At 51.8% G+C, this 46,277-nt stretch carries 43 protein-coding genes, 3 tRNA genes and 1 pseudogene; 21 read left to right on the top strand and 26 right to left on the bottom strand.

Annotated elements, in window-relative coordinates; all coding sequences use genetic code 11:
- Window positions 1-196: 196 nt before the first annotated feature.
- The 8 genes from WCX19_RS11195 to WCX19_RS11160 all read right to left on the bottom strand — a co-directional run bounded on the left by WCX19_RS11195 (window position 197) and on the right by WCX19_RS11160 (window position 9,381).
- Window positions 197-577: a DUF3467 domain-containing protein gene (locus tag WCX19_RS11195; protein ID WP_373008126.1), complete on the bottom strand. Its 381-nt coding sequence runs from the start codon at window positions 575-577 to the stop codon at window positions 197-199.
- Between the two features lie 11 nt (window positions 578-588).
- Complete coding sequence (locus WCX19_RS11190; protein WP_373008124.1) at window positions 589-1,098, bottom strand: hypothetical protein; 510 nt, start codon at window positions 1,096-1,098, stop codon at window positions 589-591.
- 62 nt (window positions 1,099-1,160) lie between these two features.
- Window positions 1,161-1,454, bottom strand: coding sequence for a hypothetical protein (locus tag WCX19_RS11185; RefSeq protein ID WP_373008123.1), 294 nt, complete (start codon window positions 1,452-1,454; stop codon window positions 1,161-1,163).
- A 96-nt stretch (window positions 1,455-1,550) separates the two neighbouring features.
- Complete coding sequence (locus WCX19_RS11180) at window positions 1,551-2,900, bottom strand: ATP-binding protein (RefSeq protein ID WP_373008121.1); 1,350 nt, start codon at window positions 2,898-2,900, stop codon at window positions 1,551-1,553.
- Between the two features lie 61 nt (window positions 2,901-2,961).
- A complete protein-coding gene (locus tag WCX19_RS11175) occupies window positions 2,962-4,212 on the bottom strand; it encodes a restriction endonuclease subunit S (RefSeq protein ID WP_373008119.1) in 1,251 nt (416 codons plus the stop codon).
- Window positions 4,209-5,537 carry a restriction endonuclease subunit S gene (locus WCX19_RS11170; RefSeq protein WP_373008117.1) on the bottom strand — a complete coding sequence of 443 codons (1,329 nt, stop codon included), beginning with the start codon at window positions 5,535-5,537 and terminating at the stop codon, window positions 4,209-4,211. Before WCX19_RS11170 ends, WCX19_RS11175 begins: the two co-directional genes overlap by 4 nt.
- Before the next feature lie 14 nt (window positions 5,538-5,551).
- Window positions 5,552-7,351 (bottom strand): DUF262 domain-containing protein, encoded by a 1,800-nt coding sequence (locus WCX19_RS11165; RefSeq protein WP_373008115.1) that lies wholly within the window; start codon window positions 7,349-7,351, stop codon window positions 5,552-5,554.
- Window positions 7,348-9,381 carry an N-6 DNA methylase gene (locus tag WCX19_RS11160; RefSeq protein WP_373008113.1) on the bottom strand — a complete coding sequence of 678 codons (2,034 nt, stop codon included), beginning with the start codon at window positions 9,379-9,381 and terminating at the stop codon, window positions 7,348-7,350. Before WCX19_RS11160 ends, WCX19_RS11165 begins: the two co-directional genes overlap by 4 nt.
- Before the next feature lie 594 nt (window positions 9,382-9,975).
- Between WCX19_RS11160 and WCX19_RS11155 the strand changes: the two genes are divergently transcribed.
- On the top strand, window positions 9,976-11,388 hold the full coding sequence (locus WCX19_RS11155) for an MFS transporter (RefSeq protein ID WP_373008111.1): 1,413 nt from the start codon (window positions 9,976-9,978) through the stop codon (window positions 11,386-11,388).
- A 252-nt stretch (window positions 11,389-11,640) separates the two neighbouring features.
- Here the strand turns inward: WCX19_RS11155 and WCX19_RS11150 are convergent, their stop codons facing one another.
- The 3 genes from WCX19_RS11150 to WCX19_RS11140 form a co-directional block, all read right to left on the bottom strand.
- Complete coding sequence (locus WCX19_RS11150) at window positions 11,641-12,051, bottom strand: GtrA family protein (RefSeq protein ID WP_373008109.1); 411 nt, start codon at window positions 12,049-12,051, stop codon at window positions 11,641-11,643.
- A 93-nt stretch (window positions 12,052-12,144) separates the two neighbouring features.
- A complete protein-coding gene (locus WCX19_RS11145; RefSeq protein WP_373008107.1) occupies window positions 12,145-12,357 on the bottom strand; it encodes a hypothetical protein in 213 nt (70 codons plus the stop codon).
- 2 nt (window positions 12,358-12,359) lie between these two features.
- Window positions 12,360-12,503, bottom strand: coding sequence for a hypothetical protein (locus WCX19_RS11140; protein ID WP_373008105.1), 144 nt, complete (start codon window positions 12,501-12,503; stop codon window positions 12,360-12,362).
- A 296-nt stretch (window positions 12,504-12,799) separates the two neighbouring features.
- Between WCX19_RS11140 and WCX19_RS11135 the strand changes: the two genes are divergently transcribed.
- The 3 genes from WCX19_RS11135 (at window position 12,800) to WCX19_RS11125 (ending at window position 15,951) form a co-directional block, all read left to right on the top strand.
- Window positions 12,800-13,567 carry an FHA domain-containing protein gene (locus WCX19_RS11135; RefSeq protein WP_373008103.1) on the top strand — a complete coding sequence of 256 codons (768 nt, stop codon included), beginning with the start codon at window positions 12,800-12,802 and terminating at the stop codon, window positions 13,565-13,567.
- Between the two features lie 57 nt (window positions 13,568-13,624).
- Complete coding sequence (locus WCX19_RS11130; protein WP_373008101.1) at window positions 13,625-15,589, top strand: protein kinase; 1,965 nt, start codon at window positions 13,625-13,627, stop codon at window positions 15,587-15,589.
- An 86-nt stretch (window positions 15,590-15,675) separates the two neighbouring features.
- The gene (locus tag WCX19_RS11125) at window positions 15,676-15,951 is read left to right on the top strand and encodes a hypothetical protein (protein ID WP_373008099.1); all 276 of its coding nucleotides are present in this window, start codon (window positions 15,676-15,678) and stop codon (window positions 15,949-15,951) included.
- 493 nt (window positions 15,952-16,444) lie between these two features.
- Here WCX19_RS11125 and WCX19_RS11120 read toward each other — a convergent pair whose 3' ends face one another.
- The 7 genes from WCX19_RS11120 to WCX19_RS11090 all read right to left on the bottom strand — a co-directional run bounded on the left by WCX19_RS11120 (window position 16,445) and on the right by WCX19_RS11090 (window position 24,315).
- Window positions 16,445-18,016, bottom strand: coding sequence for a PKD domain-containing protein (locus WCX19_RS11120; protein ID WP_373008097.1), 1,572 nt, complete (start codon window positions 18,014-18,016; stop codon window positions 16,445-16,447).
- 953 nt (window positions 18,017-18,969) lie between these two features.
- Entirely contained in the window at window positions 18,970-20,190 is a 1,221-nt protein-coding gene (locus WCX19_RS11115) for an ABC transporter permease (RefSeq protein WP_373008095.1), read from the bottom strand.
- Window positions 20,187-20,867: an ABC transporter ATP-binding protein gene (locus WCX19_RS11110; protein ID WP_373008093.1), complete on the bottom strand. Its 681-nt coding sequence runs from the start codon at window positions 20,865-20,867 to the stop codon at window positions 20,187-20,189. The genes WCX19_RS11115 and WCX19_RS11110 overlap by 4 nt, the downstream gene beginning before the upstream one ends.
- Window positions 20,868-20,877: 10 nt before the next feature.
- The gene (locus tag WCX19_RS11105) at window positions 20,878-22,233 is read right to left on the bottom strand and encodes a hypothetical protein (protein WP_373008091.1); all 1,356 of its coding nucleotides are present in this window, start codon (window positions 22,231-22,233) and stop codon (window positions 20,878-20,880) included.
- 385 nt (window positions 22,234-22,618) lie between these two features.
- Entirely contained in the window at window positions 22,619-23,113 is a 495-nt protein-coding gene (locus WCX19_RS11100; RefSeq protein ID WP_373008089.1) for a Mut7-C RNAse domain-containing protein, read from the bottom strand.
- A complete protein-coding gene (gene amrS / locus WCX19_RS11095; protein ID WP_373008087.1) occupies window positions 23,103-24,116 on the bottom strand; it encodes an AmmeMemoRadiSam system radical SAM enzyme in 1,014 nt (337 codons plus the stop codon). Before amrS ends, WCX19_RS11100 begins: the two co-directional genes overlap by 11 nt.
- Window positions 24,117-24,150: 34 nt before the next feature.
- Window positions 24,151-24,315, bottom strand: coding sequence for a hypothetical protein (locus tag WCX19_RS11090; protein ID WP_373008085.1), 165 nt, complete (start codon window positions 24,313-24,315; stop codon window positions 24,151-24,153).
- A 56-nt stretch (window positions 24,316-24,371) separates the two neighbouring features.
- Here WCX19_RS11090 and pyrH point away from each other — a divergent pair, with 56 nt between their 5' ends.
- The 3 genes from pyrH (at window position 24,372) to nth (ending at window position 25,890) form a co-directional block, all read left to right on the top strand.
- Window positions 24,372-25,076: a UMP kinase gene (gene pyrH / locus WCX19_RS11085; RefSeq protein WP_373008083.1), complete on the top strand. Its 705-nt coding sequence runs from the start codon at window positions 24,372-24,374 to the stop codon at window positions 25,074-25,076.
- A 66-nt stretch (window positions 25,077-25,142) separates the two neighbouring features.
- A tRNA-Pro gene (locus tag WCX19_RS11080) sits at window positions 25,143-25,217 on the top strand.
- A 7-nt stretch (window positions 25,218-25,224) separates the two neighbouring features.
- Window positions 25,225-25,890: an endonuclease III gene (gene nth / locus WCX19_RS11075; protein WP_373008081.1), complete on the top strand. Its 666-nt coding sequence runs from the start codon at window positions 25,225-25,227 to the stop codon at window positions 25,888-25,890.
- A 20-nt stretch (window positions 25,891-25,910) separates the two neighbouring features.
- On the opposite strand, the gene WCX19_RS11070 is transcribed toward nth, so the two are convergent.
- The 6 genes from WCX19_RS11070 to WCX19_RS11045 all read right to left on the bottom strand — a co-directional run bounded on the left by WCX19_RS11070 (window position 25,911) and on the right by WCX19_RS11045 (window position 30,935).
- Entirely contained in the window at window positions 25,911-26,939 is a 1,029-nt protein-coding gene (locus tag WCX19_RS11070; RefSeq protein WP_373008079.1) for an anion permease, read from the bottom strand.
- Between the two features lie 21 nt (window positions 26,940-26,960).
- Complete coding sequence (locus tag WCX19_RS11065) at window positions 26,961-27,590, bottom strand: DUF47 domain-containing protein (protein WP_373008077.1); 630 nt, start codon at window positions 27,588-27,590, stop codon at window positions 26,961-26,963.
- Window positions 27,591-27,648: 58 nt separating this feature from the next.
- A complete protein-coding gene (locus WCX19_RS11060; RefSeq protein WP_373008075.1) occupies window positions 27,649-28,842 on the bottom strand; it encodes an anion permease in 1,194 nt (397 codons plus the stop codon).
- The gene (locus WCX19_RS11055) at window positions 28,839-29,468 is read right to left on the bottom strand and encodes a DUF47 domain-containing protein (RefSeq protein ID WP_373008073.1); all 630 of its coding nucleotides are present in this window, start codon (window positions 29,466-29,468) and stop codon (window positions 28,839-28,841) included. Before WCX19_RS11055 ends, WCX19_RS11060 begins: the two co-directional genes overlap by 4 nt.
- Before the next feature lie 76 nt (window positions 29,469-29,544).
- Window positions 29,545-29,616: transfer RNA gene (locus tag WCX19_RS11050), tRNA-Ala, on the bottom strand.
- 134 nt (window positions 29,617-29,750) lie between these two features.
- Window positions 29,751-30,935 (bottom strand): nicotinate phosphoribosyltransferase, encoded by a 1,185-nt coding sequence (locus WCX19_RS11045; RefSeq protein WP_373008071.1) that lies wholly within the window; start codon window positions 30,933-30,935, stop codon window positions 29,751-29,753.
- Window positions 30,936-31,181: 246 nt separating this feature from the next.
- Between WCX19_RS11045 and WCX19_RS11040 the strand changes: the two genes are divergently transcribed.
- From WCX19_RS11040 to WCX19_RS11020, 5 genes are all read left to right on the top strand, one after another.
- Window positions 31,182-31,853 (top strand): MTAP family purine nucleoside phosphorylase, encoded by a 672-nt coding sequence (locus WCX19_RS11040; protein ID WP_373008069.1) that lies wholly within the window; start codon window positions 31,182-31,184, stop codon window positions 31,851-31,853.
- 14 nt (window positions 31,854-31,867) lie between these two features.
- Entirely contained in the window at window positions 31,868-33,202 is a 1,335-nt protein-coding gene (locus WCX19_RS11035; protein WP_373008067.1) for an amidohydrolase family protein, read from the top strand.
- Between the two features lie 15 nt (window positions 33,203-33,217).
- Entirely contained in the window at window positions 33,218-33,430 is a 213-nt protein-coding gene (locus WCX19_RS11030) for a DUF3006 domain-containing protein (protein ID WP_373008065.1), read from the top strand.
- 69 nt (window positions 33,431-33,499) lie between these two features.
- Window positions 33,500-33,688, top strand: a complete 189-nt coding sequence (locus WCX19_RS11025) for a hypothetical protein (RefSeq protein WP_373008063.1) — start codon at window positions 33,500-33,502, stop codon at window positions 33,686-33,688.
- A gap of 172 nt (window positions 33,689-33,860) precedes the next feature.
- Entirely contained in the window at window positions 33,861-35,324 is a 1,464-nt protein-coding gene (locus tag WCX19_RS11020) for an MFS transporter (RefSeq protein WP_373008061.1), read from the top strand.
- 92 nt (window positions 35,325-35,416) lie between these two features.
- Here the strand turns inward: WCX19_RS11020 and WCX19_RS11015 are convergent, their stop codons facing one another.
- Window positions 35,417-37,117, bottom strand: a complete 1,701-nt coding sequence (locus WCX19_RS11015) for an AMP-binding protein (protein WP_373008059.1) — start codon at window positions 37,115-37,117, stop codon at window positions 35,417-35,419.
- Between the two features lie 181 nt (window positions 37,118-37,298).
- Between WCX19_RS11015 and WCX19_RS11010 the strand changes: the two genes are divergently transcribed.
- From WCX19_RS11010 to WCX19_RS11000, 3 genes are all read left to right on the top strand, one after another.
- A tRNA-Trp gene (locus WCX19_RS11010) sits at window positions 37,299-37,469 on the top strand.
- A 199-nt stretch (window positions 37,470-37,668) separates the two neighbouring features.
- Window positions 37,669-38,463 (top strand): PhzF family phenazine biosynthesis protein, encoded by a 795-nt coding sequence (locus tag WCX19_RS11005; RefSeq protein ID WP_373008057.1) that lies wholly within the window; start codon window positions 37,669-37,671, stop codon window positions 38,461-38,463.
- 78 nt (window positions 38,464-38,541) lie between these two features.
- Window positions 38,542-39,723: a bifunctional 5,6,7,8-tetrahydromethanopterin hydro-lyase/3-hexulose-6-phosphate synthase gene (locus WCX19_RS11000; protein WP_373008055.1), complete on the top strand. Its 1,182-nt coding sequence runs from the start codon at window positions 38,542-38,544 to the stop codon at window positions 39,721-39,723.
- Between the two features lie 240 nt (window positions 39,724-39,963).
- Here the strand turns inward: WCX19_RS11000 and WCX19_RS10995 are convergent, their stop codons facing one another.
- Window positions 39,964-40,974 (bottom strand): hypothetical protein, encoded by a 1,011-nt coding sequence (locus tag WCX19_RS10995; RefSeq protein ID WP_373008053.1) that lies wholly within the window; start codon window positions 40,972-40,974, stop codon window positions 39,964-39,966.
- A 167-nt stretch (window positions 40,975-41,141) separates the two neighbouring features.
- On the opposite strand from WCX19_RS10995, the pseudogene WCX19_RS10990 reads away from it, so the two are divergent.
- The 6 genes and pseudogenes from WCX19_RS10990 to WCX19_RS10965 form a co-directional block, all read left to right on the top strand.
- Window positions 41,142-41,312, top strand: a pseudogene (locus WCX19_RS10990) (bifunctional formaldehyde-activating protein/3-hexulose-6-phosphate synthase); the annotation flags it as partial.
- Between the two features lie 821 nt (window positions 41,313-42,133).
- Window positions 42,134-42,277, top strand: a complete 144-nt coding sequence (locus WCX19_RS10985) for a hypothetical protein (protein ID WP_373008051.1) — start codon at window positions 42,134-42,136, stop codon at window positions 42,275-42,277.
- Window positions 42,219-42,461, top strand: coding sequence for a hypothetical protein (locus WCX19_RS10980; protein ID WP_373008049.1), 243 nt, complete (start codon window positions 42,219-42,221; stop codon window positions 42,459-42,461). Before WCX19_RS10985 ends, WCX19_RS10980 begins: the two co-directional genes overlap by 59 nt.
- A 117-nt stretch (window positions 42,462-42,578) precedes the next feature.
- Entirely contained in the window at window positions 42,579-43,934 is a 1,356-nt protein-coding gene (locus WCX19_RS10975; RefSeq protein WP_373008047.1) for a M20/M25/M40 family metallo-hydrolase, read from the top strand.
- 943 nt (window positions 43,935-44,877) lie between these two features.
- On the top strand, window positions 44,878-45,213 hold the full coding sequence (locus WCX19_RS10970) for a cupin domain-containing protein (protein WP_373008045.1): 336 nt from the start codon (window positions 44,878-44,880) through the stop codon (window positions 45,211-45,213).
- Window positions 45,214-45,512: 299 nt separating this feature from the next.
- Window positions 45,513-46,277: PAS domain-containing protein (locus WCX19_RS10965; RefSeq protein WP_373008043.1), on the top strand; the 765-nt coding region annotated here is incomplete at its 3' end.

Here is a 46,277-nt window from a genome sequence, read left to right as displayed (position 1 = left end):
TATGTGGAACCCGACGGAGTACTAAAATTGCTAATATGAATGACGAATTACGAAAAATTCTCCAGTTGCTTGGGCAGGAGTACGAAAAATATTACTCTTGATGAAAGTACTGCGGAATGTGGGCTATATGGTCAATAGGTTGAAAAAGACGATAAAGGTTTCAGAATATTTTACCGGATATTTTTTTTAGAAAAAGTTATAATTTTTTTGCCGGGACTTTTGTCACAGCCGGGGATTTTCCGGAGGGGGGTGTAAAGAATTCCATCTCGCCCCGCTGGTATGAGCCTTCGAGTATCTCGGTGAGCTTTGCGGCGAGCTGCTGGGCAGCAGAGTGCGACATGTATACTCGTGTGGCAGGGACCATCATCTTCCCGTCTTTTTTGATCCCGGGCATCTCAAGAAAATCGATGAAAACATCCCGGTTTGTGCAGGTTAAGTAGGAGACATTGGAATACGAGGATGTTTTAATGTCGGGGATCATCTCTTCCGGCTTAAACTGGTACATCCTCGCGACATCGATGAGGAACTGCTGTCCGGGATCCTGTTCTTTTGGCTTTGTCTGTTTTTGAGAGACCATACAAATCAATCCTACGTCGCTACTCCGTTCAGATCGTGATACGCATTCCCTATTCCACCAGTGATAACTGGTGAATGATTGCCGCTTCCGCTGGAAATCCGGTAGGGGGCGGTTGAGGCGACAGCCTGCACCCCGAGGCTGGAGGGAAGAACCGTTTCACAGTAATGCTGAATGGCGGTGTTCATGCAGTCAGATCCTTTTCGGTCATCGAGTGTTGCATAGGCTAACAGCGTCAGCGCGACGAATGACTTGCAGGATTTATCGACCGTGTATGTCGGGTGTTTTCCCCCGGCAGATTTCAGCAGGCCGAACTTTGTCAGGGTCGCGAGTGCGTCCCGGATGCTCGGAGACGATGCATCGGTCAGCTCTTCGAGATCGCGGGGCCGGTAGGTCGAGTGCGGATCGGCGATGATCTCTTCTACTACCCGCGCAATCACGGTATCGCCAAAGAGGCCGGCATACGGGATATCGGAGAAGTCCGCATCAGCCGCAGGGGCCGGCACAGGGGTACCTCCAGTCATAGGTTTCACATGTATACGTATACGACAAACCATAAATAAAGTTTCTATATCAGCAAATTTGTTTACAGTTCGGTCCAGTGGCTGTGATGAGGGACTTCTTCGCCGAATTCGATCATGAGGTTATCCGCCCACACCAGATCGTCGAGCACGACCCACTTCTCCCCGGTTGAGGGATCGCTCTGGACATGCATCATTCCCCGGGCCGGGCCACGGCAGATCTCTTTTATCCGGATCCCTTTCCGCTCCCATTTTTTATTGCAATAGATCAGCCGCTGTTGTGCTCCCCGCTTTTTGAGCCAGGCAAGGAAGCGCACGACTTCAAGCGTGGGTTCATCGGGAAACGGGGAGGCTGCCATCAGATCTCTTTTATTTATCCGGATGATTAATAAAGCGAGGATTGCGGGGTGAAAGTAATAGATCTCCTTAAAAAATGAAACCTTTCTTGAAATTCATTAGTCTTTAGCGATTTTATCTCGAAACATCGTATAATCAATGTAGCAAATAGCCATGCGAAGATCAACGGCCACACTGTTTTTTCCCTTGAGTGTATAGTATGATTGATACCATTTTTTTAATAGGGGTAAGAGATATCCCAGATTTATGTTTTTCTTGGGTACCAATCGAATCGCCTGAAGAGCGAATCGTATGTCAACAGGCTGGAGATTGTCATCAATCTGCTTTCGTAAAATCTGTTCTTTGAAGCGGAGTTTGTTCAAGGATTTTTCAGTTTCTTTTTGGGGAGTGTTAAGTTTGAAATCCTCTTCATTTTCTATTCGTTTCAATAATTTTTGTTTACTCGGTGAACGAGATTGAAGTTCACTTATCGTTTTGACAGTGTTCATTTTAGATAGCCTAGCCAAACTCATATAATAATAAACTGGGAGTAAACTTGAAGATTCAAAACAGATTTGGTTTATGTATTCTTTAGGCTCTTTTACGTCTTTGCGATCCAGAAACTCTTCTATAATGTCTGGAGTTCGAATCCCCCGAATCCGTTCGGTTTCTTTTGTTGGCTGAATCATCGTAGATCCGGCGGTTATCAGATCTCCCATCAGTTTAAGGGTTGGAGATCCTTTTGTTTCATGAAATTGTCCTTCTTTAATAAATTTTAACTTTGGCAATAAGGATTCGTCAATTATAAAAGAGTTTTTCGAACCCGTAACTATTCCGCTGTTCAAATCAAATATTCCGACGTTTGCAACCCCATATTTTTTGATCTGTGTCAGGTGTTTCAAAAGAAGTTCCTGATCCATTTTTCGCTGCTCATCCAACAGGTTGCGAAGTTCAGCATATCGAATTTTTTCAGTTCTGCCACGATAGCGATAGTAAATCAGGCCCTCTGAAATATTAGTGCCGTTTTTTGTTGCTATGATTGGCTTCTCACGGGATTCATAAATGTATATAATGCCAAAAGACATTCCCTGAAATTCAAAAATACGATTTTCCCAAGCAAGTTCCGGTGAAAAATAATTGTTTAATTCTCCTGTAATCACAGCCGGATCTATTTTTTCAAATTCATCGGGATTAATACCCAACAAGGTATGTGGCTTATCCCCAATTCCAAATACCACATATCCGCCTTTTGTATTTGCAAAAGCAGCAAAGGTTCTTGCATATTCATCTCGGGATTTCCAATTAAAATTTTGTTTAAACTCAAGCCAACTATTCTCTCGGGTCATCACTCTTTGAGGATTGATCGACGAAGTTTTAAAAATTTCATTTAATCGTTCCTGACTAAAAGGGGCATTTGTAAGTACTTGCGGTGAAGGAAGTGGCGGATTTTTTATTGAAGTCTTTCCCATAACAACTCGATTATTCTATTTTAGGATTATAATATAAAATTAGATGTGTTTGGTGCGAAATCTAACTAACTGACTCTCCCCGCACATCTATCTTCCCCATCACCGCAGCGGAAATGAGGGCAGTGCGGTATTCTTTCAGGAGATCGATGGAGTGGCGGATTTTTCCGATTTGTATTTTTTCATTTTCAATGATTGAATCAATATGTTCCACTATCTTTTTCTGTTCATCAACAGGCGGGATCATAGAGACAATACTGAGGAATTCATCCGGATACAATCGGAGTCGGGATGTCCAGACACCTTTTGAGTGGCGTAAAATTTCACCTATGAAAGCGGGCGTCCGGTAAAGGTAATCAAAATATTTTGAAACGCATCTATTCTTCAAGCGATAGATATTATATGACGGGCTTACCATGCCATCGCAAGGAGAAAATCCGAGAGCTCCCATGAAAGCCCACATTGTGTTGATTGCCAAATCATCTTTTTTACACAACTTATAGCCTTCAAAGGATAAGGGAAGAAACATATTGACATCTTTTTCTGATCGGGGCGTAACTCCGGTAATGTGAGAGACCGTGAGAAGTTCCTCTTTACCCGTTGTGGATCGTTCATCGATTTCCTGGTAAATCCATTTATTCTTGAGAATTTCCCAATGCTCCGGTACTTCCCCGATCCATTCGATACCCGATTCCTTCATCTTGACATTCGGGTCAATCCCTTTTGTCACTGCCTGATAGATGAGAGAAGCCCGCTTTTCTTGTAGGAGTTCGATCTGCCGCTCCTTCTTTTCGATGATGGTATCGATGCGGGCGGTCTCGATATTAAGGAAAGAGAAGATGGAGTGCTGCTCTGGAAATGGAGGGATTAATACCGGGAAATTTTGCAACATGGGTAATCGCAATGATTCTACGGTACTTTTTGCGGATAATTTTAGTACTTCATCACCTAAATTTTGTCTAAAATACAAAAATAAAAACTTGGGGAGGATTCCTTTGAATCTGGTCAATACGTAGACTCTTTGATGGGCATCAAATTTCCCATTATAATAGTGAAAAACTTTCGCAACGCCAGCGCCATCGCCGGCAGTCAAAATTGCCTCCTCATTAAAAGAAAATGTATGTAACCTTTCTACCGTATCAGCCCGGACAAAAAAGGGATATTGACCTGTTGGGTCGCTATCTTCGGTATTTTTACTTCCTGTTGTAATCGAGCACAAGAATCGAAGTCTTGATTGTTCCCACTCTTTCGGGACCTCCCCTAGCCATTCCACAACCGATGACTTGTATTTTGAATAACGGCGCCACTGGCTCATGCAGAAATCTCCTGCCGGACATCAATCTTCCCGGTCACCGCAGCGGAGATTAGGGCGGTGCGATATTCTTTCAAATAGTCTATGGATTCACTCACTTTCCGAGAAATTGCATCCACTCGCTTTGTGACAATATCAAGGAAATGACTCATGGAGATTTGTTTTTCAGGGGACCAATAGGGGATTTTTAGTTTTCTAATATCCTCAAGGCTCAATGTCATTTGTGCTGAACCAACTACACTTAGGTCTATTTGATCTTTAACAAAATCCGTCTGGAATGAGTAGTAAAGATATCGTGAATTACAAAATGGAAGAATAGCAGCAATATTTTGTCCCAAACAAAAAATTTGATTATCTTTTACAATGCTCACTTTGCCAAGACTGCTGCCTACACGACTCAGTAAAATATCCCCCAATTTCGGAGAATATTTTTTTGTGAATTCTTTGAAATGGAATTCAGAGATTTTTTTGGTTTCGCTTAAATCAAGATATTCCCCCGTAATATCCGTAATTCGAATTATTGGAAAGCCCTCGTCGAGATATTCTGGGGTTTGGTGGAGACAATCGATGACTCTTGAAAGAGTAGAGATTTTCCTGAATTCGCACTTTGGTGTACAATTTTGAATGTAAACAAGTTCCTCAATGGCGGATATTCCAAATAATAATATATCACTGATGAGAGTCGCACGCATCTCATTCAGGAGTTCGATCTGCTGCTTCCTTTTCTCAATGAGGGTATCAATGAGGGCAATCTCACGATCGAAGAAAACAGACATAGTACTTTGTTCGGGAAGTGGGGGTATTAAAACTTCAATTTCATAAAAGTCTTCTTCCCGCACCGAACGATCATACGTCGTAAGACCTCTAATGTATCGGTTATATTGAGTGAGATATAGTGGAGTTTTTACTAAATTATGTAAAAAAGTTCCATCAAACTCTTTTGATACATCATATACACGATATGCAGGACTGACGATTCCATTAATTTTCGATATCCCTATGCTTGAATTAATAACCCACATCGGATTTACTACTAATTGCCCCGGTTTCACGATTATATAATTTAAGGATTCGTCTTTAGGTCGGATGAGATTATCATTTTCATATTCCTTCAGTACAATTCCGCGATAAGCGGAAAGAGAAAGCATCTCTCGATTGATTGAATCCCCATTTTTATGATTATTACGATGGAGGACTCGATGGAGTTTCTTTATCCCCCATCCTTCCGGTACCTCTCCCAGCCACTCAACCCCCGAATCCTTGTACTTCGGGTACCGTTTCCACTTGTGCATCATTGATGAATTTTGGTGAGCGGTTGCTTCGACCATGTTCACTCTTGAAATTACTCTTCCACAATATCCCGCGCTATCGGTTTTCCCATCGCTTTTTCTATTCTCTGAATAATCGCATCCTTACGGGCGTTGAAGAACCCTTCAAAATTATCTGACCGCAGGAGTTGCGGATCAATGTTGTGGCTCGCGACAATCTCATTGAGCCGCTCTGGTGTGATTTTCAGTTCGTGCTGGATGCGTTCCAGGTAAACGCTGGGAGCGTTGCCGCCAATTTTCCGGTTCGTCCGGTACGAGAGCGGGGCCTTGTTCACGATACAATCGTAATTGATGCCGGTATTGTCGAATTTATTCTTGCCATTCGCAGTACACCATTTCTCCGGGAAAATGTGGTGGATATCGACACCCTCCTCAAAATAGGTCGTGACATCGATCGGCTGCCCGCTCATGAAATCCAGCCCGCCATCGTTCATCAGCAGGGCGTAAATCCCTTTGTAGGCTGCGCTGTTCCGGGTGTGGAGCGTGAAGAGCCGTGAAGGGGAGAAATGTGCATCGCTCACCGTTGAGGGTTCCGGGCCGCCATTTACCCATGCGAGGATCTCCGGAACATCCTTTGCAAAACGGGTCTCAATCGCTCCCCCATATAATTCACCGAGTACACCGCACCAGTACCACTGGAACAGTTTTTGTCTGACCGGTTCGTTCTCCACGGCATCACCAAGGAGTGCAACTGTTGAAGCAAAGGGTGTGATCTGTGTTCGGTAAGGGATATCAAGTGCCGAGTAAATTTTCAGAATGGATAATAATTTAGCAGTTTTTTCAAATCCTGCTAGTACCTGAGGAGAATATTTCTGATAATCCTCAAGGGAAAGTTTTAGGATTTCTTTTCGTTTGCAGCTGATGCCGGGTACATCCTCCGGTGAGATGCCATCATTGATAGCTTTCAAGTGTCGGTCTCGTGTAGCGAGAAGGGAGACCGCCTGGAGGAAATCAGTATTCTCGATCTTTTGTAAAACGGCAAACGATTTCATCCGGGTAACAATTTTATCCCAATCTTCCCGGAGGTTGAAATCATCAGCAGCGAATGTCGCCGTCAATAATTCAAAAACGTTAAGTGAGACTCCACCGGTATTGACTTTCTCAAAAACCTGACAGACCGCTTCCTTTGGGGTCTCCTTTTGCATCATGATAAGCGGGATCTGGTACTGTTCGAACCGCTTGATGATCTCGACATTGAATTTGTTGAAGAGTATTTGTTTGTCCCGGTCGTAATTCCAGAATTCCTGATATCCCATCATCCAGTTATCATAACTGAAAATTTTGTTGAACGGGAACATCCCGGTTTCATATTCTTTTTCAGGGGTTGAATAATCTTCAACAATTTCCCCTCTGAAATTCTTAATCAGTTTATTCTCGGCAACACTCCGGATACAGTCCTCACGATCGAAATGGGGATTTGTTGCTTTCTGGATGTTGATGTAGTAAAACCGGTTCAGATCTTTCCCCCGGATATCCCGCGTTTTAACAGGAACTTTTCCAAGGAGTGACTGATACAATGCCGTCAGGCGTTGCTGACCATCAAGGATCAGATGATCTGGTTGGGGTTGTGGATCAATTTTTACCCCTTCAATAAAATGTGGTTTGAACCTGACATCAGCATTGCCGGTCTCCAGCATCATTATTGCGCCGATAGGGAATGATTCTGAAACACTCGCAAGCAGACTCTGAATCCGTTCATCATCCCAAATCCAGCCTCTCTGGAAATCAGGGAGCTGGGTTTTGCCGGTCCGGATTTCTTCAAGAATTTTCTGAAGCGGTTCTTTTGTACTATCAAATGTGGTTGTCGAACTCATCGAACCACATCCTTCATCAATTCCGCAATCTCCTCTTCCACCTTCTTCAAATCCGCCTCAATCTCCTCCAGCGGTCGTGGCGGCACATACTTGTAAAAATACCGGTTGAAGTTGATCTCGTACCCGACTTTGCCGGTCTTCCCGTCTCTCTGATCGACAACATCCGTGTTAATCCAGGCATCCGGTACATGCGGCCTGACTTCCCGGTCAAAATAGGTCTCGATGGCTTCGCTGAGCGGCACGTTCTCGGTGTCCCGGAGTTCCGGATCAGGTTCCGGTTTCCCATCCGCATCTTTGCAGACCTCTGCGGTCTCATCCCGTTCGGAGAGCGCGGACCAGATGGACTTCTTCAGGGCTGCGGTGATTTTGAGACCGGACTCCTTGATAGCTTTCGCCAGAACACGATCGAACTCTTTTGGATCTTTTAAGAGCGTCGGGGGAAGTGTGTGAAGCATTGTAAGGATGAGGTCCTGCTGCTCCCGTCCCTTGCTCTCCTCAGACGCTTTCTCTTTGGGATCTTTCTTCTTGCTAACCGAAAGATTCTGGAAGGCTTTCTCTGATTTGATCCGCTCGATCCTCTCGTTGCTGGCCATAAAATTCAGACGGATGGGGCGTTCAACGGTGATTTTCCGGTAGCCGAAGTCCGTTGATTTGAAAATTTTTGTGTATTCCGTCCCGGTAAAATCCGTAAAGAGTTTCGTAATCTGCTGGATATGATCTTTGGAAATCTCCCGGCGCTTATCGCCAAGACTCTTCCGCATCGGTACCCAGAATGTTGTTGCATTGATCAGCTGGACTTTTCCTTTCCGGTCTGCTTTCTTATGGTTCGTCAGCACCCAGACATAGGTCGCAATACCGGTATTATAGAAGAGTTGTTCCGGCAGCGCGACGATTGCTTCGAGCCAGTCATTCTCCAGGATCCAGCGGCGGATCTCGCTCTCGCCGCTGCCGGCATCACCGGTAAATAACGGGGATCCGTTCATGACGATAGCGACGCGGGAGCCTCCTTTCTCCGGCTCCTTCATCCTTGAAAGCATCTGCTGGAGGAATAATAACTGCCCGTCACTGATGCGGGGAAGTCCCGCACTGAACCGGCCGGCGTCTCCCCGCTCAAATTCTGCTTCAACTTTTTCCTTGTCCCGATTCCAGTCCTTGCCATACGGGGGATTGGCGAGGAGATAATCAAAGCGTTTGTCCGCGTGCTTGTCATCAGCGAGCGTGCTGCCGAAAAGAATGTTCTCTGCATCCCGGCCATCGGCACTCTTCATGTAGAGATCGGATTTGCAGATCGCAAATGTTTCGGGATTGACTTCCTGACCAAAGAGGTGGACATCCGCATTGGGATTGATCTCGACAATCCGCTCTTTTGCCGTGGTCAGCATACCTCCGGATCCACAGCAGGGATCGTACACCGTCCTAATGATGTGGTTCTTTTTTATCGCATCGAGATCCTGCGCCAGCTGGAGGTTCACCATCAGCCGAATAACTTCGCGGGGGGTGAAGTGCTCCCCGGGGTTCTCGTTGAGGGCTTCGTTGAATTTCCGGATCAGTTCCTCAAAGATGTACCCCATCTCATGATTGGAAACCTTATCCGGGTGGAGATCGACATTCTTGAATTTTTCAACCACAAGGAAGAGGAGTCCGGCTTCATCAAGTTTGTCGATGGTATTGTTGAAATCAAATTTTTCGATGACTTCCCGCATATTATCGGAAAAGCCATTGATGTAATTTTTCAGGTTCGCGGCGAGGTTGGGGGCATCGCCCAGAAGTTTCTCGAAATCATAGAGGGAAGTATTGTAAAAAGCATATCCCGAAGCGTTCTGGAGCTGAGGGGTGAGGTTCTCCAGTTTTCCTTTCAGCCGGGCATTTGTTTCAAGCACATGATCTTTTGTAGGTTCCAGCACGCAATCGAGTCTTCGTAATACAGTCAACGGCAATATGACATCCTGGTATTTGCCCCGCTTGAACGTATCGCGGATAAGATCCGCGACCGACCAGATGAAACTGACACTCTCACTATGATTGCTCATGAAAACCTCACACTTATGAATGACGTAGGGTTTTGTTGGCGATAAAGAAGATGATTCATTCCTGCAACGAGAATAAAATCTTAAAAAAAGTTCAATGAGGGCACCTGACTTTTTCAAAAAAGTCCGGCAAGGTCATCGAACTTTCCTGAAAAAGCTCACCAAAGTTACCGGGCTTTTCAAAAATTGTCCGGCAACGTTATCGAACTTTTCTAAAAAAGCTCACCAACGTTATCGAACTTTCCGGAAAAAAAGAGGGCCAAAAACACACCTTCCCACGCCTGATCTCCCAAGTGACTTTACCGGACTTTCCAAAAAAAGCCCGGCAATGTTATCGCACTTTCTTAAAAAAGTTCAGCAAAGTTACCGAACTTTTCAAAAATTGTCCGGCAAAGTCATCGAACTTTTTGAAAAAAATTTACCAAGGTTATCGAACTTTTCAAAAATTGTCCGGCAAAGTTCCCGGTCTTTTTAAAAAAAATCCGGCAACGTTATCGATTGTTCCGGAAAAAGACCGGTTCAGTACCTTGAGAATTTCCAGAAAAATTCAGTCCACCCAACACGTTAATGACCCATCCCGGTTCATCCTGTAGAGACATGCCCGCCATCATCACCGATTCCCGGCACCAGAAACTGCTTCTCGGAGCCGTGGCACTCGGGATTCTCATGGACGGGATTGACGGCTCGATCGTGAATGTCGCGCTCCCCACGATCGCCGCCGCGTTTGACACCGACGCCGGGACCATCTCCTGGGTCATCATCACCTACCTCCTCATGATGGCAGGGCTCATCCTCGTCTTTGGCAACCTCGCCGACCGGGGCATCATGAAACGGGTCTTTGTCGGCGGGCTGGTGCTCTTTACTATTGGTTCTGCCGCCTGCGGGTTTGCCCCCGACCTTGGTGTCCTGCTTGCCGCCCGCATCGTCCAGGGGATCGGTGCCGCGGCAATCGCTGCCGCCGCCTCGCTGCTCTGTGTCCGGTATCTCCCGCCGCAGATGCTCGGCGCTGCTCTCGGGGTCCTTGCCGCTTCAAGTTCTATCGGGTTTGCCGCAGGACCGGCCCTTGGCGGGATCATCACGCACTTCCTCTCCTGGCACTGGATCTTCCTTATCAATATCCCGATCGGGATCATCGGCATCATCCTTGCCGTACGGGTCATCCCCAAAGACGTCCCGGACCTTGAGAAGAAACCCTACGACCTCCCCGGGGCCGCGATGCTGTTTGGCGCGATGGTCTTTGGGGTCTTTGCGCTCGAAGAGGTCTCGGCCTTAAGCGTCACGGACCCGCGGATTATTACGTGCTCCATCCTCTGCGCCCTCTTTACCCTGCTCTTTATTGTCCGGGAACATCGGGCGCCTGCCCCGTTCATCGACCTTTCCATGTTCAGAAAATGGCAGTTTTCTTCCGTCCTTACCGCGTTTTTGCTCATTAACGTAGTATACGCCGGCGTCATCTATCTCCTGCCGTTCTACCTTACCGCCGCAATGAAGTTCAGCCTCATCATAAGCGGCATCTTCCTCCTCATCCCGCCGGTGGTCACCGGCCTCATCAGCATCCAGTTCGGCCGGTGGTCGGACACCTACGGCCCCCGGTGGTTTACGGTTGCCGCCTGCGTGGCACTCATCCTGTTCGGTGCCATCTTTGCCGTCATGGTCCCGGAGAGCGGTTTTCTCCCCCTTATCGTCGGTCTCGTGCTGATGGGCCTTGTCTTTGGTATTGCAGGCGGGGCGGGAGCGAGCAGGATTATTGAAAATGCTCCTTCGGGCGAAGAGGGGACCGGTTCTTCGCTCATGATCACCACGATCTATTTCGGCGGGGTTCTCGGCACCGCCCTCTATGCAACCGTGCTCACGTCTGCCACCGCTGTGGGCGGCGTCGTGGCATTTGCCGATCTCGACCCCGCGGTCTTCCTTGACGGGTTCCATTTCACGATCCTTGTGGGGCTCGTCCTCTCGGTGATTCCGCTGGTGCTCTCCGCGATGGTGAATGATAAGAAGAAGCTGGCGTGAGTTGGATACCGTTTCCTGTTTTTCGCGCATTACCGTGAGTACGAGTCGTATAATAATCCAAATCCTGCTAATAGATCTCCTGTAATCTCAAAACAAGGATACACTGCACGATTATCTCATGTTCCCACTCTTGCCTGAGGCTCTGTATAAGATCCCGGATTGAGGGCAGGTTCCTGTCAGGTGCCGGTTTTCTCTTTCCTGGCCCGGGAGCCTGTGCAGCATCCCCGTCTCCTTTTTGGGGTGTGTCGCCCTTCATGTTCCCTCTCCGGACCGGAACGTGAACCTGCTCTGCCCGTGGTAACTCCAGAAGAACGCACAGCAGGTAGCGACGGTCTTTGCCGCGAGCGGGGAAACCGAGAGGAAGTTTACCGCCAGCCAGACAACCCCGAGGTTAACCACAAGGCAGGAGACCGAGATTGCGGCAAACGTTGCAAACTGGGCGGCCGTCCTCGGGCTCGGATCATGGAACGTGAAATATTTGTTGACGAGATAATTGACGACGATCCCGCAGCAGTATGAGAGTGCGGCCGAATACAGGTACCAGATTCCGAGGTACGTGGTAAAATAATACATGAGCCCGATATCGACAAGCGATGACAGTGCCCCGACGAAAAAGAACGGGATGATCCGTGAACGGCGGTGTCCCGCGATCTCTGTATTCATACCTGGTGCTCCGTTTTAGTCCGACACAGTCGTTCCCTGTCCATCAGGCAGAGCCGGCACTCGGCCCGGTGCCGGTTAAAAAATCAGGAAGTGTCATGCCAGGCGCCGCTCGACAGTCTTTAATATGCGGGATATCTCACGGGCGCACTCCTTTTCGTGCTCCGGTGCATTCTGTTCAATCCCGGACAGGTGCCGGTTAATGATCCCGATCTCTTCTGAAGTAATGATAAACCACGTGGTTTTGGGTGATCTGGTTTGTGAGGCTTCCTGATGCTGATCCCTGATTTGATATCCTGCATTTATCATGGTTAAATCTCTCCTGTCGCAGGTACCCGGAAGTTCTCCCCATGTACCTCTGTAGCGTTGGGGAAGGGAGTTGCTGCAGTATCCCCGCTCTCCTGCTGTAGCGATAGCATGGCAGGTATGGCGTGGATAAAATCGTGCAGGCACATCCCTCTTATCTCCGTTTTGTTATCGATCTCTTTTTCTGCGAGAGATATATTGGTGATATGGTACCGGTAGAACCATCATTCCCGGGCCGGATATATTGAACCTCAAGGGATCATCTATCATACAAGGGAACGGATCAGGAATACCCCTGTTCATCAGGTATACCCCGTTTTTCACGTACGGCTCCTGTACCCGTACGGGAGAAAAAAATACCAACCTATTTTATTACAACAAATGATAGTATGGTAAAGCATACCTTGCAATCCGGTGTGTAGGATCATCCGGAGGTTCTTTAAGAATGGCTGATAAAAAAACGGTGTGTGTCTCAACAGATCCGGATTTCCTCCAGGAACTGTCAGAATATCTTGAAGTACTTTCCAACCCTGTGAGGCTCAAGATTCTCAAAGTCATCGAACGGGAGCCAAAGGAGATTAGCGAGATCTCTTCACGGATCGACACGAGTTACGCAAACACGAAGAAACATATCGACCAGCTCGTCCACATCGGGCTTGTCAAAAAGGAGGCGGGTTTTGGGAGGGAGACCATCAAGGGTATCCACCCGGTCTGGAAGTTCTCCCTTGCTGAAGGCAGCCTCGAGATGCTCATTAAAAATCTCGGGGTCTTCTCCCGGGTCAACATCCCGATGGGCTTTGGCGAGATGCAGGAAAAACTCGCATCGGTTCGCGCCGCTGTTGTAAAAGAGTCGGGTGCGACCTTCCCGGCCCTTCATCTCATGGGCGGGTCGTGGGCAGGCCATACATTCCTCTTAAAAAAAGACCATATTGCCGTTGGCAGGAGCGATCCCGACGCCCCTTCGCGGAGCAGCGAGGCCGATATCCTACTGCCCGAGACTTATGCGATGGTGACCCGGATTACAAAACCCCACGCGGTCATTTCCCGGTCTCCCGCCGGCTGGCAGATCGAGGATCGTGGCAGTTCGGGAGGTACCTACGTCAACACGGAACTCATTACTCCCATGCACAAGATCGTCTTAAAAAACGGGGATATGATCGATTGTGCATTAGGAGAGAGTGCGGCGCGGTTCCTTTTTATTACTGATTCGTGATCTCCTGTCTGGAAGGTTACACACTCAACTAAAAAAACTACTGTGTGGAGGAAAAAGATGTCCGGGGCAAAAAATATCGCGATTCTTCTAGGGATACTTGTAGTCTTCCTGCTTGTCGTTGCACCGGTATCTGCGACAGTCGTAACCTATGACCCGACGGGTTCAGCCGGGACGATCCAGGATGTGATCAATAATGCCAGCAGTGGTGACAGTATATTCCTCCCGGCGGGAACATATTACGGGAATTTTGTTATCGACCGGTCCATCGTATTCGGCGGTCTTGATACCAATAATCCTCCCATCATCATATCGGATGGATCCAGTGCAGGGATCACGCTTGCTGCTGATGGTATCACCATAAATGGTGTTGTTATCGGCGGTAATGCGTCCTCTGGTCTCCAGGTACTCTCCGGCAACAACCGGATCAGCTCCACGACTGTCCGGGGCCACGAGTTCGGGCTTGGCCTGAACTCCGCGTCCAATAATATCTTCGCGGAAAATACCCTCGTCGGGAATTCCATTGGGATCAATATCGACCGCTCGTCCCGCTCCAATACGTTTTTCCTCAATACTTTCAACAATACGATCGAAGTCGTGAGCCCGTCTGCGCAGAACACCTGGACCTCGTCCCGTCTGGATTACCAGTACAATGGTCAGAGCTTTTCCGGCCCCCTCGGAAACTATTGGGAAGGCACCACGGTGACCGACAGCAACGGTGATGGAATTGGTGACACTGCCTTTTCCCCCACCCCGACACAGGGAGCGGTTCACGGCGCGGCCGATGTAACCGATTCGGCGCCGCTGGTGAGTCCTCCCTCTGCCTATATGATTATCAAGTCTGCGTCACCGGTCAATACCACCCGGCTTGGCGATCTTATGAGGCCGACCGGAGTACCGTCGTCCCTGCAGCCGGACAACCCACAGGATTCCCTAAACCCCGGGGCCTCTTCATCCCCCGCAGGTGGATCGCCTTCGGGAATGACCCCGCAGGTGCAGGGACAGCCCCCAAACCCGTTTGTCGGTGTTTTGATCCAGTACTGGTGGCTGATCCCGGTTGCCATCCTGATCTCGGCCGTGGGCGGTATCTGGTTTGAGCGGTCCCGCAGGAAACGGGCTCCGGACACTCCCCCGGCCGCCAGACTTACGGCAGATGCTCGGAACGCGACCGTTGTGAAAAACCATCCGGAAGGTGTGTCATCACGACAGCCCGAGTATGAGTATGGCGTCCGCCTTCCCGCAGCCCTTGAGAAAAAATACCCGGATGCCGAATATATCGCTGAGGGCGGGGTCTCCCGGGTGTTCCGGGTACATGATGAAAAGAACAACCGCGATATCGCCGTGAAAGTCCCGATCCGGTTTGACGAGGTGACCGGATCCCAGTTTACAAAAGAGCTCAATGTATGGGAAGGTCTCCATCACAAGAATATTGTCGAGATCTATGCGGCAAACATCTTCCCCCGGCCGTATATCGAGATGGAATATGTCGAATCCTCCCTTGAAGGGCAGCATTTTCCCCTCGATGAAAAAAAGGCGGTGGCGATCATCACCGGTGTTGCAGAAGGACTCCGGTACGCCCATGAACAGGGGATTGTCCACCGTGATATCAAGCCGGGGAACATCATGATTGCGCCAGACGGAACGGCAAAGATCACCGACTGGGGGCTTTCAAAGGCAGAGGGCACAAAACAGTCCGGCCTCATCGGCTTTTCCCTTGAATATGCTGCACCGGAACAGCTGGCCCCGAATCTTTACGGTGAACCCGGGCCCTGGACCGATATCTACCAGATGGGCGTTCTCTTCTACGAGATGCTGACCGGCCATGTCCCGTTTGCCGGGGATGGCATGGGGGAGATTACGCATGCGATCCTGCATGAGGAACCGGTCCCGGCGTTGTCGGGAGGGGCACATGCTGATGCAATCAACGCAATTATTACAAAATGCATAATGAAACGGCCGCAGGACCGGTACGCTTCGGTTGCGGACCTTCTGTCAGACCTTAATAATCTGGATTTAACAAAGTGACCGGCAGGAGGGATGAAAAGAGAATTGATTGTTCCCTGGTGCCTGCCGTTCCTTTGTATCCGGTTTTCTTCTCTATTTTGCTTCCGGTGGAGTGCCAGAAGGTGCTGAACCGTTCATCATTCCACCCGGCGGAGTACCAGAAGGTGCTGTACCATTCGTCATTCCACCCGGCGGAGTACCAGAAGGTGCCGTACCATTCGTCATTCCACCCGGTGGAGTACCAGAAGGTGCCGTACTGTTTGTCTGTGCACCTGACGGTTGAGTGCCGGAGGGTGCAGCACTGGCTGCCTGCCCGCCTGATTGTTGTGTGGCAGTCGCGGATGGGGTTGATGACGAAACCGCGCTGTCTGTGGACTGGGTAGAAGTACTTGTGGTACTGGTACAACCTGCAATCATGATTCCTGCAATGAGGATCGCTGATGCAATCAACATGACTATACTGCTTCTTTTCATGGAATAAATCACCTGAAATTCCTGATGCCTCTTATTTTTTGAGGTCTCCCTTTCTCATGATCTCCTTTGTGAGGGAGAGCATTCTCTATCCTCCTTTACCTTTGGTATATTATATTCGTTGCATGGGGAAAGTGATATCCTGGAATCCGGAAATGATTATTTGAACCATCCGGTGAACTATATGCCGGCGGGGCCGGATCATCGTTTATGAGGACGGTATCTTATTAAAAAATACCCGTGGCAAATGCTGGTATGCTCCGTATGACTTGCAACTGTTAAAAAAAATTTCACAATGTATCTGATTGCCCCGACGGGCATTGCAGGTACATATCCTGTTAAAATGAAGTCAGGGTATAATGCTTCTGGAATGGATGACCGCATGTGGCGCAGGCATTCCCGGCCTCACAGTTCTCTCCCGCCGGAGTGATGAGGGCCCTGCGGGGGTCTTTTCAGGAATATTAATACCAAAATCCCGATCACAACCAGAACCGCTATACCGGCAAAGGGAAGAATGCCCGATGACCCTCCTGAAGCAGAATCTGCTGTGGCGTCATCTGAAGGCGCGGGGGTCAGGGTATCCGTAGCAGGGGCGGTTGTTGACGGGACTTCCGTCTGATATGTTGAGGTGCTGGTTGTTGTCGTGACAGTAATATACCCGCTTCTGACTTGGGTATTACTTCCCCCGGCATTGGTTGCTGTGAGTTTGACCGTATAGGTGCCGCTCGCTGTATACGTATGGGACGGATTTGGCAGGGTCGACGAGTTCCCGTCCCCGAATGTCCAGACCCATGCAGTCGGAGAATTCCCGGAGGTATCGGTGAACTGAACTGTCAGCGGCAAATTTCCCTGTTTAACATCCGATGTAAATGATGCAGTGGGGGGTGTAATGGTTTCAGTTACCGTAATGTAATATGACCTGGTTGTCTTGTTGCTTCCTGCGTCGTTATATGCGGTCAGTTTTACGGTATAAGTACCGGTGCTTGTGTAGGAATGGGTCACATTCTGATAAGTGGAGGTACTTCCATCCCCAAAGACCCAGTACCACTCTGTCGGTGAATTTGTTGAAGTATCGGTGAAGTTCACCGTGAGTGGTGCAGGCCCCGTGGTTGTATCTGCCACAAATGAAGTGATCGGGGCAGAGAGTTCTACGGTAATATAATCCGTTTCCGTCACCGTGTCGCTCCCCGCCGGGTTGGTTGCGGTCAGCGTTACGGTGTAGGTGCCGACACTTGTATAAATATGGTCCGGGTTCTGGCTCGTCGACGAACTCCCGTCTCCAAACGACCACGCCCAAGAGGTGGGTGAGTTCGTGGAAGAATCCACAAACTGGATCACAAGGGGTGCACTTCCGGAAGTTTCGGTTGCCACAAACGAAGCAACCGGAGTTGCAGATTCTTTCGTGACAGTAATATACCCCGACTGGGAGAGCGTGTTTGATCCCACGGAATTAGTTACTGTGAGGGTGACTGCATAGGTGCCGGCGCTTGCATAGGTATGGACCGGGTTCTGGGCTGTTGAAGTACCTCCATCCCCAAACGACCATATATAGGAAGAAGGGGAATTTGTGGAAGAATCGACAAACAGGACCGAAAGTGGTACTGTCCCACTCGTTACATTCGTAACAAATGCGGCAACCGGACCTGATCCGGTCGTGCTCACGGTGATATACCCGGTCTGGGTGATTGTACTGCTCCCTGCGGAATTGGTTGCCGTCAGGGTCACCGAATAGGTACCGGCGGTTTTATACGTGTGTGTGGGATTTTTGAGTGTTGAAGTGCTCCCGTCCCCAAATGACCACAGCCACGTGGTTGGAGTGTTGCTGGATTCATCAATGAAGAGTACACCAAAGGGAGCTGTACCGTCAGTCAGATTTGATACAAAATCTGCTTCCGGTGTTGAAACAGCAGAGACCGGCAGAATAAGAACCATGACGAGAATAACAACAAATCCAAAAAGAAGGGTTTTCTTTTTCATGATAGTTCTCCCGACCCTTCAAAAGTGGAGACTATTACAGGATACGAATCTTGCATAACAACACCTATATGATCCACCCAATCCTCCACCTCGTTATTTATTATGAGAACATGAGAGCAGTGAAATACTTCATAAAAACGGTAATAATTGAACCGGTTGGTTATGGGTATTTTCTCTGGTAACACGTACCGGTATCTTTGTTGCACGGCATAAACGCGTATAAAAAGAGGGTAGATATGGGATCAATAATCCCGGTTTTTGTTCCCGGCACCTGATGGGCACTGCAGGTTTTGCCCCCCATCGGGTTTGAAATCAGTGACCGGTTGTTCCTGTCTGCCAGGTACTCTCATGAGGTCCTCGGGTAGATTTCAGGTATGGTATAACATCGCTGCTTTTTTTAGTTGACACTTATCACAGTATCGGGGTTTTGTGCTTTTCCTGATCGTGTACTCTCAATTGTGCTTCATTATCCGGACTTTTTTGCCCATTTAGTCCGTGGATTACCTGCAGTGCCTGACGTGAAGATGTTACCGGCGAAGGTGTTACGGGATCGCCGGTTTATAGTGGGTCCCTTTTAAAAGAACCCGGATTTCCTCACGTCGGGGTTCATAAATTGCCTCGTTTCATTCTCGGTTTATCCCGTGTCTTTTACGGTTCACCCCCATCTGGTGACTACCCTTTTTAGGATACTCACCACGTATGCCCATGTATGCGGATGGTCTTATATTCCCATCATTGACCTGGTGTAATTATGAATCAAATCTGTGATTGGTTAAACCCCGGAGTGCGAGATATCCTGACTGACAAAATAATTAAAAAAAACGTGGTGACGGTTGTGTCACCCACTAAAAAAAAATCTGGTAATTATATCAGATCCCGCTTGACATACACCTTCAACGGCACGGGTCAGATACTCTCCGCATTTACTTCTTTATCCCGTATTGGCCGTTTTGTCATTCACTTCTTAGCGCATCGATCGGGTCCATGTTCGATGCCCTCCATGCCGGGTACACCCCGGATATGACACAGACCACCACACCGACTATCATGGCGGCCGGGACGTACAGGATACTTGCCGGCTGGAAGAAATAAGCTGTCGTGCCAATCATCGCATCCACGACGCAGTACCCTATAATCACACTACAAACCCCTCCGATTACTGCACCAAGAAGCCCGAGAATAAATGCTTCATACATAAACATCCGGCGCACTTCGCCTTTCTCTGTACCTATGGAGAGCAGGATACCGATTTCCTGTATCCGTTCGTTGACCGACATCATCATCACGTTAAAGATACTCACGGCAGCAACGAGAAGTGATATTCCGCCGATTGCCATGATAAATGTGGTCACCGTGCTCAATGTTGACGTTGCAGTTTCGAGCTGTGATGTGGCATCCCGAATCCGGACCGACGGGGATTTCGCATCGGTGTTGAGCTTCGCATCGAGTTGCTCTTCAAGAGTAGTAATGTCATCCGTGTCTTTTACGATTACATTGACCTGTGTATATTTGTCCTTCCCACCGTACTGAGTGGTATACCACTTGTCGTTTACCACAATTGCATTGTCGGTTGAGACGCCATCTGCGGTTGTCCCCCGTGCTTTAAGAACGCCGACGATTTTAACTTCGGGCCGGGAGGTGGAGGAGAACGATCCGATTTTAATGCGGCTTCCGATCTTCAGGTCGAACTGTTCGGCGATTGAAGATCCAACAAGGGCCTCGTTTACTCCTACAATGGATGTATTGCCATAGGTCTGGTTGAGAGTAAGGAATTTGGTGATATCGTCAGGATCAATACCATATATCTGGGCCCTGCCAGGTACCGATGATAGCGTGAACTCGCCCGTTGTCGAATAGATGGGAATGACTGTGCCGCTTGTTCCTACAACCGTTTTGATCTTTGTGAGTTCGGTTTTGGTTACTCCCGAAGCCGTAGATGAAGTGGGGGTAGACCCCGGTCCTCCCATACGGACTGAATCCGAGGAGATGACAATTGTGTTTGCGCTGGAGGCGAGCTGATCCTTTACTTCCAGCTGCATATTGGTACCCAGCATCCCCATGGATGCAATAGCGACGACGCCAATCACAATGCCGATTGCGGCAAGCATCGAGCGCGTGAAATTCAGACGGACACTCCTGACCGAGAGACTAAAGAAGATATCTCCTTTGATCATGATTCTGCAATCCTCCCGTCTTCCAGCCTGATTGTGCGGTGGGCATACTCTGCAATCTTTGGATCATGGGTCACGAGGATGACCGTCTTTCCCTCGCTGTGCAGGTTGCAGAGAATATCCATGATCTGGTACCCGGTTTTCCGGTCGAGATTACCGGTCGGTTCATCACAGAGAAGGATCTTTGGATCGTTGACAAGCGCCCGGGCAATGGCCACTCTCTGCTGTTGTCCGCCAGAGAGCTGGGTGGGCCGGTGGGCGCTCATATCCTTGTCAATTCCTACCTGGTCGAGCAGGTCATGGGCTTTGCCGGTCGTGTCATGTTTCTTGTATTTTAAGATGAGCGGGTATTCCACGTTCTCGTATGCCGTGAGAAGCGGGATCAGGTAGAATTTCTGGAAGATATACCCGATCGTGTCCCTGCGCATATGCGTCCGCTCAAGGTTTGACATTTTAGCCACATCTCGTCCCGCGATAGAGAGTTTTCCTGATGTGGGGACATCGAGGATCCCCAGCTGGTTCATCATGGTCGATTTACCGGAACCGGACGGTCCCATAATGGCGACAAAATCGTTTTCCATGATGTTGAGGGTGACATGATTGAGAGCGGTAAAGTCTCCGCTCTCCAGATGATATGTTTTAGTCACGTCCTCAAGCTGGATAAGTGGGGTATCGGTCATATCCGATCCCTCACTGTTGTTTTTTCAGTTTGAGTGAGATCCATTTCCGCTTTTTCCACAGGACGATGCCGGCTATAAGAATGATCACTCCCGCTATGACCGGGTAGAACGAACTAATGCCTCCCCCGTTGCTTCCGGTGAAAAGCGATGTAGTGCTACTGCTACTGCTGCCACCCGGGCCACCCATTCCGCCGGGTCCGCCACTCATCCCGCCGGGGCCACTCATGGAGCTGCTTGATGAAGAAGTCTTGGAACTGCTGCTGGTAGTTGTACTGCTCGTTCCGGAACTCGTTGAGAGATCAACTGTCTTTGTTATCGAGTAATCATCGCCATCCTCATCTTTCCAGCTGATAGTCAGGGGTACTGATGACAGATCGTTTGAGGTAAATGTTACTTCAAAACTTCCGGAATCATCCGATGCGATGCTCCCGATGGCATATTCCGGATACGTGCCGGTACCTTTCGCCGGGGATCCTACGCTCACGACTACGCCTTTTGCATCATCGACTCCAGCGTTGGTGATATCACCGGTGACGTCGTAATACGTTCCTTTTGAGGTGAGTGCAACGTTGTTTACCACCGGTATCGCTGCTGCTTTGTTCTGGGCGATATTTATTGGAAGGACGACATCCGTGGTATGGATATTCCCTCCGTTCTCGTAACTGACATGGAAGGTAAGATTTGTCACCTTACTGGGGGTAATTTCGAAGGTAACATCTGCCGTGCTATCTTTAGCAATAGATGATACATACGCCGTGGCCGGGTTCACCACAACACTCGATCCCTCGGTAGTAATTACTACATTGTTTATCTTTCCACCCCGGACATTCATCAGGCTGAGTGTCACGTTATTGGTGTCCTGGGGGGAAAACGACGTGGGTTTGTCTGTGATATCGGCATTGATACTGTTTGAGTCTACTTTGAACTTTATGGGGTAATGGATAGAATTGCCGCTTTGTGTGCCGATCGTAAAGAGTCCATAATATGTCCCGTCCGGTGGTTTGGCAGTAACTCTCAATGTATACGTGATCGTTGAGCCGGCACCGACATAACTCATGGTATCCCAGGTTTCGTCGTCATTAATGTTGAGTTTGGTGCTCATGATGTCCGGATGGGAAAGCCCGATTGCAGAAGTACCGGCATTCGTGAGGGTCACGGTGACCGTACCATCATCAAAGGGAAAGAACACTTCCGGATCTAAGGTCACATTTGAGACATAGACCAGAGCCGCATTATCGATCTCGGTCGTGGTGCTGGTAGAACTGCTGGTAGAACTGGTCGTACTGTCGGTACTGGTGGCTGCGTAGGCCGCTGATACCATCAGTAATATCAGAATAAAACTAAAAATACCTGGTTTTATTTTCATGGTTTCTCCGTCTTTTATGTGTATTTTCATCCATACCTCTGGTAATATATTCACGTCATGAGGGGTGGTGAATATTGTACAAAAACCGGGATACCTTTAACCGGCTGGTTCACTATATCGGACTACACCGTTACCCTCGCCTTTTGCATGTCCGGTTTACTGGTGTAGTCAACCGCAAGCAGGTTTCCTGAAGAGCGATTGTATCCATCGTCACCAGGGTTTGGAGAAAACGGTGGTTCCCTCACGTGAGGACCGTGCAGGAAGGATTGCCAGCCACCGGAGTATTTGTAGGGGGAACTCCGGCGGGTTGGGATGTTATACCCGGGACAAAAGGGAACAAGTGCTGCAAACTTTTTGAAAAAAAAAGGATGAGCTCCGAAACGTATCAGAATCCAAGTCCGGATTGTATCCTTTCAAAGAGACGCTGTCCATGCGAGCCGTTCCAGTACAGTTTCTTGCACCGCTCGCACCAGAGGAAGGCAAACCCATTCTTGTCCCGGGGAGCATACTCGGCAGACCGGATCTCATCCTCACGTGCCTCCCGCAGCACCGTGTTGCAGAGCGAGCACCGGCTCATAAGGAGGCGTCGCTCGACAAGGCCCAGATCGATGAGCTGCTGTACCTGCACGAGTACATCCCCTTCTTTCACCAGCACCGCCAGAGCGTTTCCTCTCCGGGCGAGTTCGTGGTCCCGGGTCAGCAGGATCCGGTGCTCGTTTTTGGCAAGTTCGAGCAGCAGGGTGTCCTCCTGTACATTTCCCGGGGAAAACCCGTTTGCGCTGATCGTATCGTATCCCATGAACCGGAGGTAACGGGTGAGTGTTCCCATCATCCGGTCTGCGATAAACCTAGTGTCCGCAGGATAGGGTTCAGGGAACATGGCGCACGATCCCGATGGTCTCGCCGCAGCTGGTGCACTGCCGGTCGTCGAGGCCCGTAATCCGGCACGAAAATCCCCGGCGTTCGATGAGCATCGCGCCGCAGGCCGGGCAGTACGTGTTCTCGTACGGGTGATAGGCGACGTTCCCGAGGTACGGGAACCGGAGCCCGAGTTCTTTTGCCCGGTTACAGATCTTCTCAAGAAGGGCCACCGGGGTCGCGCCGCGATCGGTCATCCGGTAATCCGGGTGGAACGCGGAGAAGTGCATGGGTGTGTCGGGGCCGAGGTTTTCTACCACCCAGCGGATCAGGTTCTCCTGCTCTTCCATGCTGTCGTTTAAGCCGGGGATAACAAGCGTCACGGTCTCGATGTGCATCCCGAGCTCGCGGGCGAGCACTGTCGCGTCCAGCACCGGCTGGAGATGCGCCCCGCAGACCGTCCGGTAGAAGTCATCGGAAAATGCTTTGATGTCCACCCGGAACGCCGAAAGCATCGGTGCAAGCTCCCGCAGTGCTTCCTCCGTGATATAGCCGTTTGTCACGTAGCACGTCCCAAGGCCCTGTGACCGGGCGAGCGTGCCCATGTCCAGCGTATACTCGTGCCAGATCGTCGGCTCGTTATAGGTCCAGGAGATGCTCGCGCTCCCGCTTGCAAGGGCGCGGGCGACCCCTTCTTTAGGGGAGATGGGGACGAGGCGTGCGCTCGTACTGTCCACCTGCGAGATTTGCCAGTTCTGGCAGTGCTCGCAGCGGAAGTTACACCCGATGCCGCCCAGCGAATACGACAGGGTGCCGGGCAGGAAGTGAAAGAGCGGTTTTTTCTCTATTGGGTCGACAGCCTCGGCACTCACGAGACCGTACGAGGTGGCGTACAGCGTTCCCCCCTCGTTCTGCCGCACCCCGCAGATGCCGTGCTTCCCGTCGGCAATCGTGCAGCGGTGGCTGCAGAGCGAGCACTGAACCGCGTTCTTTTCCTTTTTTGTATACTGGCGCGCTTCGTGCATATCCTGTCCTTTCTAAAATGACTGATCAGATCCGTTATTTTTCCGTTACTTTTTTCTCTTCATCCAGAACTGCATTGTCATCTACCTCAAGGACAAACGATCCCCGGTACTTACAGTTCTTGCAGAGATATACCTGGCCGATATATCCCCCGGCAACCGGGAAGATATCGCGGCTCTTACAGACAGGACAGCACAACATGGTCAAGACTCCCTTTAAACAACTCTATATGAACCTCCTGCACAAAAACTAGTGCAATGAAGACGGTCGTTATCTCGCTTGGCGGCTCGATCCTGATCCCGGAACTCAAGGAAAACCGGATCAAGGCCTATCTCCCGGTGCTTGAAAAGATTGCCGCGAAACACCGGCTCTTCGTTGTTGTCGGTGGCGGTGGCGGTGCACGGGACTATATCGAAGTCGCCCGGAGTCTTGGCATCGATGAGGGCACTGCTGACGAGATCGGTATCCTCGTGACCCGGCTCAACGCGACGCTCTTAATTGCAGCGCTTGGCGAAGCTGCCTACCCGAAAGTTGCCGAGAGCCATTCGGAGGCGAAGAAATTTGCCGAGTCAAAAAAGATTGTGGTCATGGGCGGGATCACCCCGGGCCAGACGACGGACGCGGTTGCTGCCGTACTTGCCGAACGGGTGCATGCCGATGTTTTTGTCAACGTGACCTCGGTAAACGGCATCTATGACAAGGATCCGAAGAAGTTCACCGGTGCAAAATACTTTAAAACGCTCACGCCGTCGCAGCTGATCGAGATTGTCGGAAAGGGCGGTCTTGGGGCCGGGTCACACAATGTCCTCGACATTATCGCTGCCCGGGTGGTGGAGCGCAGCCATATCCCACTCGTGGTGCTTGACGGCACGACGCCAAAGAACCTTTCCAATGCCCTTCTCACCGGGAAATGCGAATGCTCTATCGTCAGCGAGACGAAGAAAAAGGTTCTTCCGCTTTAGCATTTTTTCTGGGACTGGTAAACGGCAGGTATTTTTAGCGTCCGCAGACAATACTGTAAGGCGCGTGGGGTAGTAGGGTAGCCTGGTCCATCCTAGAGCGTTTGGGACGCTTTGACGGCGGTTCGAATCCGCCCTACCCCATAGATCTATGAAAAAACAGGATGCGGCCCGGATCTATTCACTTCTTTTCCATGAGTATCCGCACGCCCGTGAATCCCCGACAACGGTCTGCCGGGGCACACCGTTTGAAGTGCTTATCCTGACAATTCTCTCCGCACAGACAACCGACCGTGCCGTGATCCTGGTAAAGGGGCCGCTCTTTTCTGCGTACCCGACCCCGAAAGCCCTTGCCCGTGCGGAGATCACTGACGTGGAACCCATCATCCACAGTCTCGGTTTCTATCATGCGAAGGCCCGGCACATCATCGCGGCCGCGAACGTCCTGATGTCGGATTTTGGCGGGAAGGTGCCGGATACGATGGAGGAACTGCTCACCATCCCCGGCGTCGGAAGGAAGACCGCAAATATCGTGCTTTACCATGGCTTCGGCCAGAACCACGGGATCGCTGTCGACACCCATGTGCGCCGTCTGGCGCAGAGGATCGGGTTCTCGGACACGGATGACGTTACGGTGATCGAACGCGATCTCATGTCACTGTATCCCAAAAAAGAGTGGGGCGATCTCACCGATGTGTTCATCGCCCACGGCAGGGCATGCTGCACGGCAAAAAAGCCGCAGTGCCCGTCATGCGTGATCCGTTCGCTCTGCCGGTATTACCGTAACCTTCCGGTGAATCCCGAAACTGACGCGTAAAAAATTGTAATGAGGAGGGGTCATCCGACAATGAGCCGGATGACCTGGAACGCGGCAAACCCGATGCAGGCACTCACCGGGATCGTGAGGATCCATGCGGACAGGATACTCCGCGCTACACCCCATTTTACTGTACTCGCACCCATGGTGGATCCGACTCCCATGATGGATGAGCAGATCACATGCGTGGTACTCACCGGGATCCCTGCTGCCGATGCACCGAGAATCGTTGCTGCCCCTGCAGTTTCCGCGGCAAAACCGTGCACCGGGCGGAGTTTTGTTATCTTGTAACCCATCGTCCGCACAATCCGCCAGCCCCCGGCAAGCGTTCCCAGTGCTATCGTGACATAGGAGATGATGATAAGCCATGTGGGAACCGGGAGATGGTTGGGATCGGCTGTTACTCCGAAAAAACCGATGGAAAAGAGGAGGGGGAGGATGATACCAATGGTTTTCTGGGCATCGTTTGTCCCGTGGCTGAAACTGTATGCTGCCGCTGAACAGAGCTGGAGCCTTTTAAAATATGTTTCTGCAATCGGTTTTGTTACCGACCGGGTGAGCCAGAGAATTGCGGCCATAAACAAAAACCCGCAGACCAGTCCGATAATGGGGGAGATTATCATGAATGCAGCGACTTCCCCCACCGTCGACCATTTCACGGCTGCAAAACCCGCAGCGGAGATGCCGGCACCCGCAAGCCCGCCGATAAGTGCATGGGACGAGGAGGTAGGCAGGCCGACAAACCATGTGATCAGGTTCCACGCGATCGCCCCGACAAGTGCGCTCAGGATGATATAGGGCACTACAGTGGCATCGACATAATCGAGCTGGATGATCTTGGCGATGGTGCTTGCGACGGCAACGCCAAATCCGAACGCGGCGGCAAAGTTGAAAAAGGCTGCAAACATCACCGCGTTTCTCGGGGAAAGGACTTTTGTGGAGACCACCGTCGATATTGAATTTGCCGAATCGTGGAACCCGTTTGTAAAGTCGAAGATAAGGGCGATGACAATGATGGCGATAATCAGAAACAGCGGTGCCTCAAGCATGTTCGTTTCCCCGTTCGGCCCCTACGAGTGACGGATGGCGATATCCGAGAGCACGTTTGCCACATCCTCGCAGTAATCCGTTGCCGTTTCAAGGTTCTCGTAGATATCCTTGAGTTTGATGATAGCGACGGCATCGTTTGTCCGGAAAAGATCGGTTACCGCGTGGGCAAGCACATCGTCGGCAAGATTCTCCAGTCGGTTTACCTCAATACAGCGCTCTTCGATGTAACGTGGGTCCTTAATCGAACGGATGCCCTTGACCGCACCTTCGAGTTCTATTGTTGAAAGGTGGATCAGTTTTGAGAGTTCGATCATGTGTGAATCGGTGTTGTCAATCCCGTAATAGAACATCTTCTCTGCCGAGCTGTCGATATAATCCATCACATCATCGAGAGCCGATGCAAGCCGTGAGATCTCCTCCGGGTCAAGGGGGGTAATAAACGTCCTGTTGAGCTGTTCGTAGATGCCGTGGGTGATCTGGTCGCCCTGGTGTTCGAGCAGTTCTATCGCATGCCTCTTGTCCCTGACATTGGTGAAATCTTCATTGAGCGCCACCAGCAGATACGCCGCCTCGCGGACGGTTGCGGCCTGGCGTTCGAACATCTCGAAGAAGATCTTATCCTGCGGTATCAGCAATTCCCGTAGACCCATACTCTAAACCTACTTCTCATCAGTTCAGCAAGACTAAAAATATAGCGAAAGAGTGCGCTCACAGGAGCAGGGTCCCGGCCAGCATAAAGAGCATATATCCTGCCCACGCACAGGCGGCGGCAAGCGGGATCGTGACCACCCACGCAGTCATCATCTCGCGCACGACCTTCCACTGGACCGCATTTTTCCCCCTTGTGACCCCGACCCCGACAATCGCGCCGCTGATCACGTGATTGGACGAGACCGGGATACCCTGCATCGTGACAAGGGCAAGGGTGGAACTTCCGGCCGTCCCGGCACAGAACCCCTGGTAGGGCCGGATCTTCGTAATACCTTTCGCCATCCGGTCTACGACTTTCCATCCGCCAAAACAGGTGCCAAGCCCGATCGCGATCGCGGAGAGGAGGAGCACCCATGTCGGTACGGCAAAGGTGGAAAGGAGCCCGGCAGATACAAGGAGCGCGGTGATCACACCCACTGCGTGCATGCCGTCGTTTGCGCCGTGGCTGGTGGCCTGGAAGAGACAGGCAACGATCTGGAGTGGCGAAAAGATCCGTTTCATCCGGTTCTGGCGCGAGTTCTTGAACAGGTGCGAGATGAGGACATCGAAGAGAAATGCCGTGGTCGCGCCAAGGACCGGCGAGATAAAGATAAACAGGACGACTGCAAAGAGCCCGGTGATCTTGAGCACGCCAAGGACCATCAGGATCGGGACGGCAAGACCTGCCCCGCAGATCGCCCCGATAAGGATGGCCAGCCGGATGTCGCCGTCAAGGGCGGCGGCGATGCCCCCCACGATTATGGCGCCGACAACCGCCCCGATAAGGCCCCAGACAAATGTATCAGCGATCACGCTCACGGCCGGGTATATCACCGCCGAGAGCCCGAAGGCGGCGACACTTGCACCGATGAGGCCACCGATAAGTGCATGGCTGCTTGAAAGGGGGAGGCCCACCCGTGTTGCACAGAACACGAGCGCTGTGGAGGCGAGCATGGCGATGATGATGGTCTGCGGGGTCATCGCGTCGGGGTTGACGATCGCAGTCCCGATCGTCGCGGCGACCGCAGTGGTGAAGATAAAAGGCCCTGCCATGTTGCAGACCCCGGTGAGAAAAACGGCTTTTACCGGGGAGAGCGCCCTGGTTGCGACCACGGTTGCAACGCCCTGTGCGGCATCGGCGAGGCCGTTTAAGAAATTAAGCGCGAGCGCCAGCACGATACCAAACACGATAACGGGATCGATACCGGTCATGAGTGGCTCATCGAGATATCAGAGAGGGCGTGCCCGACATCGTTGCATTTCTCCATCACCTTTGCCATGCTCTCGTAGATATCCTTGAGTTTGATGATTATCAGGAGATCTTTTGTTTTAAAGAGATCGAGCACGGCGCGGGAGAGGAGTTCCCCGGACAGGTTGTAGAGCCGGCTGATCTCGATCACGTGGCTGCTGACATCCGTTGGGTGGTTTAAGGTCGCAAGGGCATCAAGTGCCGCGGAAATTTCCTGGCTGGTCATCAGGATCATGTAGGAATATTCCTTGAGAACATCGTTTGACTGCGGGATCTCGTAGGTGGCCAGCTGGTGAGCCACCCAGTCGAGTTTGTCCAGTACGTCGTCAAACGCCGGGGCAAGCCGGGCGATCTCGTCCGGCTCAAGCGGCGTGATCAAGGATTCATTCAGATGCTCGTAGATATGCCGGGTCACTTCATCCCCGAGGTGCTCAAGCTGGCGCACCTTGTGGGATTTTTCCGTGCCTTCGGGGAGCTCGTGGGTGATCTCGTTTAAAGTCGTCGCGGCTTCGTTGATCTTTCCCGCCATATCCTTAAAGAGGGTAAAAAAGATCTGGTCTTCAGGGAGGATCAGGTCACGGATACGCATGGCTCTTCAGAACATACCGTCATTTTGGGAGTATAAATATCTACTCCGGAAAAACCAGAAAAAACCCGAAAAGCGATGGACCGGGCGGGAATTGAACCCGCGGCCTCTTCCATGCCAAGGAAGCGATCTACCACTGATCTACCGGCCCGCTCTAACATTGTTACACGGCATAGGTTAAAAGAATTGGGGGATACCTCAAGCCCAATGGCAGGTATGCGGAACAGTCCCGGATCGTAGCCTTCCGCCGGAGCCCGGCACCATTCTCACTGACACTGGATGCGTTTACGCAGAGGATTTGCCGGACTGCTTTTTCTGCGGGATTTTTTTATTATTTTTGTCTTTTGTCTCATCCGTGGCTCTCCTGATCCACGCGAGCACCCGTTTTCGCGCATCCGCCATATCGGACTGCCTGACGATCTTACCCCCCGTGATATACTGTTTAATGAGCGGGACAGCGTTTGCGGGCGGGGCCTGCCCTACGGGAAGTGTCCGGTGTTTTTCACAGACAAGTTCGTAAACCTGTTTTACTGCGCTTTTCTTCCCGCGTTTGGCTTTGGGCTTTCCTTCGATCTCCACGATGTCCATTGCAAAGTCGACGACGGGAGCGTTTGCGATCGCTCCCCCGATACCGAACGAATCGACGCAGTCCCGGTATGCGATCACATCCTCCCGGGTCACCCCTCCCGAGAGGAATATCTTTACCTGGGAATACCCGTGAGAGTCCAGTTCCCAGCGCACCTCCTCGATGATCGCACGCATGTTCCCGCGCCGGGACCGGGGCGTGTCAAGCCGGACCGCCGTCGCGCCGCATTCGGCTGCATGGAGAGATTCCGTCTTCTCATCGCAGTAGGTGTCGCAGAGCATGATCCTCGGGACATCCTTCGGGGAATCCCGGTCAAATGCGCGCCACGCATCTTCGGGGGTCTTAAAACACATCACCATCGCGTGTGGCATGGTGCCGACAACCGGCATCCCCGGGGGGGCGCAGGTGTTGGAGACGCCGTCCGCGCCGCCGATCCACGCGGCCCGCTCGATCATCATGGCAATGGATGGGTGCTGCCTGCGGGAGCCAAACGAGAAGACCGGCTTACCCTTCGCCTCGCACATGATATGGGCGGTCGCCGATGCAATCCCCGAGGCATGGCAGAGGAACCCGAGGATCGCGGTCTCGTACCGGCAGAAGTCCCGGTACCGGCCGGTGATACGAAGGACTGGTTCACCCGGGTAAAAGAGCGTTCCCTCAGACATTGCGTCGACTGTCACCGGGACGCCTTCGAGAAGCGCGAGCACATCGGACAGGCCGCAGAAGATGCCCCACGTGTCCGGGAGCGCCGCCGCGGTCACTTCCATGGATACGAGCGGGTTGATCCGCTCTTTTTCCAGGATCTCCTCGGTCCGGACAAAGTAGATGTCCGTGCACTCCCCCTTTTTGATCGTCGCGTCGCTGACGGTATCGAACATGCCCATAGGATGTTATTGGTACCGGGACGCTTTTACGTTTAATGGTCGTTTGGAGGCAACCGTCCACATTTCCCCCGGCACGTTCCCCCGTGTAAAGGCAATATTGTCGGTGCCCATTCCGCATATGCCGCGCTTGCGATTTTTTTTAATCTGCGCTAGGTATTAGTGCTCGCCCGCCAACCCTTTTTAAGAGAGAATTCTCATGCCCTGCAGACATTCGGCCCCGGTGGGCCAGACCGGAAGGTGGTACTGATGCTTGGTATCCTTGGTGGGACAAGCCTGCTCTTTTCGACCCTGCCGGACCTTCAGAAAAAAACCGTTGCAACGCCGTACGGCAGCGCAGAGATCCTCTGCGGCGATATCGTGATGCTGATGCGTCACCAGTACGGCCGACCGCCGCACCGGATCAATTACCGGGCGAACCTTGCAGCGATGGCGATTGCCGGTGTCGATCACATCGTAGCTTTCGGTTCCTCGGGATCGCTCAAAAAGGAGATTGCACCCGGCACACTCCTTATCCCGACCGATTATATCAGCGTGACCGATATCCCCTCCATCCACGACCATAAGATCGAGCATGTAAGACCCGAGCTCCCGCAGGCGCTCGCTCGAAAACTCTCCGCAGTTGTCCCTGGAGCCCGGCTGGGCGGGGTTTACGTGCAGACCCGGGGGCCCCGGATCGAGACGGTAGCCGAAGTGGCGGCACTTGCAAAAGTCGCCGATGTGGTGGGGATGACAGTCGCCTCAGAAGCGACGCTTGCCTGCGAACTCGGTATGGACTTTGCCGCGCTCTGCACGATCGATAATTATGCAAACGGTCTCGGGAAAGATGTGCTCACGTTCGATCACATCCTCTCGACGTCAAAGACCTACAGCCACCGGACCGAAGAGATTGTGAATGCAATCATCGCACAGATGAGGTGAAAAGAGGGATGCCTATGAAGGAATCAAAACCAGAAACATCAGAGATATTCGGGAAGAAAAAATCTGTACTTATCGCGAACGTCGTTTCCGGCAACAAGCCGGTTGACATCTTTATCGATGCATCGGAGACGATCACCGATATCGGCCAGGATATCCGCAAACGACACCGGGGCGAGGCGGAGTTCATCATCGACGGTATCGGCGCACTCGCTCTCCCGGGGCTCTCGAACACGCACACGCATGCGGCGATGTCGCTCCTGCGGGGCTACGCAGACGACATGATCCTGCAGGACTGGCTCTCCCAGAAGATCTGGCCGCTTGAAGCGCACCTTACCGCCGACGATGTCTACTGGGGCACGAAACTTGCCTGCCTTGAGATGATCCGGACCGGGACGACTGCGTTTAACGACATGTACTTCCAGATGGAGTCTGCCGCAAAGGCCGTAGACGAGGCCGGCATCCGCGCCCTGCTCTGCTATGGGTTCATTGACCTTGGCGATGCGGAAAAGCGGGAGCACGAGTGCAGGGCGACCGAAGCGCTTGCCGCCCACATAAAAAAGATGAACAACCCGCGGATCCACGCAGCCGCCGGCCCGCACGCGCCCTACACGGTCTCACCTGAAGGGCTGAAGTGGTGCGCGGAATTTTCAAAGGAGCAGCATATCCCCCTCCACATCCACCTCTCGGAAACCGAAAAGGAAGTGAACGATTGCATCTCCCAGCACGGGAAGCGACCGGCTGCCCTGCTCGACGCATGCGGCGTCCTGACCTCCACGACCATTGCTGCGCACGGGTGCTGGCTTGATGACGCGGAATGTGCGCTCCTCGGCAAAAGGGGCGTCTCGGTCTCTCACAACCCGGCAAGCAACATGAAGCTTGCCACCCACCGGGCACTCCCTTACCCGCAGCTTGCGGGGGCCGGGGCAAACGTCTGCCTCGGGACGGACGGGTGCGCCTCGAACAATAACCTCGACATGTTCGAAGAGATGAAGATCGCTGCGCTCCTCCAGAAGTTCTTCTGGAACGACCCGACCGTACTCCCGGCCCCGGCAGCGCTTCTCATGGCGACAACAAACGGGGCAAAGGCGCTCGGCTTTGGCGCCGGCATCCTTGCTGCAGGGGCACCGGCCGATATTATCCTTATCTCAAATCGCACACCCTGCAACACGCCGCTCCACAACGCTGCCTCCAACCTCGTCTATTCCTGCAGCGGGGCTGCCGTGGAGACCACGATCTGCAACGGCCGTTTCCTGATGCTTGACCGCGAGATCCCGGGCGAACATGAGATCCTCGCACATGCGGCACAGGCTGCGTCGAGCCTTGTAAAACGGGCACAGACCCCGGTGTGAACGGGAAACTTTCCCATGAAGTTTGTCATCGACCGTATCGGGGAGACGTTTGCCGTCATTGTTTTCCCGGAAAAGGAAAATCTCCGGTTAAATATCCCAACTGTGCTGCTTCCACCAGGATGTGAGGAAGGAGACATCCTTACCCTCTCCATCGAACGCGATGAGCTTGCGACCCGGGAAGCACAGGACCGGGTCTCCCGTCTTATCGGTGACCTGATCCGAACGTAAACTGTTCTTTATGGGCCGCTAAAAACATTTTCGACACATCTTTACCATTTCCCGGTGAACCATTGCATCATGACGTGTTGCGATAAGCACCCCGGCCATTCCCACGCAAAATCCTGTAAGATCTGCAAATCTGAGTATTGCCACGACTGCCATCCCTCGTTTCTTGGGATCTGTGACAAGTGCGGGTACAAGATCCTGATCCTGCTTGTTATTGTCATGGTGATCATGTCGTATATCGCATGGTTCGGTGTGTTATAAACGAGAGTTCCCGGTCGTGGGGCGGTCACAAAAGCCTCACGACCGGATACCTGTGAAACAACGGGTGCCGGTGCCCTGCCGGTGCCCTGCCGGTGCCCTGCCGGTGCCCTGCCGGTCCGCCCGTTCCCCGATAATTATTAAGTTTAATCACTGATTTCAGCTATCGAATACAATGCCCGCGGATACCCCTGCCCCCCGTGATGCCCCAGGTCAGAGCCCTGCAATCTGCCACACTCCGGCTCTGCCAGTTACCGCCACGGAAAAACGCATCGTCCTCTTAATCGCTATCCTCGCCGGTTTTCTCACACCGTTTGACGGCTCGGCAGTCAACATCGCTTTGCCGACGATAGGAAACCAGTTCCACATGGACGCGATCGCTCTTTCGTGGGTGGCGACTGCGTACCTCCTTGCATCCGCCATCTTCCTTGTCCCGTTCGGGAAGATCGCGGATATCTACGGCAGGAAAAAAGTCTTTTTGTGGGGCCTTGCCCTCTTCGGTGCTGCCTCGCTTGTGATGACATTTGTCGCCACCGAGCAGCAGATGATTGCAGTCCGGGTCTTCCAGGGGATAGGGAGTGCCATGATCTTCGGCACCTCGGTCGCGATCCTCACGGCGGTATTCCCCCCGGGGGAACGGGGGAAGGCGCTCGGGATTTACATCACGTCCGTGTACCTCGGGCTTTCTGTCGGGCCGTTTTTTGGCGGCATCCTGACCGATGTCTTCGGGTGGCAGAGTATTTTCTACATCAACGTGCCCATAGCGATCGCCGCGATCTTTCTGGTTCTCTGGAAACTCAAAGGTGAGTGGATGGAATGCGCCGGCGAGAGGTTCGACCTGTCCGGCTCGATCCTCTACAGCATCGCTCTTGTCTCGCTCATGTACGGTTTCTCAATCCTCCCCGAGGTGATTGGGGGCGTCCTCGTGGTTGCCGGTGTCGTTTTGATCGGCGTGTTTGTCTGGTACGAGCAGCGACAGGACTGCCCGGTTCTCAACATGCAGCTCTTCTTCAAGAGCCGTATCTTTGCCTTCTCAAATATTGCCGCTCTTATCAACTATTCCGCTACCTACGCGATCGCCTTCCTGCTCAGCCTCGACCTCCAGTACACCAAGGGTTTCTCGGCGGAGCATGCAGGTTTTATCATCATTGCTACCCCGGTTATCCAGGTGCTCGTTTCACCGTTTGCCGGCCGGCTCTCGGACCGGTACGATTCCCAGATCATCTCGTCGGTCGGAATGGGGTTTACCGCGCTCGGGCTCTTCCTTTTGATATTCTTAAATGAGAGCACCCCGCTCTGGTACATCATCGCCGTGCTCATGATCCTCGGCTTTGGTTTCGGGCTTTTCTCATCGCCGAATACAAACGCGATCATGAGCTCTGTGGAAAAGAAGTATTATGGCGTCGCCTCGGGGATCAACGGGACGATGCGCCTCCTTGGGCAGATGCTCTCAATGGGCATCGGGATGATGCTCTTTGCAATCGTGATTGGTCCGGTGGAGATCACCCCGCAGTACTACCCGCAGTTCACGACCAGCCTGCATTATGCGTTTATTCTCTTCACGATCCTATGTGTGATCGGGATATTTGCCTCCCTTGCCCGGGGGAAGAATAGCGGGCAGACTGAATCTCAGGGATAACCGCAACTACCCTTAAGGGGAACTGATCTGTTGTCGGTGCTCACTTAAAAAAAATTATAAAAAACCGGATGGGTAAAAAACGGGACGGGTTTTTAGGCAGTTTTAATATTTTCCGCCGCCTCAAGCCCGAGTTTCTTTATGGATTCCTCCCGCATCAGGTACTTCTGGATCTTGCCGGAGATATTGATGGGGAAATCGTTGACGAACATGACATACCTCGGGATCTTGAAGTGGGCGATCTTTCCTTTGCAGAAATCCTTTACCTCGTCATCAGTGAGTACCTGGCCGGCCTTCACCTTTACCCAGGCACAGAGCTCCTCGCCATACTTGATATCCGGTACTCCGACAACGTACACATCGGAGATCTTTTCATGGTGGTGCAGAAACTCCTCGATCTCCCGGGGGTAGATGTTCTCACCGCCCCGGATCACCATGTCTTTTAACCGACCAACGACCTTGAAGTAGCCCTCCTCGTCCATGGTGGCGAGATCGCCGGTGTGATTCCAGTGATCCTTGTCGAGGGTCGCGTGCGTGGCGGACGGGTTGTTGTAATAGCACTTCATCACGCAGTAGCCGCGTGCGCAGATCTCCCCAATCTCACCCATCGGGACGATCTTACCGGTCTTCGGGTCGATGATCTTGAGCTCGGTATGGGGAAACGCCTTCCCGATAGTGGTGACCCGGCGCTCGAGCGGGTCTTTTGTCGTGGTCATCGTGACGCCGGGGGAGGTCTCGGTCTGGCCGTACACGATCACGATGTCCCGCATGTTCATCTTCTGGTTGACCTGCTTCATCACTTCTATCGGGCAGGGGGAGCCGGCCATGATACCGGTCCGCAGGGACGTGAGGTTGTATTTGGAGAAGTCGGGGTGGGAGAGTTCAGCGATGAACATCGTTGGAACTCCGTGGACTGCTGTGCAGCGTTCCATCTCGATGGTCTTTAAAACTGCCTCGGCATCGAACGTGGGGCAGGGGAGTACCATCGTTGTACCGTGAGTTGCGGCGGCCATATTGGAGAGGACCATGCCAAAACAGTGGTAGAACGGAACGGGGATGCAGAGCCGGTCTTTCTCGGAAAAGCTCATGCCCTCACCGATGATATAGCCGTTGTTTAAGACGCTGTGGTGGGTGAGGACAACTCCCTTCGGGAACCCGGTCGTACCGCTCGTGTACTGGATGTTGATGGGGTCGTCAAAGGAGAGAGCCTCGCCCCGTTCGATGAGTTCATCCATGTCGATATCTTCTGCCTTTTTGAGGAATTCCTGCCAAGTGAACATGCCATTATACGGGATGTCGCCCATGAAGACGACATTTTTTAAGAAGGGGAACTTCTCGCTTGAAATTTTGCCCGGCTTCTGCTCGTAGGCCTCGGGGCAGGTCTCGTAGAACATCCCGACATAATCTGAGGTCTTGAACCGTCCCTGCAGGATGAGGGTCTGGACTTCCGACTGTTTGAGGGCATACTCGAGTTCGTACGTGCGGTACGCGGGGTTGATGTTGACCATGATCGCCCCGATCTTCGCGGTGGCGAACTGGACAAGCACCCATTCGGCATGGTTCATCGCCCAGATGCCCACCCGGTCGCCCCGTTCCACGCCAAGACCCATGAGCGACCGGCCGATCTCGTTTGCCCTCGCGAGAAACTCCCGGTACGTCCAGCGGATGTTCTGGTGGACGGAGACAAGCGCCTCGTTGTCCGGGTACTTTGCCGCGATATGGTCGATCATCTCACCCATCGTCATCCCCAAAAGAGGGAATTCCGATGTCCCGCATGTATAACTCCCCTTGTCCATCGTAAAATATGGAGTAATGACAGGATATATGACTACTGATTATATGACCGGGGATATCGCGGGGCCACCCGGGCCGCCGGTATACAGGGCCTGCGGATACAACCCATGAGGGAAAACAATTAAATTTCGTCAGCACGATCTTGTACAGTCAGCTGTGGCATATTCACGCTGTATTACGGGCGGGGTTGTGGCCAAGCCCGGAATGGCGACGGGCTCCAGCGGTCTTTGCGTTCTTCGTGCTCGCAGATGATGACAATGGGTCTACTGAGTTAATACGATGATGACCCGTTGGAGCACTGATGCGCATGTCGGAGAGACCCGTCGATCGTGAGTTCAAATCTCACCAACCCCACGTTTTCTAAATGGGAGTTTTCCTGTCCGTAGCGGAGCGTCCCGTTACGATCTCAACGTTTGAGTATTCCTGATTCATCGTCTGGGATGGATACAATCATTTTCCCTCACAGGGACGATGAGTGCCGGTATGCTCCTGATGGAACTCTCGTTACAATATCTGCCAGAATTTTTATCGGCCGGTATACCAATCCACTCTTATGAGTTGCGAACTGCACGTTGTCGACGCCTTCACCGGCCATCCCTTCCGGGGGAACCCGGCCGGGGTCTGCATCCTGGACGGCCCGGCCGATCCCGGGTGGATGCAGCAGGTTGCCGCCGAACTGAACCATGCGGAGACGGCGTTTCTCCACCCCGGATCCGCCGGTACATGGAACCTGCGGTGGTTTACCCCGGTACAGGAGGTTGAACTCTGCGGCCACGCGACGCTTGCTGCGGCATTTGCGCTCTGGGAGACCGGCCGCGAACAGCCCGGGGCGGCAATCTCTTTTGAGACCACGTCCGGGACACTGACCGCCCGGCAGGATGGTAACTGGATCAATCTCGATTTCCCTGCCGAGCCGGCGCATGCGATCCCGCCGGTCCCCGGCCTTGAACGGGCACTCGGGGCAACACCCATTTTTACCGGGAAAAACCGGTTCGACCTGCTCGTGGAGCTCCCGAGTGCTTCGGATGTCTGCGACTGCGAACCCGACATGGCCGCCCTCGCGGGCATTCCCGCACGGGGGATTATTGTTACTGCGGTCTCCGATCTCCCGGACTTCGATTTTGTCTCCCGGTTCTTTGCCCCTTCGGTGGGTGTCCCGGAAGACCCGGTGACCGGTTCTGCGCACTGCTGCCTCGGGCCGTACTGGGGGGAGAAACTCCACAAGACCGGGCTTTCCGGGTTCCAGTGCTCGCTGCGGGGCGGGACGGTCAAAGTCATGCTCAATGGCGACCGGGTAATCCTCGGAGGGCACGCGGTCCGGGTCTTCTCGGGAAAACCCTTTGTGTGAACGCCGGGCGGCCGGGGCGCCCCGCGTAATCTTATCATGGTTGACGGTCACATATGTAACCGGAGATCATCGATTCACATGTATCTTGTCGGAGAAGCACTCATAGGCGATGGCGCGGAACTGGCGCATATCGACCTGTTGATGGGAGATAAGGAAGGTCCTGTCGGTTCAGCATTTGCAAACTCGGTCTCGCAGCTGTCCATGGGGCACACGCCCCTTCTTGCAGTTGTCCGCCCGAACCTGCTCACGAAGCCGGCCACGATCGTTATCCCGAAGGTCACGTTAAAGGACATGACCCAGGTCAACGAGATGTTTGGCCCCGTGCAGGCCGCGGTCGCAAAGGCGGTTGCGGACTGCGTTGAGGAGGAAGCGTTCAAGGGGCTCGACATCGAGGGCATAGTTATCATGGTGTCCGCGTTTGTCCACCCGGACGCAAAGGACTATAACAAGATCTACCGGTACAACTACGGCGCAACGAAGCTTGCCATCCACAGGGCGCTTGACAAGTTCCCGGACGAAAAGACACTCGTGTACGAGAAAGATCGTGCTGCCCACGGTATCATGGGATTCAAAGTTACCCGGCTCTGGGACCCGCCGTACCTCCAGGTCGCGATGGACCTCGTGGACATGGGCAAGGTCGCCCAGGTCTTAAAGGAAGTGCCGCAGAACGACCACGTGCTCATCGAGGCGGGAACCCCGCTCATCAAGAAGTTCGGCCTCGGCGTCATCGGTGAGATCCGCAAGCTCAGGCCCAACGCGTTCATCATCGCGGACATGAAGATCCTCGACACCGGCAACCTCGAAGCCCGGATGGCCGCCGACGCGACCGCCGATGCAGTGGTCGTCTCGGGACTTGCCCCGACTTCGACCATCGAGAAGGCAATTGCGGAAGCCCGAAAGGTCGGCATCTACTCGATCATCGATATGCTGAACGTGCAGAACCCGGCAAAGCTCATCGAGAAGCTCAAAGTGAAGCCTGACATCGTCGAGCTCCACCGTGCAATCGACACCGAAGAGACCGCCCATGCGTGGGGAGACATCCCGGCGATGAAGAAGGCAGCAGGTGGAAAACTCCTCTGCGCAACCGCCGGCGGTATCCGTGTTGAAGTCGTAAAAGACGCCCTCAAGGCAGGCGCAGATATTCTCGTTGTCGGCCGTGGTATCACCGCGAGCAAGGACATCGAGCACGCAACCGATGAGTTCCTTGACCAGCTCAACCGGGAAGAGATCGACCAGTTCAGGGTCATGACTGATTTCTAAAATACTTTTTTTGAAGCATTCTCCCGGGCTATCTTTATTTGGCCTGTCAACCAGACTTTTAAAACCGTGACAATTATTCCGGGTTGGTTCAAAAACGAACTCAGGGTAACAAAAATTATCCGATGAAATTATGTTGCCCCGAAATTTTTTAGTGCGATCTTACCGGAGGATATACTCTCTCTAATGTGTATAACGGAGTATGGTTATCGTATTTAAAAGAATTTTGACCAAAAAAGTGAATTATTTTGATGATATATCCTGAGTTTTTCCTTCCATTCGTATGTGACCCGACAGTTCAATTTTATTGGGCTCTGGCTTTGATGCGTCTTTAGATTTTTTAATAAAAATTGTACGTTTCAATCGGCGCAAATTGGAGGGATATATAGTGAATAATTTGTTTTCATGAACCTTTTCCGGTGTCCAAAACCATGAATAATTAAAATTTCGCGGGATTTGTATTTCAGATTCTGCTTTTATATAGATTGGTGCAGTTAAACTGTCAGAAAGATACAGTACGGCGTCATCTTTGTGAAACGAGATACTGTTGGACGACGATATTTTCTTTCCCTCGTTATCATTTCTGACAGATCCTCCTGTATTTGTCAGAGTAAATCGTATGGATCCGCCACATTCACAGGTGATTCTATCAACTGACCAGTCACCGGTGTAACTTTCACCGCTTTTGTCATCTGTTTGGATTTTCTTATCCAAAATGATCTTTTTATAAGATTTTCCTGCTTTCTCTCCCAGATTCTGGTCGACCACCAAAAATAATATGCCAATGATAAGGGTTGTAATAACACCGATAATAGCAATTGCCGGCCAATATCCCGATGCCACGAAAAACCCCAATGAACAGGTTATCCAGATGAAAATGACATAGAGTGCAGGAACGATATTGAACATTTGCTGGGTGTAATACCAGTCCGCAAGTACTTCTGATAACTTGATGTTCAGAATTGGTTCAAGAATTTTCACTCTTCCTGCGGCAGCCTTTTGGTAAAATCGATAGTTGCGATCAAAGAGATACACGGCAATGAGAAGAACACACGTCAAAATGATAAGGATTGCACTTGCCGATTGATCCATTTTCAGCATAGCCGTAATGGCGGTAGTGGATAATAACGCTGCAACCAGGGAAAAACCATATTTTCGCAAATCGTGTATTTTGTCCTCATACCACATAATGAGTGATCGAGCTGATGTCCATTCCTGGAATGCATTTCCCGTGTCATCTGATGAATCAGCCATAGGAATCAATCGAGAATATATCTTAAACTCACTTAAATTTATCCATATTTATATACTAAAATCCATGATGTATCCTCAACATCTTCACCCTTACGTTTTGATGACTGTAAAAATTCGGAAGCATGGTCTGACGAGACACCTCATTGGTTACCGTGGCAAACACACATCTCGTGCAAACTGCCGGTGACATCCGGGTTGAAGTCGTAAAGGACGCTTTAAAGGCAGGCGCAGATATCCTCGTGGTCGGCCGTGGTATCACCACGAGCAAGGACATCGAGTATGCAACCGATGAGTTCCTTGATCAGCTCAACCGGGAAGAGATCGACCAGTTCAGGGTTCAGTACTTCTCTATTTTCAAGTTAAATGAACAACCACCAAAAATTCGTATAAGCCAGATCTGGAACCGGAAGTATCCTTTTTTGACAGCTACCCCTCACCCCCGGGCCACAAGAGGGGGGTAGGGGTATCATGCTTTAAAAAAATCGGTCGGGGTGGGGGGGTACCTCCCGTTTTTGGGAGCGGGGGGTGCCACCTTGGGCTGGCAGGAGGGGGTACCCCCAATGGACCGAGAATCGCTTCGGCAAGTCCTATTAAAAAATTCTGATATTTGCAAAGGAAAATTTAGAGAAGTACTGGGGTTATGACGGATTTCTAAAATACTTTTTTTGAAGCATTCCCCTGGGTTCTTTTGTATTCGGCGTGTTCTATTTTCCAGAATCCTCACGGGACAGGGTGATTCAAGACTGGTTCAAAAATGAACCCCTTGGAACAAAATTGAACCAATTATACTGTTGCATCGTCTGATAATGCCGACCGCCGGGCAACGGGAAAAAGAGTGGCACCCGTTCACGCAATCGACAAGCGGTTCAGAGCCGGTCTCTCATGTGCGGGGGCACGCGACAGTTCCTGTACCCGGATCAAAAACCATCTCTTCTCAGCGTTTGGAAGGGTTTTAAATCCATTCTGGGTTGGTTGTTCAGACACTTGTATGGTCATAAGGGAATTCTCCTGCCCCTATCCTGTGGGCCTTATATCGTCATTGATTTCCCCGGGTTATAAACGGCAGGAACTTGGAAAAAAGCAAGGGGAAATTTTCCAGGTTTGCCCGGGAAAAGAGAGAAAATATCGTATGAGGTTTCAAACAAACCGGTAACTCCCGGTGAGAGAACTCCTCTCGCGTGACTGCCGGTGGCAGACCAACGAACACCCTGACCTTACGTACGATCTCTTCATCATCAAACCGGATGCTGCCTGCATCGTGGTCCGGCAGACCCGGTACCGGATCGACCCAGACGATCTATGAAGTTCTCCTGCCGGACGATCTTCGCGAGGTCCGTGAGTTGCCGTTCCCGCCATGGATCCTACGGGAGCTCTGGCTCCGCACTCAGCACGAGCGGGCCTGGCGGCGGCTCCGGGTCTGTGACCAATCAGTGCTGGAGATCGAAGGGTGGGGGCCGGATAATTACACAAACCCGCACACCCGGTAGTTGTGCTTTTCGTCCCCCCCGGGCAGGATGCTCCCTTTAAAAAAAACCGATCGAAACACTCGCAGCAAAAGATAGTATAAGCCTCTTTGGAACCGAGTATATCCGGGAGCTCTACTTATGGGAAACGACGTAACGTTCGATGAGATCCAGTCGAAAACCCGGGCATTGATGCCTGATGTCGTGGAAAAACTCAAAAGTCTTATCAGGTATCCTTCTGTGGCCTTTCCCGGTTATCCCTCTGAACCTGTCAATGCGATGGCGGATGCAACGGCTGCTCTGCTCAAAGAGTACGGGCTGCAGGACATCTGCCTCATTGATATCCCCGGGGGATACCCGGCCGTATACGGGGAGATCCCGGCTCCTCCGGGTATGCCGACCGTCATGATGTACGCCCATTACGATGTTCAGCCTGCACGAAGAGAAGACGGCTGGGAGACCGATCCCTGGACGCCGGTGGAGAAAGACGGGCGCATTTACGGGCGCGGAGCCGCCGATGACAAATCGGGAATTGTGATCACCGCAGCCTCCCTTGCGATCTTTGAAGGGAAACCTCCCGTGGGCGTGAAGGTGCTCATCGAGGGTGAAGAGGAGACAAACAGCCATCTTGACGCGTTTGTCACCGCACACCCGGACCTCTTCAAGTGCGATCTCTTTATCATTGCTGATATGGGTAACATCTCTGTGGGAATCCCGGCGCTCACCACCTCCCTGCGGGGAGAGGTTTCCTGTATTCTCGAAGTTCAAACGCTCGATCATACGGTACATTCGGGAACGTTCGGAGGTGCGGCACCCGATGCTCTGGTCTCCCTGATAAGGATGCTCGCCACGCTTCATGATGCAAATGGCAACGTGGCAGTTCAGGGGCTTTTGTCATATTCCCATAAGACCATGGAGTACCCGGAGGAACTCTACCGCGAAAGTGCCGGGCTGCTTGAAGGTGTGGATCTTATCGGCACCGGACCACTTAGTTCTCGTCTCTGGTCCAAACCTTCCGTGACGGTAATCGGTATTGATGCTCCCTCCATCAGCGCTTCCGCGAATATCCTGATCCCCCGGGCATCCGCAAAGATCAGCATGCGTATCTCCCCGGATGCGGATCCTCATCGAGAGCTGCAGATCCTTATGGATCATCTCCGTGCCGTCGCACCCTGGAACGTCCATGTTGAGGTGAGGGAAGTGAGTATTTCTTCAGGATTCATCTGCCTGACTGACGGTTCCGGGTTTATGGCAGCCAGCCAGGCACTGGAAACTGCCTTTAAAAAGCCGGTTATGGAGAAGGGAACCGGTGGTTCGATCCCCTTGTTAAGAGTGCTCCACAATGCCGTGCCAGACGCTGAGTTTATCCTGTGGGGAGCGGAGGACGCCTCAAGTTCGCGTATCCACGGGACCAATGAAAATGTGGATATTAGTGAGGTGGAGCGGTGCATTGTGGCGCAAAGTCTGTTTCTTCACCTTTTGAGAAACACGCGGTGAAACGCATAATGAAAATGCCAAAACGATGCTCTTTGCAGGTATTGTGATGGAACGGCCGGGGATTGAAGAGATACAGTACTTCTCTGAATTTTCCTTTGCAAACATCAGAATTTTAATAGGACTTGCCGAAGCGATTCCCGGTCCCTTGGGGGTACCCCCTCCTGCCAGCCCGGAGTGGCACCCCCCACTCCCAAAAAGGAGAGGTACCCCGACCCCCCGACCAATTTTTTTAAAGCATGATACCCCCACCCCCCTGTCCGGGCATAAGTGGGGCCCTACCCCCCCTTTTCCGGCATTTCCAAAACCTGTGATTCGTGTGGAGTTATCGTCTGAAGGTATATTTTGCCAGCCGATGGCTTAGTGGGGGTAGGGGCCTCTTTTCCTGCAAAGGGGGTACCCCCCGCTCCCAAAAAGGAGAGGCCCCCCCACACCCCGACCGATTTTTTAAAAGCATGATACCCCCACACCCCTCTTGTGGCCCGGGGGTGGGGGTGGCTGTCAAAAAAGATACTTCCGCTTCCAGATCTGGCTTATACGAATTTTTGGTGGTTGTTCATTCAACTTGAAAATAGAGAAGTACTGATATCTATTCTTTCGATCGGCATTTTCGGCAGGCACCGGTAAGCGTTGTGCAGGAATAACCCGCCGGACAAGAATGCTGTCAGGTGGCACGTACCAGGTTCACGGACCGTGACCCTGCACATTTCTTCTTTTATAAAATCACGCGTTTTGTCTGCGCCGCAAGGGACGTCCCATTTTGGTGCGGCGGAACTCCCCACTCGCGGGGGTATGAGGCATCAATCCCATCATCATAACTGCCAGCGTCAGCAGTTAGAAAACTTCCGGAAAAATTATCGGTACTCAAAAAAGGTGGAGGAATCCCTGCAGGAACGCACAAGACTATTACAGGCTGCACAAAAGAATACTCTGTGAGGAACCCCCCATGACCGATACCGGACGTGAAGACTTAAAAGAAAAAGTGCTCAACGTAAACGACCTTATCGCGTACCAGCCCGGCACCGTTGCGAGCCGGATGGTAGTCTTTAAAAAAGCCGGCACCATCACAGTCTTCTCCTTTGACGCAGGAGAAGGTCTCTCCGAACACACCGCCCCCTACGACGCGGTGCTCATGGTGACCGATGGCTGTGCCGAGGTTCAGATTGACAAAAAGCCTTTCACGGTCGGGGCTGGCGAGATGATCATTATGCCGGCGAACAAACCCCACGCGGTCTTTGCGCACGAACGGTTCCGGATGATCCTCACGATGATCCGCGAGTGAACCCGGTCACGGGGAGGTGCCCGGGATACCTGCCGAGCCCGGCCCCGGCAATTTTCCCGTCCGGATTCGTACAAGGGCACGGCAAACCCCCTCAAGAGAGCTATGCCATTGGAATTAAGATGAGGGAAACAGGTCCGGGCAACCCGTTTATTTCTCTCATTTTTTATGAAATGGTATTTATTCTGGTTATTTTATGTTTACTTTAACGGATGTGCTCAATAATAAAGATTTAAATAATACTATGTGGAAATAGTGGCATATTCAATATATAACCCAGTAAAATGTGTGGTGAACAACGAATGGAAGAAGATTTTTCAAAAATTCAGAGACGGGCAGATGCATTATTCCACAACAGTCCCTACCCGACCATTCTCTGGAACACCAGTCTGAAAGTTGAAGATGCAAATGCTGCATTGCTTACCCTGACCGGGTATGATCGTGACCGTGTCCTGTCGATGACCGTTAAGGATTTCAACGTAGTATCCTCGTCAGGCGAAGGATTTGAAGAGGCAAAAAAGTTCAAGCACGGTGTCACCGGGGAGACAACATTCAATTTCCCCTCCGGGAAAAAAATTGTCGTCCGGCATGTCATCCCCCTGCTTGACCAGAAAGGGGCAGTCGAGAATTTCCTCACCATCTACCAGGATGTAACAGAGGAACGGCATAAAATAGAAACGATCCAGAAAAAGGAGGCAACGTCAAAGAAGGTCTATGCATATATGCAAAACGAGGTAGACCAACTCGCGATAGCCTATGGAAACGCCGCAAATGGAGACCTGACGGTTCATTATGACCTCTCTACCCCGGATGAGGATACCCAGGCAATATATACCATAACAAAAAAATTGCAGGACTCGGTAAGAGGTATTATCAAGAGTCTGCGGCTCAGTATCGGGGATGTGGATACCCGGATGCAGAATATGACATCCACGTCGAAGAACGCAAGCCAGAGTATTGAAGAGGCATCAAAAGGCGTCCACCAGATCGCTGTCAATACGGCCGGGGTCAGCGAAAATACCGTAAAGATTGCCCAGGGATTCGATCAGATAAACAAGGCCATGCAG

It is taken from the genome of Methanoregula sp., assembly GCF_041663825.1.
Lineage (GTDB): Archaea > Halobacteriota > Methanomicrobia > Methanomicrobiales > Methanospirillaceae > Methanoregula.
This window is presented reverse-complemented; position numbering and strand designations above follow the sequence as displayed.

Bases quoted from the DNA above. Each gene is read 5' to 3' on its own strand.
- WCX19_RS11070 (WP_373008079.1), bottom strand. From the start codon at position 26,939: ATGCTTGAGGCACCGCTGTTTCTGATTATCGCCATCATTGTCATCGCC.
- WCX19_RS11150 (WP_373008109.1), bottom strand. From the start codon at position 12,051: ATGAATACAGAGATCGCGGGACACCGCCGTTCACGGATCATCCCGTTC.
- WCX19_RS11185 (WP_373008123.1), bottom strand. From the start codon at position 1,454: ATGGCAGCCTCCCCGTTTCCCGATGAACCCACGCTTGAAGTCGTGCGC.
- WCX19_RS11000 (WP_373008055.1), top strand. From the start codon at position 38,542: ATGTATCTTGTCGGAGAAGCACTCATAGGCGATGGCGCGGAACTGGCG.
- WCX19_RS11165 (WP_373008115.1), bottom strand. From the start codon at position 7,351: ATGAGTTCGACAACCACATTTGATAGTACAAAAGAACCGCTTCAGAAA.
- amrS (WP_373008087.1), bottom strand. From the start codon at position 24,116: ATGCACGAAGCGCGCCAGTATACAAAAAAGGAAAAGAACGCGGTTCAG.
- WCX19_RS11030 (WP_373008065.1), top strand. From the start codon at position 33,218: ATGAAGTTTGTCATCGACCGTATCGGGGAGACGTTTGCCGTCATTGTT.
- WCX19_RS11140 (WP_373008105.1), bottom strand. From the start codon at position 12,503: ATGTGCCTGCACGATTTTATCCACGCCATACCTGCCATGCTATCGCTA.
- WCX19_RS11060 (WP_373008075.1), bottom strand. From the start codon at position 28,842: ATGACCGGTATCGATCCCGTTATCGTGTTTGGTATCGTGCTGGCGCTC.
- WCX19_RS11100 (WP_373008089.1), bottom strand. From the start codon at position 23,113: ATGTTCCCTGAACCCTATCCTGCGGACACTAGGTTTATCGCAGACCGG.
- WCX19_RS10970 (WP_373008045.1), top strand. From the start codon at position 44,878: ATGACCGATACCGGACGTGAAGACTTAAAAGAAAAAGTGCTCAACGTA.
- WCX19_RS10995 (WP_373008053.1), bottom strand. From the start codon at position 40,974: ATGGCTGATTCATCAGATGACACGGGAAATGCATTCCAGGAATGGACA.
- WCX19_RS11130 (WP_373008101.1), top strand. From the start codon at position 13,625: ATGTCCGGGGCAAAAAATATCGCGATTCTTCTAGGGATACTTGTAGTC.
- WCX19_RS11195 (WP_373008126.1), bottom strand. From the start codon at position 577: ATGGTCTCTCAAAAACAGACAAAGCCAAAAGAACAGGATCCCGGACAG.
- WCX19_RS11135 (WP_373008103.1), top strand. From the start codon at position 12,800: ATGGCTGATAAAAAAACGGTGTGTGTCTCAACAGATCCGGATTTCCTC.
- WCX19_RS11045 (WP_373008071.1), bottom strand. From the start codon at position 30,935: ATGGGCATGTTCGATACCGTCAGCGACGCGACGATCAAAAAGGGGGAG.
- WCX19_RS11015 (WP_373008059.1), bottom strand. From the start codon at position 37,117: ATGGACAAGGGGAGTTATACATGCGGGACATCGGAATTCCCTCTTTTG.
- WCX19_RS11105 (WP_373008091.1), bottom strand. From the start codon at position 22,233: ATGAAAATAAAACCAGGTATTTTTAGTTTTATTCTGATATTACTGATG.
- WCX19_RS11005 (WP_373008057.1), top strand. From the start codon at position 37,669: ATGAGTTGCGAACTGCACGTTGTCGACGCCTTCACCGGCCATCCCTTC.
- WCX19_RS11035 (WP_373008067.1), top strand. From the start codon at position 31,868: ATGAAGGAATCAAAACCAGAAACATCAGAGATATTCGGGAAGAAAAAA.
- WCX19_RS11160 (WP_373008113.1), bottom strand. From the start codon at position 9,381: ATGAGCAATCATAGTGAGAGTGTCAGTTTCATCTGGTCGGTCGCGGAT.
- WCX19_RS11110 (WP_373008093.1), bottom strand. From the start codon at position 20,867: ATGACCGATACCCCACTTATCCAGCTTGAGGACGTGACTAAAACATAT.
- nth (WP_373008081.1), top strand. From the start codon at position 25,225: ATGAAAAAACAGGATGCGGCCCGGATCTATTCACTTCTTTTCCATGAG.
- WCX19_RS11180 (WP_373008121.1), bottom strand. From the start codon at position 2,900: ATGGGAAAGACTTCAATAAAAAATCCGCCACTTCCTTCACCGCAAGTA.
- WCX19_RS11040 (WP_373008069.1), top strand. From the start codon at position 31,182: ATGCTTGGTATCCTTGGTGGGACAAGCCTGCTCTTTTCGACCCTGCCG.
- WCX19_RS10975 (WP_373008047.1), top strand. From the start codon at position 42,579: ATGGGAAACGACGTAACGTTCGATGAGATCCAGTCGAAAACCCGGGCA.
- WCX19_RS11145 (WP_373008107.1), bottom strand. From the start codon at position 12,357: ATGATAAATGCAGGATATCAAATCAGGGATCAGCATCAGGAAGCCTCA.
- WCX19_RS11120 (WP_373008097.1), bottom strand. From the start codon at position 18,016: ATGAAAAAGAAAACCCTTCTTTTTGGATTTGTTGTTATTCTCGTCATG.
- WCX19_RS11065 (WP_373008077.1), bottom strand. From the start codon at position 27,590: ATGGGTCTACGGGAATTGCTGATACCGCAGGATAAGATCTTCTTCGAG.
- WCX19_RS11115 (WP_373008095.1), bottom strand. From the start codon at position 20,190: ATGATCAAAGGAGATATCTTCTTTAGTCTCTCGGTCAGGAGTGTCCGT.
- WCX19_RS11175 (WP_373008119.1), bottom strand. From the start codon at position 4,212: ATGAGCCAGTGGCGCCGTTATTCAAAATACAAGTCATCGGTTGTGGAA.
- pyrH (WP_373008083.1), top strand. From the start codon at position 24,372: ATGAAGACGGTCGTTATCTCGCTTGGCGGCTCGATCCTGATCCCGGAA.
- WCX19_RS11155 (WP_373008111.1), top strand. From the start codon at position 9,976: ATGCCCGCCATCATCACCGATTCCCGGCACCAGAAACTGCTTCTCGGA.
- WCX19_RS11020 (WP_373008061.1), top strand. From the start codon at position 33,861: ATGCCCGCGGATACCCCTGCCCCCCGTGATGCCCCAGGTCAGAGCCCT.
- WCX19_RS10980 (WP_373008049.1), top strand. From the start codon at position 42,219: ATGCTGCCTGCATCGTGGTCCGGCAGACCCGGTACCGGATCGACCCAG.
- WCX19_RS11055 (WP_373008073.1), bottom strand. From the start codon at position 29,468: ATGCGTATCCGTGACCTGATCCTCCCTGAAGACCAGATCTTTTTTACC.
- WCX19_RS11090 (WP_373008085.1), bottom strand. From the start codon at position 24,315: ATGTTGTGCTGTCCTGTCTGTAAGAGCCGCGATATCTTCCCGGTTGCC.
- WCX19_RS11025 (WP_373008063.1), top strand. From the start codon at position 33,500: ATGACGTGTTGCGATAAGCACCCCGGCCATTCCCACGCAAAATCCTGT.
- WCX19_RS11190 (WP_373008124.1), bottom strand. From the start codon at position 1,098: ATGACTGGAGGTACCCCTGTGCCGGCCCCTGCGGCTGATGCGGACTTC.
- WCX19_RS11170 (WP_373008117.1), bottom strand. From the start codon at position 5,537: ATGGTCGAAGCAACCGCTCACCAAAATTCATCAATGATGCACAAGTGG.